The sequence below is a fragment of the Paenarthrobacter nitroguajacolicus genome, from assembly GCF_029952445.1.
GTDB lineage: Bacteria > Actinomycetota > Actinomycetes > Actinomycetales > Micrococcaceae > Arthrobacter > Arthrobacter nitroguajacolicus_B.
This window is the reverse complement of record NZ_JAQPPK010000005.1, coordinates 115,344-173,014: the sequence shown is the minus strand read 5'-3', so window position 1 is coordinate 173,014 and position 57,671 is coordinate 115,344. Positions and strand designations below refer to the sequence as shown.

General features: G+C 62.8%; 51 protein-coding genes and 1 tRNA gene (2 of these 52 cut by a window edge). 12 read left to right on the top strand and 40 right to left on the bottom strand.

What is annotated here, in order from left to right; genetic code table 11:
- Positions 1-751: the 3' portion of an SPFH domain-containing protein gene (locus PJL15_RS05300; RefSeq protein ID WP_281450160.1), read on the top strand. 224 nt of this gene lie to the left of the window's left edge; only the last 751 of its 975 coding nucleotides appear in the window; its start codon lies beyond the left edge, outside the window; it ends in the stop codon at positions 749-751.
- A gap of 275 nt (positions 752-1,026) precedes the next feature.
- Positions 1,027-1,374, top strand: a complete 348-nt coding sequence (locus tag PJL15_RS05295; protein WP_011774875.1) for an RNA polymerase-binding protein RbpA — start codon at positions 1,027-1,029, stop codon at positions 1,372-1,374.
- Between the two features lie 70 nt (positions 1,375-1,444).
- Here PJL15_RS05295 and PJL15_RS05290 read toward each other — a convergent pair whose 3' ends face one another.
- The 18 genes from PJL15_RS05290 to PJL15_RS05205 all read right to left on the bottom strand — a co-directional run bounded on the left by PJL15_RS05290 (position 1,445) and on the right by PJL15_RS05205 (position 22,242).
- Positions 1,445-2,188, bottom strand: a complete 744-nt coding sequence (locus PJL15_RS05290; protein WP_281450159.1) for a polyprenol monophosphomannose synthase — start codon at positions 2,186-2,188, stop codon at positions 1,445-1,447.
- A gap of 128 nt (positions 2,189-2,316) precedes the next feature.
- Positions 2,317-3,975, bottom strand: a complete 1,659-nt coding sequence (locus tag PJL15_RS05285) for an amidohydrolase (protein WP_281450158.1) — start codon at positions 3,973-3,975, stop codon at positions 2,317-2,319.
- A gap of 50 nt (positions 3,976-4,025) precedes the next feature.
- Positions 4,026-6,995, bottom strand: coding sequence for a DEAD/DEAH box helicase (locus PJL15_RS05280; protein WP_281450157.1), 2,970 nt, complete (start codon positions 6,993-6,995; stop codon positions 4,026-4,028).
- Between the two features lie 24 nt (positions 6,996-7,019).
- A complete protein-coding gene (gene tatC, locus PJL15_RS05275; RefSeq protein ID WP_281450156.1) occupies positions 7,020-7,856 on the bottom strand; it encodes a twin-arginine translocase subunit TatC in 837 nt (278 codons plus the stop codon).
- A 6-nt stretch (positions 7,857-7,862) separates the two neighbouring features.
- Positions 7,863-8,147, bottom strand: coding sequence for a Sec-independent protein translocase subunit TatA (gene tatA / locus PJL15_RS05270; RefSeq protein WP_281450155.1), 285 nt, complete (start codon positions 8,145-8,147; stop codon positions 7,863-7,865).
- A gap of 36 nt (positions 8,148-8,183) precedes the next feature.
- Entirely contained in the window at positions 8,184-8,534 is a 351-nt protein-coding gene (locus tag PJL15_RS05265) for a hypothetical protein (protein WP_281450154.1), read from the bottom strand.
- Between the two features lie 9 nt (positions 8,535-8,543).
- A complete protein-coding gene (locus PJL15_RS05260; protein WP_281450153.1) occupies positions 8,544-10,592 on the bottom strand; it encodes a helix-turn-helix transcriptional regulator in 2,049 nt (682 codons plus the stop codon).
- A 96-nt stretch (positions 10,593-10,688) separates the two neighbouring features.
- Positions 10,689-11,084, bottom strand: a complete 396-nt coding sequence (locus PJL15_RS05255; protein ID WP_281450152.1) for an FKBP-type peptidyl-prolyl cis-trans isomerase — start codon at positions 11,082-11,084, stop codon at positions 10,689-10,691.
- Positions 11,085-11,155: 71 nt separating this feature from the next.
- Entirely contained in the window at positions 11,156-12,097 is a 942-nt protein-coding gene (locus tag PJL15_RS05250; RefSeq protein WP_281450151.1) for an FKBP-type peptidyl-prolyl cis-trans isomerase, read from the bottom strand.
- A gap of 129 nt (positions 12,098-12,226) precedes the next feature.
- Complete coding sequence (pafA, locus tag PJL15_RS05245; protein WP_281450150.1) at positions 12,227-13,591, bottom strand: Pup--protein ligase; 1,365 nt, start codon at positions 13,589-13,591, stop codon at positions 12,227-12,229.
- 1 nt (position 13,592) lies between these two features.
- Entirely contained in the window at positions 13,593-14,300 is a 708-nt protein-coding gene (prcA, locus tag PJL15_RS05240; protein ID WP_281450149.1) for a proteasome subunit alpha, read from the bottom strand.
- A gap of 1 nt (position 14,301) precedes the next feature.
- The gene (gene prcB, locus PJL15_RS05235) at positions 14,302-15,111 is read right to left on the bottom strand and encodes a proteasome subunit beta (protein WP_281450148.1); all 810 of its coding nucleotides are present in this window, start codon (positions 15,109-15,111) and stop codon (positions 14,302-14,304) included.
- Positions 15,112-15,190: 79 nt separating this feature from the next.
- The gene (locus PJL15_RS05230) at positions 15,191-15,394 is read right to left on the bottom strand and encodes a ubiquitin-like protein Pup (protein ID WP_281450147.1); all 204 of its coding nucleotides are present in this window, start codon (positions 15,392-15,394) and stop codon (positions 15,191-15,193) included.
- Positions 15,395-15,514: 120 nt separating this feature from the next.
- On the bottom strand, positions 15,515-17,188 hold the full coding sequence (dop, locus tag PJL15_RS05225) for a depupylase/deamidase Dop (RefSeq protein ID WP_281450146.1): 1,674 nt from the start codon (positions 17,186-17,188) through the stop codon (positions 15,515-15,517).
- Entirely contained in the window at positions 17,185-18,993 is a 1,809-nt protein-coding gene (gene arc / locus PJL15_RS05220; protein ID WP_281450145.1) for a proteasome ATPase, read from the bottom strand. Before arc ends, dop begins: the two co-directional genes overlap by 4 nt.
- Before the next feature lie 96 nt (positions 18,994-19,089).
- A complete protein-coding gene (locus tag PJL15_RS05215) occupies positions 19,090-20,154 on the bottom strand; it encodes a tRNA (adenine-N1)-methyltransferase (RefSeq protein WP_281450176.1) in 1,065 nt (354 codons plus the stop codon).
- 111 nt (positions 20,155-20,265) lie between these two features.
- The gene (locus PJL15_RS05210; RefSeq protein ID WP_281450144.1) at positions 20,266-21,429 is read right to left on the bottom strand and encodes a site-2 protease family protein; all 1,164 of its coding nucleotides are present in this window, start codon (positions 21,427-21,429) and stop codon (positions 20,266-20,268) included.
- Positions 21,430-22,242 carry an HAD family hydrolase gene (locus PJL15_RS05205; protein ID WP_281450143.1) on the bottom strand — a complete coding sequence of 271 codons (813 nt, stop codon included), beginning with the start codon at positions 22,240-22,242 and terminating at the stop codon, positions 21,430-21,432. It abuts the gene before it with no gap.
- 30 nt (positions 22,243-22,272) lie between these two features.
- On the opposite strand from PJL15_RS05205, the gene PJL15_RS05200 reads away from it, so the two are divergent.
- Positions 22,273-23,178: a PAC2 family protein gene (locus PJL15_RS05200; RefSeq protein WP_281450142.1), complete on the top strand. Its 906-nt coding sequence runs from the start codon at positions 22,273-22,275 to the stop codon at positions 23,176-23,178.
- A 72-nt stretch (positions 23,179-23,250) separates the two neighbouring features.
- On the opposite strand, the gene mshC is transcribed toward PJL15_RS05200, so the two are convergent.
- Together mshC and PJL15_RS05190 are read right to left on the bottom strand one after the other, a co-directional pair.
- Positions 23,251-24,528 carry a cysteine--1-D-myo-inosityl 2-amino-2-deoxy-alpha-D-glucopyranoside ligase gene (gene mshC / locus PJL15_RS05195; RefSeq protein WP_281450141.1) on the bottom strand — a complete coding sequence of 426 codons (1,278 nt, stop codon included), beginning with the start codon at positions 24,526-24,528 and terminating at the stop codon, positions 23,251-23,253.
- Between the two features lie 15 nt (positions 24,529-24,543).
- Positions 24,544-25,377 (bottom strand): undecaprenyl-diphosphate phosphatase, encoded by an 834-nt coding sequence (locus tag PJL15_RS05190; RefSeq protein ID WP_281450140.1) that lies wholly within the window; start codon positions 25,375-25,377, stop codon positions 24,544-24,546.
- A gap of 52 nt (positions 25,378-25,429) precedes the next feature.
- On the opposite strand from PJL15_RS05190, the gene PJL15_RS05185 reads away from it, so the two are divergent.
- Positions 25,430-26,362 carry an aldo/keto reductase gene (locus PJL15_RS05185; protein WP_281450139.1) on the top strand — a complete coding sequence of 311 codons (933 nt, stop codon included), beginning with the start codon at positions 25,430-25,432 and terminating at the stop codon, positions 26,360-26,362.
- A gap of 38 nt (positions 26,363-26,400) precedes the next feature.
- Here PJL15_RS05185 and rfbA read toward each other — a convergent pair whose 3' ends face one another.
- Positions 26,401-27,267, bottom strand: a complete 867-nt coding sequence (gene rfbA, locus PJL15_RS05180) for a glucose-1-phosphate thymidylyltransferase RfbA (protein WP_281450138.1) — start codon at positions 27,265-27,267, stop codon at positions 26,401-26,403.
- 53 nt (positions 27,268-27,320) lie between these two features.
- Between rfbA and rfbB the strand changes: the two genes are divergently transcribed.
- From rfbB to PJL15_RS05160, 4 genes are all read left to right on the top strand, one after another.
- A complete protein-coding gene (gene rfbB, locus PJL15_RS05175; RefSeq protein WP_281450137.1) occupies positions 27,321-28,319 on the top strand; it encodes a dTDP-glucose 4,6-dehydratase in 999 nt (332 codons plus the stop codon).
- A gap of 3 nt (positions 28,320-28,322) precedes the next feature.
- Positions 28,323-29,720, top strand: a complete 1,398-nt coding sequence (locus PJL15_RS05170) for a bifunctional dTDP-4-dehydrorhamnose 3,5-epimerase family protein/NAD(P)-dependent oxidoreductase (protein WP_281450136.1) — start codon at positions 28,323-28,325, stop codon at positions 29,718-29,720.
- A 185-nt stretch (positions 29,721-29,905) separates the two neighbouring features.
- Positions 29,906-31,828 carry a WecB/TagA/CpsF family glycosyltransferase gene (locus tag PJL15_RS05165; RefSeq protein WP_281450135.1) on the top strand — a complete coding sequence of 641 codons (1,923 nt, stop codon included), beginning with the start codon at positions 29,906-29,908 and terminating at the stop codon, positions 31,826-31,828.
- A complete protein-coding gene (locus PJL15_RS05160; protein ID WP_281450134.1) occupies positions 31,825-32,661 on the top strand; it encodes a glycosyltransferase in 837 nt (278 codons plus the stop codon). Before PJL15_RS05165 ends, PJL15_RS05160 begins: the two co-directional genes overlap by 4 nt.
- Here PJL15_RS05160 and PJL15_RS05155 read toward each other — a convergent pair whose 3' ends face one another.
- The 13 genes from PJL15_RS05155 to PJL15_RS05095 form a co-directional block, all read right to left on the bottom strand.
- Positions 32,662-33,996, bottom strand: coding sequence for a hypothetical protein (locus tag PJL15_RS05155; RefSeq protein ID WP_281450133.1), 1,335 nt, complete (start codon positions 33,994-33,996; stop codon positions 32,662-32,664). It lies immediately after the preceding gene.
- 25 nt (positions 33,997-34,021) lie between these two features.
- A complete protein-coding gene (locus PJL15_RS05150; RefSeq protein WP_281450132.1) occupies positions 34,022-35,362 on the bottom strand; it encodes an O-antigen ligase family protein in 1,341 nt (446 codons plus the stop codon).
- Positions 35,346-36,035, bottom strand: a complete 690-nt coding sequence (locus tag PJL15_RS05145; protein ID WP_281450131.1) for a hypothetical protein — start codon at positions 36,033-36,035, stop codon at positions 35,346-35,348. The genes PJL15_RS05150 and PJL15_RS05145 overlap by 17 nt, the downstream gene beginning before the upstream one ends.
- Positions 36,036-36,037: 2 nt before the next feature.
- Positions 36,038-36,766, bottom strand: coding sequence for a hypothetical protein (locus PJL15_RS05140; RefSeq protein ID WP_281450130.1), 729 nt, complete (start codon positions 36,764-36,766; stop codon positions 36,038-36,040).
- The gene (locus PJL15_RS05135) at positions 36,763-37,932 is read right to left on the bottom strand and encodes a glycosyltransferase (RefSeq protein ID WP_281450129.1); all 1,170 of its coding nucleotides are present in this window, start codon (positions 37,930-37,932) and stop codon (positions 36,763-36,765) included. The genes PJL15_RS05140 and PJL15_RS05135 overlap by 4 nt, the downstream gene beginning before the upstream one ends.
- The gene (locus PJL15_RS05130) at positions 37,929-39,197 is read right to left on the bottom strand and encodes a glycosyltransferase (RefSeq protein ID WP_281450128.1); all 1,269 of its coding nucleotides are present in this window, start codon (positions 39,195-39,197) and stop codon (positions 37,929-37,931) included. Before PJL15_RS05130 ends, PJL15_RS05135 begins: the two co-directional genes overlap by 4 nt.
- On the bottom strand, positions 39,194-40,660 hold the full coding sequence (locus tag PJL15_RS05125; protein WP_281450127.1) for an oligosaccharide flippase family protein: 1,467 nt from the start codon (positions 40,658-40,660) through the stop codon (positions 39,194-39,196). The genes PJL15_RS05130 and PJL15_RS05125 overlap by 4 nt, the downstream gene beginning before the upstream one ends.
- Positions 40,657-41,319, bottom strand: coding sequence for an acetyltransferase (locus tag PJL15_RS05120; RefSeq protein ID WP_281450126.1), 663 nt, complete (start codon positions 41,317-41,319; stop codon positions 40,657-40,659). Before PJL15_RS05120 ends, PJL15_RS05125 begins: the two co-directional genes overlap by 4 nt.
- Complete coding sequence (locus PJL15_RS05115; protein ID WP_281450125.1) at positions 41,316-42,482, bottom strand: DegT/DnrJ/EryC1/StrS family aminotransferase; 1,167 nt, start codon at positions 42,480-42,482, stop codon at positions 41,316-41,318. The genes PJL15_RS05120 and PJL15_RS05115 overlap by 4 nt, the downstream gene beginning before the upstream one ends.
- Positions 42,479-43,498 carry an NAD-dependent epimerase/dehydratase family protein gene (locus PJL15_RS05110; protein WP_281450124.1) on the bottom strand — a complete coding sequence of 340 codons (1,020 nt, stop codon included), beginning with the start codon at positions 43,496-43,498 and terminating at the stop codon, positions 42,479-42,481. The genes PJL15_RS05115 and PJL15_RS05110 overlap by 4 nt, the downstream gene beginning before the upstream one ends.
- Positions 43,495-44,604, bottom strand: a complete 1,110-nt coding sequence (locus tag PJL15_RS05105; RefSeq protein WP_281450123.1) for a Gfo/Idh/MocA family protein — start codon at positions 44,602-44,604, stop codon at positions 43,495-43,497. Before PJL15_RS05105 ends, PJL15_RS05110 begins: the two co-directional genes overlap by 4 nt.
- A 61-nt stretch (positions 44,605-44,665) precedes the next feature.
- Positions 44,666-46,342: a sugar transferase gene (locus PJL15_RS05100; RefSeq protein ID WP_281450122.1), complete on the bottom strand. Its 1,677-nt coding sequence runs from the start codon at positions 46,340-46,342 to the stop codon at positions 44,666-44,668.
- 304 nt (positions 46,343-46,646) lie between these two features.
- The gene (locus PJL15_RS05095) at positions 46,647-46,901 is read right to left on the bottom strand and encodes a hypothetical protein (protein ID WP_281450121.1); all 255 of its coding nucleotides are present in this window, start codon (positions 46,899-46,901) and stop codon (positions 46,647-46,649) included.
- A 39-nt stretch (positions 46,902-46,940) separates the two neighbouring features.
- On the opposite strand from PJL15_RS05095, the gene PJL15_RS05090 reads away from it, so the two are divergent.
- Positions 46,941-47,174 (top strand): DUF5703 family protein, encoded by a 234-nt coding sequence (locus PJL15_RS05090; protein ID WP_011774832.1) that lies wholly within the window; start codon positions 46,941-46,943, stop codon positions 47,172-47,174.
- Between the two features lie 27 nt (positions 47,175-47,201).
- Here PJL15_RS05090 and PJL15_RS05085 read toward each other — a convergent pair whose 3' ends face one another.
- Both PJL15_RS05085 and PJL15_RS05080 read right to left on the bottom strand, forming a co-directional pair.
- Positions 47,202-48,362 (bottom strand): acyl-CoA dehydrogenase family protein, encoded by a 1,161-nt coding sequence (locus PJL15_RS05085; RefSeq protein WP_281450120.1) that lies wholly within the window; start codon positions 48,360-48,362, stop codon positions 47,202-47,204.
- Positions 48,363-48,389: 27 nt separating this feature from the next.
- The gene (locus tag PJL15_RS05080) at positions 48,390-49,694 is read right to left on the bottom strand and encodes a M20/M25/M40 family metallo-hydrolase (RefSeq protein ID WP_281450119.1); all 1,305 of its coding nucleotides are present in this window, start codon (positions 49,692-49,694) and stop codon (positions 48,390-48,392) included.
- A 264-nt stretch (positions 49,695-49,958) separates the two neighbouring features.
- Here PJL15_RS05080 and PJL15_RS05075 point away from each other — a divergent pair.
- Positions 49,959-50,041, top strand: a tRNA-Leu gene (locus PJL15_RS05075).
- A 175-nt stretch (positions 50,042-50,216) separates the two neighbouring features.
- Here PJL15_RS05075 and PJL15_RS05070 read toward each other — a convergent pair.
- The 3 genes from PJL15_RS05070 to PJL15_RS05060 are packed head-to-tail and all read right to left on the bottom strand — an operon-like array spanning position 50,217 to position 53,842.
- Positions 50,217-51,143: a MaoC/PaaZ C-terminal domain-containing protein gene (locus tag PJL15_RS05070; protein ID WP_281450118.1), complete on the bottom strand. Its 927-nt coding sequence runs from the start codon at positions 51,141-51,143 to the stop codon at positions 50,217-50,219.
- The gene (locus PJL15_RS05065; protein ID WP_281450117.1) at positions 51,140-52,480 is read right to left on the bottom strand and encodes a 3-oxoacyl-ACP reductase; all 1,341 of its coding nucleotides are present in this window, start codon (positions 52,478-52,480) and stop codon (positions 51,140-51,142) included. The genes PJL15_RS05070 and PJL15_RS05065 overlap by 4 nt, the downstream gene beginning before the upstream one ends.
- Positions 52,481-52,489: 9 nt before the next feature.
- The gene (locus PJL15_RS05060) at positions 52,490-53,842 is read right to left on the bottom strand and encodes an acetyl-CoA C-acetyltransferase (protein WP_281450116.1); all 1,353 of its coding nucleotides are present in this window, start codon (positions 53,840-53,842) and stop codon (positions 52,490-52,492) included.
- Between PJL15_RS05060 and PJL15_RS05055 the strand changes: the two genes are divergently transcribed.
- Positions 53,841-54,620 (top strand): TetR/AcrR family transcriptional regulator, encoded by a 780-nt coding sequence (locus PJL15_RS05055; RefSeq protein ID WP_281450115.1) that lies wholly within the window; start codon positions 53,841-53,843, stop codon positions 54,618-54,620. The genes PJL15_RS05060 and PJL15_RS05055 overlap by 2 nt on opposite strands.
- A 47-nt stretch (positions 54,621-54,667) precedes the next feature.
- The gene (locus tag PJL15_RS05050) at positions 54,668-56,767 is read left to right on the top strand and encodes an acyl-CoA dehydrogenase (RefSeq protein WP_281450114.1); all 2,100 of its coding nucleotides are present in this window, start codon (positions 54,668-54,670) and stop codon (positions 56,765-56,767) included.
- A gap of 125 nt (positions 56,768-56,892) precedes the next feature.
- Here the strand turns inward: PJL15_RS05050 and glgA are convergent, their stop codons facing one another.
- Positions 56,893-57,671, bottom strand: the 3' portion of a protein-coding gene (gene glgA / locus PJL15_RS05045; protein WP_281450113.1) for a glycogen synthase. The gene runs 418 nt beyond the window's last position; only the last 779 of its 1,197 coding nucleotides appear in the window; the start codon falls outside the window, past its right edge; its stop codon occupies positions 56,893-56,895.

Below are 57,671 nucleotides of genomic sequence, written 5' to 3'. Positions count from 1 at the left end.
CTTCCCTCCACAGCCGGTCATTACTGAAGACAACCTCGTGGTCTCGATCGACACCGTGGTCTACTTCCAGGTCACTGATCCCAGGGCGGCGACGTACGAGATCGCCAACTACATCCAGGCCGTGGAACAGCTGACCACCACCACGCTTCGTAACGTTGTGGGCGGGCTGAACCTGGAAGAAGCACTCACGTCCCGCGACCAGATCAACGGTCAACTGCGTGGGGTTCTGGACGAGGCCACGGGACGCTGGGGAATCCGGGTCTCCCGCGTGGAACTGAAGGCGATCGACCCGCCCCACTCCATCCAGGACTCGATGGAAAAGCAGATGCGTGCAGAGCGTGACCGCCGCGCTGCCATCCTGACTGCAGAAGGCACCAAGCAATCACAGATCCTGACTGCTGAGGGACAGCGCCAGGCTGCCATTCTCGCGGCCGAAGGTGACGCGAAGGCCGCCATCCTCCGTGCAGACGGTGAAGCCCAGGCCATCCAGAAGGTCTTCGATGCCATCCACAAGGGCAACCCGGACCAGAAGCTGCTTGCCTACCAGTACTTGCAGACGCTGCCCAAGATCGCAGAGGGCAGCTCGAACAAGCTCTGGATCATTCCCAGCGAAGTAGGCGAGGCCCTGAAGGGCATTGGCGGCGCACTCGGAGGCAACAACCCGGACTCCCCCGTGGCAGGTCTCTTCGACGGCAGCTCCAAGGCCCCGGAACCGGTCGCGACAGTGGAACCTTCACGCCCGGCCGAGTAGTCCCCGCGCCCTGGGAAAAGGGCGATCAGTAACAACGCGAGCGGTCAGCCAGTCCGGCTGGCCGTTCGCTGCGTCCGCAAGGTTTTGAGTAGTCAGCAAAGATCAGCGTATAATAGGATATTTGTCCGGCTGGTTCAGCGTGGACGGAACATTAAAGCTTGGCCAGGCGTTGCAATTAGTGATGCAAGGTGTGCAGAAGTAGTCCGCAGGGATCGTGAAGACGGCTTGCGGCTAGCGCGGAGTTCCTGCTCCGCGAACAGACAGAGGGAGTAATCATGAGCGATCGCAGCCTGCGGGGTATGCGTCTTGGCGCCCAGAGCATGGAAACTGAATCCGGCGTTGAACCGGCACCGCGCCAGCGGGTCGAGTACCGTTGCGAGGATGGCGAGCAGGTCTTCGTAACCTTTTCCTCCGAAGCAGAGATCCCTCCCGTTTGGGTTTCCAAAACGGGAAAGGAAGCGCTCCTGGTTGACGGCGAGCGTCCCGTGGACGCCAACGAGAAAGCCGTCCGCACGCACTGGGACATGCTGCTCGAACGCCGCAGCCTTCCTGAATTGGAGCAGATCCTGGAGGATCGCCTGAACATCCTGCGTGAGCGCCGCGGGGAACGCCGTTCGGCATAGTTTCCACAAACACGCAAAAAGGCCGGGTCCGGTTCCCTTGGGAACCAGACCCGGCCTTTTGCTGTGAGAACTACTTTGCGGCCTGGGGTGACTTCCGGGTGAGTTTGGCCCAACGCGCTGCCAGGCCCCATTTGGTGACGTTGATCATGGCTTCCACGACAATGTTGCCGCTCATTTTCGATGCCCCGAGTTCGCGCTCCACGAAGGTGATGGGGCGCTCCTCGATGCGAAGGCCAAGCTTGGCCACGCGCCAGGCAAGGTCCACCTGGAAGCCGTAGCCGACCGAGTCCACTTCGTCCAGCTTCAATGCCTCGAGCGTACTGCGGCGGAAGGCGCGGTATCCGCCAGTGACGTCCTTGATCTTTAAGCCGAGCATGAGGCGGGCGTACGTGCTGCCAATGCGGGAGATGGCCTGTCGGTAGAGGGGCCAGTTGACGACGCTGCCGCCGGGAACCCAGCGGGAGCCCATCGCGAGATCCGCGCCATCTTTAACGGCATCGAGGAGGAGCGGCAGTTGTTCGGGCTTGTGTGAACCGTCCGCGTCCATTTCGACGAGGACGTCGTAGCCCGCCGCCAGGCCCCACTTGAAGCCGGCGATGTAGGCCGCCCCCAGGCCTTCCTTGCCCTTGCGGTGCAGGACGTGAACCTGGCTGTCCTCAGCGGCGAAGTCGTCGGCAAGCTTTCCCGTGCCGTCAGGGCTGTTGTCGTCGACCACCAGGACGTCCGAGTCGGGTACTGCTTTGCGCAGCCGTCCCAGCGTCACGGGGAGCGATTCCAGCTCGTTGTAGGTGGGAATGATCGTCAGGACACGCAAGAAGAGGCCTTTCCTTGATGGAGCGGTCAGTGTGCCGGACCAGCCTGGCAGCTGGCGTTCTGGCGCAACTCTCCATTATAGGACGACGGCGGCCATGACTTTTGCGCTTGTGGCGCCGGCCACAGTGGCTAGACCCGAAGCGATTCGTGGGCGAACAGTTCGCGGCCCTCCCGGACAGTCTGCAGGCAGCGGGGATCGTTGCCGGTGTCGAGGGCAGGCAATAGCGGTGTGCGGGCCCGGGGGTCCGTGCTCCAGGACTGTACTCGGCTGTCAGCTACCTGGACCATCAGTTCTTCCACTTCCCACACGGCGAAACTGGCCGGCGCTCCAGGTACCAGCTGTCCCATCAGGGGGTTTCTGTGCTTGGCGGCCCGCCAGCCGGCGCGGGTGTGGCCCAAGAACGCCGCACGGGCCGAGATGCGCTGGTCCGGGTTGCTGTGTTCGAGGCAGGCACGGACGCTGGACCAAGGCCGGAGCGGAGTGACAGGGCTGTCACTTCCAAAGGCAATCGGCACGCCACTGGAGTAGAACGAGGCAAACGGATTCATGGTCCGGCTGCGGGTGCCGAGGCGTTGTTCGTACAACTCCCCTGGCGCACCCCACGCGGCGTCAAAACCAGGCTGGACGCTGACGGTCACTGAGTACTTGGCCAGCCTGTCGATGGCCGACTGATCCGCCATCTCCACGTGTTCCAGGCGGTGGCCCGCTGCACGGATGCGCTGCTCCCCCACTTCGGCTGCTGCGGCATCCAGGGCGTCCAGCACGGCGGCAAGGCCGGCATCGCCTATGACGTGGAATCCTGCTTGTACGCCCAGCGCCGAAGTGGCGGCAAGATGTTTGCTGGCTTCGTCCACTGACAGGTAGAGACTGCCCCGGTGCCCCGGTGCATCGGAGTAATCCGCCACGAGGGCCGCCGTCCTTGAACCAATTGAGCCGTCCATGTTGAGGTCGCCGGCGAGGCCCAGGACCGCAGTGCCCAAGCCATCCAGAATGGCCTTGGCGTGCTCTTCCGAAGAAGCCAGCTCACCCCAGTACGGGAGCACCTCCGGGTTGTCCCCGGGCTCGTTCCAGGACACAGCCATCCTGAGGTCCTCTGGTCCGCAAATGTGCGGTGCGGACATCTCCGCCAGCGCTACGTAGCCATGGGCAGCAGCTTCCTGCAGGGCCCGTTCCTGGTATCCGCGCCTTTCGTGGTCGGGAAACTTCCGTGCGGTGAGGCGGGCTGCTGTGTGTGCTTCCCGCACCACGCGTGCGCTGCCGGTAAAACCGTCCAGGCCTTGCAGTCCGGCTGCCGAGGCCAGGGAGTCCGAAACGAGCGCAGAGTGGACGTCGACGCGGGACAGGTAGACGTGGCGACCGCCGGCGGCCCGGGCGATCTGTTCAAGGGTGGGCAGCGTGGGATCATTCCACGTGGTTTCATCCCAACCATGGCCCAGAATGGTGCCCGAACCGCCAGCGGCGGCAACAGCGTCGAGCAGTTCTTTTGCCGAACGAACGACGCTGAGCTGGAGGCCTGCCAGGGCCACGCCGGTCTCCGTCAAATGGGCGTGCGAGTCCACGAACCCGGGGGCCAGGAGTGCGCCGTGCAGATCGATGATCTCCATGGACGAATCAGCAATTGAGGTGGCCGCTTGTTCAGACCCGACCCAGGCCACGGTGTCGCCGTCGACAACCATGGCCGTCGCAAAGGGATCAGCCGCAGTGTAGATCGAACCGTTACGGTACATGGTGACCTTGCGGCCGGATCCGTTGGGCTGCTGGCCGACAGGCGCGTCGGGCTGGTTCATGCGTTGGGCTCCTTGAGCATCGACAACAAATCAAACATGGGAGGGGCTGGTCAGGCCACGGTGGAGTAGGCCACGACGCCCCTCCGGACCAAATCAATCGCCTCGCGGCAAATTCGGGCCAACCGTGGATCCAGCTGGGGGATTTTGGCCAGCTGGTCCAAGAGGTCCACCACCTGCTTGGCCCACCTGACGAAGTCACCGGCAGCGAGATCAGTGCCACTGAGCACCTCCTGCAGGTGGCGGCCCTTGGCCCACTTGTACATGGGCCACATCAGGCCCAACTCGGGTTCACCGGTCAGGGGAAGCCGGTGTTGCTCCTCGGTATCCTCCAAATGGGACCACTCACGAACCACGATGTCCACTGCCGATTCGAGGGCGACGGAGGGCATCTTGGGGCGCAGGCCCCGGTCCTCACGCTTGGCTTGGTAAACCAGGGTGCTCGCAAAGGAAGCAAGCTCCGCGGCATCGAGATCGTTGATGGCACCCTTGCGGATGGACTGCGAAATGAGCAGGTCCTTCTCGCCGTAAATCCTGCGGAGGCGTTGTCCGTCGGCACTGATGGTGACCGCTCCGGCGTCGTTCGTTTCAAGGTAGCCGTAAACAGAGAGGACCTCGCACACCCGGTCGAACGTCTTCGCGATGGTATTGGTGCGGCCCTGGATCTGGCGAACCAGGCCGTCTGTCTCCTTGCGAAGCTTCCACCAGCGCTCGGACCACCGTGCATGATCCTCCCGCTCGCTGCAGCCATGGCAGGGATGCGCCCGCAGCGCGCGGCGGAGGTCCGCGATCTTCTTCTCCTGGTCCGGCAGCCGTGCGCCCAGGCCAAAGTCCTCATGCCGGCTGTTCCGGTGCCGTTGGGGCGCGTCCTCGCTGATGGCGTGCCGCATGGACGACGCGAGATCGCGGCGGGACTTGGGAACCTTGGCATTGAACGATTTAGGTATCCGGATCCGGGTCACCGGGGACACCGGCCCGTCGAGGTCGTGGACACCGATCCGGCGGAGTTGGTTGTCCTGCGTCAGCACCGAGGGCCGTGGCTCACGGGCGTTGGGGTCCACGTCAAGAACCACTGCGTGCCCTGCGAGGCGGCCACTGTAGATGCTGATGACATCGCCGGGGATCAGTCGTGCCAGGGAGTCAGAAACACGGGACTTGCGGGCACGTTGGTGGTCGCGGGCCGCAAAGTTCTCCGCATCGCTGAGTTCGCGCCGCAGCTTGGCGTACTCGGTGAAATCCCCCAGATGGCATTGCATGGACTTGGCGTACCCTGCCAGGGATTCTTCACGGCCACGGACCTGCCTGGCAAGGCCGACGACGGAGCGGTCGGCCTGGAACTGGGCAAAGGAGGATTCCAGGATTTCGCGCGCCCTTACCCGGCCGAACTGGGCAATCAGGTTGATGCTCATGTTGTAGGTGGGCCTGAAGCTGGAGTTCAAGGGGTAGGTGCGCCTCGAGGCAAGGCCGGCCACCGCCGCCGGATCCGTTCCCGGTTGCCAGAGGACCACCGCATGGCCTTCGACGTCGATACCCCGGCGGCCGGCACGCCCGGTTAGCTGCGTGTACTCCCCCGCCGTGATGTTGACATGCGCTTCACCGTTGAACTTCTCCAGCTTTTCCAGGACCACGCAGCGGGCGGGCATGTTGACGCCCAAGGCCAGCGTTTCCGTTGCGAAGACTGCTTTGACAAGTCCGTCTGCAAAGAGTTTTTCCACTACTTCCTTGAACGTAGGAAGCATCCCGGCATGGTGGGCAGCGAAGCCCCTGACCAAGCCGTCGCGCCATCCCCAGAAGCCGAGGACATCAAGATCGTCGGCAGGGATCTCATGGCTGGCTTCGTCCACCCGCTGGGCAATGATCTGTTGCTCCCGCTCCGTGGTGAGCCAAAGCCCCGAGGCGGCGCACTGGGCTACTGCGGCGTCGCAGCCGGCGCGGGAAAAGATGAAGGTGATGGCGGGAAGGAGGTCCTGCCGCCGGAGGCTCTCGATGACTTGCGGGCGGCTGGCCTTGCGGACAGGGCTGCGTTGCTCGGACTGCTGGCGATCGTCACGGTGGCGGTCCTGTCGACGGCGGCTCCGGCCACCATGGCCGAACCGTCCGCCCATGTTCATCCGGCTCTCGGAACGGGCCATGGCCAGGAGATCCGGATTCACTTCGAATTCGGGACCGGTCACTGCCTGGCGCACTTTGGTGGCGGATGCTCCCTTGGCTGAGACGCGGCTGTCCTTGGTGGGCTCGCTGGATATCTCCGCTGCCTCCGAGAGGTCAGGTGCGTCGGATTCCTGCTCGCCGGGGGCTACCGGAGCAATCTCATCGAAGGTGGTGTCGCCGGCGAAGAGGTCAACGATCTCCCTGCCCACCATGACGTGCTGCCACAGGGGCACCGGACGGTGCTCGGAGACGATCACATCAGTATCCCCGCGGACGGTGTCCAGCCAGGCACCAAACTCCTCGGCGTTGGAAACAGTCGCGCTGAGGGATGCCACCTGCACTTCGCTGGGCAGGTGGATGATGACTTCCTCCCAGACGGCGCCGCGGAAACGGTCCGCCAGGTAGTGGACTTCGTCCATCACCACGAAGCCGAGGTCGCTCAGGGTCTCTGAGTCCGCATACAACATGTTCCGCAGGACTTCAGTGGTCATCACCACTACCGGCGCTTCACCGTTGATGGTGGTGTCGCCTGTCAGCAGACCCACATTGGCCGCACCGTACTTGGCTGCCAGTTCCGAGAACTTCTGGTTGCTCAGCGCCTTGATAGGGGTGGTGTAAAAAGCTTTGAGGCCCCGCTGAAGAGCCAGGAAAATGGCGAACTCGCCAACAATTGTCTTTCCGGCGCCGGTGGGGGCTGCCACCAGCACGCCACGGCCCTCCTGCAGCGACTTGCACGCTTCGCGTTGGAAATCATCCAGCTCGAAGTCAAGCGAACCGGCGAAGGCGCCGAGGTAGGTTTTTGCCTCAGCCGCCCTCTGGGCTGCCGCCTGGTAACGCTCTGATGGAGAAGGAGACCCGGAAAACGAAGACATGCATCAAGCCTAGTGGCCCAACGTCTAGAGATTCTCCAGATCGGAGGCCGGGGTGGCGATATCCGCAGTGGCTTCGGTCTCGGCAGCACGCTTGATGGCGCGGCGTTCACGACGACGGTCGTTGAGGAGGCACACCCCGATGGCGGCGAAAAAGAGCAACAGCATGGGGGCTGCCAGGTAGAACATGCTCATGGCGTCCGCTCCGGGGGCTGCCATGGCCGCGAACAAGCAGACCAGGAAGATGGTGATGCGCCAGCTCTTGACGAGCTGCTTGCCTTTGACAATGCCGGCCAGGTTCAGGCCAACAAGCACCACCGGGACCAGGAAAGCTATGCCAAAGGCCAGCAATAGCCTTAGCACGAATGTCAGATAGACCTGAGCCGTGATGAAGTTGGAGGCGCCCACCGGGGTAAAGTCCGTCAGGACCCGGACCGCGTTGGGCAGGACGAGCCAGGCGAGGAGGACGCCACCGATGAACAAAGGCACTGCTGCGGCCACGAACGACAACGCGAGGCGGCGTTCCTTTTTGTGCAGGCCGGGCACGATGAAAGCCCAGAGCTGGTAGATCCATACCGGACAGGCAATGATCACACCCAGGAAAACCGAGACTTGGACCATGAGGTCGAACGAACTGGCCACGCCGTCAAAGTTCAGGGTGGCGGCGCGACCCTCTTTTTGATTCAGGTCCTTGATCGGCTTGATCAAGGCCTCCAGTAGCGGTTGATAGACAATGAAGCCCACCACTGTCCCGACAATGACGCCGATTGCAGCCTTGAAGAGCCGGTTCTTCAGTTCCTTGAGGTGGTCAAGGAGCGCCATCCGGGCTTCGGGGTTGGCCTTGCGCCCCTTCGTCTCTACCACTTCTCTTTAGACGCGGTTGGAGGGCGGAACGTCGGTCTCGCCGGTGTTCTGGGCCTTCATGTTCTGCGTCTTAGCATCCGGGTGGCCTACAACCTTGCCTTCAACGGCGTCGGAAGCGTCCTGGGAGTCCTTCGTTTCCGAAGAACCGTCCTTCTTCATTTCCCGGACCTCAGACTTGAAAATACGCATCGACTGCCCAATGCTGCGCGCCATGGACGGCAGCTTCGGCGCTGCAAAAAGCACCAGAGCCAGAACGATGATGATGATGAGATGCCAGCCTTCGAGCCTCATGTGGGGAGGTCCTTTCCTTTTGGATACATCCTACGTCTATCTGAATTCAATGTCGTGCAGGGATTGCGGCTGACCCCGCTCCGCTTTGCGCTGGACGCGCTTTTGGCGGCGAACTTCCTGCCGGAAGGCTTTGGCCGTCAGGTAATCATGACGCATCTGATCCGGGGAGGCAAAAATGGCGGATCCCGGCGTCGGGCGTTCTTCGGCCTCCTCTACGTCGGAGGTTTCGGAAGCAGGAGAAAGGTTGCTGAAACGTTTCCCGGCGTCCCCCAGTTCATGAACAGTTGCCATGAATTTCCTGAACAAGCGATAGCCCAACGTCAGGTGCAGGAGCAGTGCAAGAGCTACGAGTGCGATCCACAACAGGATCCAGAACCACCAAGGCATCTGAGTAGTCTAGCCAGCCTCGACGCCGGAAGCAGAGTCGTACTGCGCCAGTGCCGCGTTCAGCCACGCGAGGACCTCGTCCCGCAAGGACGTTGGTTGCAGGATCCGGACCGTTCCCCCGTGCTGTGAGACGAACATGGGCAGCCACCCTGCGTTGCCGAACCGCACTTCGGCGAGCAGGCCGCCGTCGGGAAGCTGGGCGGTGCGTTCGGCGTAGTAATCATCTGCCAGCCCGGCGCCCTGGCGGGTCAGCTGCAACAGCACCAGGATGTCGTCGTCGCTGGGAGTGAACAACCGCGCCGGGAAGTCCTGGCCCGTCGGCGCCGGTCCTGCCACGGGACGTCCGTTCTGCTCCAATGCCTCCACCCTGTCAAGCCTGAAGTTCCTGATCCCTGCCTTGCTGTGGCAGTACGCCTCGAAATACCACGTGCTGTCCATGGAGTAGAGCCTCAGGGGGTCGACATCCCGTTGAGTCACTTCGTCGCGTTGCAGCGACAGATACCGAAGCCTCAACTGCCGTCCGTCCCGGATTGCCTGGGTAATGGTGGCAAAGGCCTCCGACTGCTCCGGCGCCACAGACTGGCCAGCCACTGAACCGGCCAAGCGACCAGCCTGCCCCGCAGCGCCGGTCAGCTTGATGGTGACAGATTCCAGGGCACTGCCAGACTCGTCGTCGGCCATTCCCGCCAAGGCAGGCAAATCACCCAGCATTGCCAGGCCTGTCAGCAGCGCGGCGGCCTCGTCCTCGCTGAAACGCACGGGACGGTTCAGGTCCAGGTGCTCCGAGATGTACACGTGGTCGTTTTCCCACTGGATGTCAAGGAGATCATCCGGATAGCCCTCGGGCAGCCCCGAGCAGATGAGGATTTTCAGGTCGTCGATCAGTTCCTTGCGGGAGATTCCAAAACGGTCCGCTACCTCCTGGATATGCAGGCCCTGGTGGTGGACCAGGAATGGCACCAACTGCAGCATCCTGGCCAGTTGGTCTTCTGAAGTCCGCTTCCGGGAACGCGGTGCGCGGGAGGCTTCAGGGAACTCCACCTTCACGGCCGGTGTGGCATCGAAATCTGCCGCGCCTTTGAGGCGGCGTACGACGGCGGCACGCAGCTCAGCTGGTTCGGTCACCACCACGTGCGGACCGTAGGACGCCAGTTCCTCGGCCAGTTGTTCAGGATCCCGGAAGTCAAGGAGGATCCGGTCGCGGTCTCCGTTGCTCCCGGATTGTTCTGTGACGACCGGTTCTGTGACGACTGGTTCTGTGACGACGGCCCTTTTGCGAAGCGCCAGCAAACGGTCCTTGTCCACTTCCAGGACTGCCCTTTGCAGGGGCAGTTCGTTGAGCGAATCGAGTTCTGCCCGGGCGTTGAAGCCCGCCGGCGGCTCAAAGCTGCTGCCCGCCACCACGGTCAACGCGGTGGTCATCCGTGAGAGCCGGAAGATTCTCTTGGCGCCCCTCCCCTTGTCAAAGCCCACCAGGTACCACTGGCCAAAGCGGCTGCCGAGGCCCCAGGGCTCGACCTCGCGTGTCTCCTCGCGTCCGGTGCTGACGGCGAGGTAGCCGAAGCGGACGGGCTGCCTGCCGTGCATGGCGGCAACGACGTCGTCGAAAGCCTGGCCTGGCGGCTTGATGCGCGGCTGAACACCGGAAGGAAGTTCGACGTCGGTGAATCCACCGGCGGCCTGCAGCTTGCGGACGGCACTGGCGGCTGCATTTCCGAGCGCGGCGCGCTCCCACAGCTGGGCTGCCAGCAAGAGGACCGTGCCCTCTGCCGGCGTCAGCTTTACCTCCGGAAGCCTGTTGGAGTCCTTGCCGATCCGGTAGCGGGCTGAAGCGGGGTCGTCTGCGCCGAAATTGCTGGGGTCCATCAGGGTTTCCACCTCAAAGCCGAACTGCTTGAGATCGGCCTTGTCGCGTTCGAACATGCGACCAAAAGCGACATCGTTTCCAGCGGTATCGTGGTAGACCTTTTCGCGCAGGACAGAGCGCGAAAGCCCCACCCTGGTGTTGAGCAAAGCAAGGAGCAGGTTCAGGAGTCGTTCAGTGCGGGATGCGGACACGGTTGCTACGTTACTAAAGTCCAGCGGGAAAACAGCAAGGCGCGTCACCTGCCGGGTGAACCGGAGGGTGACGCGCCTTGCAGGACAGTTGGTTCCTTAGCGGACAGCCACGAGGTCAACTACGAAGATCAGTGCTTCGTTCGGCTTGATGGCGCCGCTGGCGCCGCGCGAACCGTAGGCCAGCTCCGAGGGGATTTCCAGGCGGCGGCGACCGCCAACCTTCATGCCCAGAAGGCCCTGGTCCCAGCCCTGGATGACCTGGCCGACGCCTACGCGGAAGTCCAAAGGTGCTCCACGGCCCCAGGAGGCGTCGAACTCTTCGCCGGTGGACCAGGCCACGCCAACGTAGTGTGTGGAGACGGTGTCGCCTGCCTGGGCTTCGCGGCCGGTGCCCTCGATGAGGTCGGTGATGACGAGGTCCGTGGGGACGTCGCCTTCGGGGAAGTCGATCTCAGGCTTGGTGCGGTCGAATTCACGCTGTCCAAATGACATGGGTTCTCCTTGGTGTGAGGGATGAATGGTGTCAGGAACCAGCTTAAGCCAGCGCCTGCAATTCCAATGGGTTACTTGACGCCCAGGATGTCCACGACGAAGACGAGGTCGCCCTTGGCGTCGCCCTGGCCGGCTGCGCCGTAGGCGAGATCCTGGGGAATCACCAGCAGGACACGCGAGCCAACGGTCTTACCCTCAAGGCCCTGCGTCCAACCCTTGATGACACCCGTCAGCGGGAAGCTGGCGGGCTTGCCACGGTCGTAGCTGGAATCAAACTTGGTACCGCCCACGAGGTTGACACCTACGTAGTTCACCGTCAGCGTGTCGGTGGTCTTGACGGCTGCGCCCTTGCCCTTGATGAGGTCCTGGGCAACGAGTTCCTTGGGAGCTGCTACCCCGTCAACGGAGATCTGCGGGATGCCCTTGTCATCTTCCTTCACCGTGGGAAGGCCGGCAGGAGGAGTCACGGTGTCGCCTTCGGGCTTCTCCAGTACCGGAGCCGGGTCCTTGGCCGAAAGCAGCTTGAAGACAACCAGTTGGGTGGACGGCGCGGCCGAAGCCGAGGCGTTTCCTTGGGCCGAGGGATTCCCCGGAACTGCGAAGGCAATCTGCGAACCGATCTTGGCGCCAACGATTGCGTTGTAGATCTCTGCGTTGCCGGTCTTCAATTCATCGGTCAACTCGATCGGCTGGGGGCCATTGGCATAGGTGTCTTCCACCGTCTTGCCGTCGGTGCCGTCCACGGACAGGTATACGAGTTCGGCGGTCTGGCCGGCCTTGACACGATCGCCGTCTCCGTCAACAACTACCTTGACGGTGGGTTCGGTCACGCTGAGCGGCTTGGAGAACTCAACGCCGGGCGCTTTGTCGTTACCGTTGTCCGTCACTTTGACGGAGTCGAGCTTGGAAGTGTCGCCGGCGGTCTGGCTGGTGGGCTCGGGGGCCGGGTTGCTTCCGCCGCACGCGGTCATGAGCAGCAGGGCAGGAAGGAGAATTGCTAGGAGTCGGCGCACAAAAAAGACACTTTCGTCGGGGCAAAGGACACTCGGAGCAGCGCATTGCGCCTCCAAGCAGGTTGTCTCTTGGAAAGAGACCACTATCCAGAATAGCCCGTGAAACTGGGAGCCAGCTTAAAGCGCCTGTCAGCCCATGGAGTCCAGCAGGGCATCGACCCTGTCGTCTTCGCTGCGGAAAGGATCCTTGCAGAGGATGGTCTGGTGCGCACGGTCGTTCAGTTTCAAGTGAACCCAGTCGACCGTGTAGTCCCGGCCTAGTTCCTGCGCCCGGCGAACAAAATCGCCACGCAACTTGGCGCGGGTAGTCTGCGGCGGCGCATCGACGGCGTCCTTGACGTCAGTCTCAGTGACAAGCCGGCGTGCAGCTCCCCTGGCCTGGAGCAGGAAGAACAGTCCCCGCTGCCTCGAGATGTCATGGTACGTGAGGTCCAGCTGGGCGATCCGCGGGGAATCCAGGCTGAGCCCATGACGCCGCATGTACCCATCCATCAGCTTCTTCTTGATGGCCCAGTCGACCTCGGTGTCAATAGTGCTTGTGTCGCCGCTCTCGATGGCGTCCAGCGTGCGCTTCCACAAGTCCAGAATCAGTGGAACGTGGGCGTTGTGGGCCCCGTTGGTCGCCACGAACTCAGTAACTTTGCTGAGGTATTCGCGCTGGATATCCAGCGCCGTCAGCTGCCTGCCGTTGGCCAGGCGAACCAAGGCGCGGCCTGTGAGGTCGTGCGAGATCTCGCGGATGCTCCGAATGGGGTTCTCCATTCGCATGTCGCGCATGATGACGCCCGATTCGATCATGCGGAGAATCAGGTCCACGGTGCCGACCTTGAGCAGGGCCGACGTCTCGGACATGTTGGAGTCCCCCACAATCACGTGGAGGCGGCGGTAGAACTCGGCATCGGCATGCGGCTCGTCGCGTGTGTTGATGATCGGGCGTGAACGTGTGGTTGCCGACGACACGCCCTCCCAGATGTGGTCGGCGCGCTGGGAGAAAGCAAACGTGGCACCGTGCGGGGTCTTCAACACCTTGCCTGCTCCTGCTATCAGCTGCCGGGTGACCAGGAACGGAATCAGGATTTCGGCCAAACGGGAGAATTCGCCGCGGCGCGGGATCAGATAGTTCTCGTGGCTTCCGTAGGAGTTGCCTGCGGAATCGGTGTTGTTCTTGAAAAGGTAGACGGTTCCGTTGAAGCCCTCTGCGGCAAGCCTGTTTTGGGCCTCGTCCACGAGGTCGTCAAGGATGAGCTCCCCCGCCCTGTCGTGGGCAATGAGTTGGGCCAGGTCATCGCACTCGGCCGTGGCATATTCCGGGTGGGAGCCCACATCGAGGTAAAGCCGCGAGCCGTTGGTGAGGAAGACATTCGATGACCTCCCCCAACTGACCACTTTCCTGAAGAGGTAGCGGGCCACTTCCTCAGGTGCCAGTGGTCGCGAGTCCGGGCTCGAGTAGGAGATCCCAAATTCCGTTTCGATGCCGAATATACGTTTGTCCATCTCAGGCCTCCTCTGTGAGCAACCGGGTCATGTCCTCGGGCAACAGCCGCCTGAACGCCCTGCGCGATCCACGGTGGCTCTCCGACGCACGGTAGAGGACCGCGGCTTCGACGGCGGTAGCCGGCAGCGCTTCCAGTTCCTTGTCGGCGGCCAGGGCGCGCAACGCCAAACGCATGGCGCCGGCCAAAGTGAGTTCGGCCTCCCAAGCCCCGCTGACGACGTCGGAAATCTGCTCCGCCAGGCCGCCCATGACAACAAAGCCGTTCTCGTCCGCGATCGAACCATCGAAGGTCAGGCGGTAGAGGTGGTCCTGCTCTTGCGTGGCGCCGACCTCGGCAACTGCCAATTCCACTTCGAATGGTTTCTGTTCAGCCGTGAACACGGCGCCGAGGCTTTGCGCGTAAACGCTGGCCAGCCCGCGGGCCGTGACGTCTTCGCGGTCATAGGAGTATCCGCGGACGTCGGCGTAGCGGACGCCCGCTTGTCGCAGGCTCTCGAATTCGTTGTACTTGCCTACTGCCGCGAAGGCGATTTTGTCGTAGATTTCCCCGATCTTGTGCAGGGATGGTGAGGGGTTCTCCGCGATCAGGGCGATTCCGTCGGCGCAGCTGATGACCACCACGGACCGGCCGCGGGCTATGCCCTTGCGGGCGAAGTCCGCCCGGTCCTTCATCAGTTGTTCAGGAGAAACGTAGAACTGCTGTGTCATCTCAGGCCTCCCGTCCGGCGATGGCCCGCGATTCGACGATCGCTCCGGCGATTGCGGCCAGATCGCGTTCGGGCACCCTGCGGTTTCCGGCGCGGTTCACGGTGTAGACCACTGGCCAAAGCTGGCGTACGGGGTCCGGGCCTCCGGTGGCGGAATCGTCGTCGGCAGCGTCGTATAGTGCCTCGACGGCGACAGCTACGGCGGCTTCCTCGGAAAGATTCGGCTTCCACAGCTTTTTCAGCGCGCCCCTGGCAAAGACCGAACCCGAACCTACCGAGTGGTGTTCCTGCTCTTCGTAGCGACCACCGGTGACGTCGTAGGAGAACAGGCGGCCTACCCCGCTGACGTGGTCGAACCCGGCAAACAGTGGGATAACGGCCATTCCCTGCATCGCCATGGGAAGATTCCCCCGGATCATGGCGCCCAGGCGGTTGGCCTTGCCCACCAGGCTCAGGAGCGTTCCCTCGATCTTTTCGTAGTGCTCCAGCTCAACCTGGAACAGACGGGTGATGTCGATGGCAAGACCCGCCGTCCCGGCAATACCCAGCACCGAATATTCATCGGCCGGAAACACCTTTTCGATGTGCCGGCTGGCGATGACGTTGCCCATGGTGGCGCGGCGATCCCCCGCCATCAGCACGCCGCCGGCATACGTCAGTGCCACGATCGTGGTGGCGTGCGGCGATGGCGGTACGCTGCCGGCGGGCAGCGCCTGATTGAACGGAAGGAGTTCAGGACGCGAGCGTTGGAGATGTTCCGTAAATGAAGACGTTGCCTGGGTGGCCAGGGGGCCGTTTGATGGGTCCTGCATTGCTGCACTCCTTCGACTCTGCGTTCCTTTGCCCGGCGGCCTCACGCCGTCCGGGTTGTACATCCGAGTGTGGGGCCGGTTACTGGCCGCCCTTTTGGACGAACGCCCTGACGAACTCTTCGGCGTTCGATTCCAGCACGCCGTCGATTTCATCGAGGAGATCATCCACGCCCTGTGTGGCCTCGGAAGCCTGGGCTTCGGGCGCTGCTGGCGGAGCCTCCGGGACGTCCACTTCAGCTTCGGTTTCCCGTGACTGCGGTTGTTGCTGCTCCTGACCTGCCATTTTCTTTCTCCCTACTGTCAGTCCCCTGTTATTGGAGACTTCCTACTGCCATATTGCCACGCTGCGGGCTGCTGCGTACGGCTTTGGAGTGGTACGAATGTTCCTGTGGCGGACACTGTCTCAGGCCTTTGCCGGAGGCGGATTCTGGCCCAGCAATTCGGCAAGGAACGGCCCGGCTTCCTGGTGCCGGTCAAAGAGTGCCCCGGTCAGCGCACGCGTGCCCCGCAAGGGCTCCCGGGTGGGTACGCGCTGCAGTTTCCCCAGCCCCGGAACATCGAAGATCACCGAGTCCCAGCTCGCGCCCACGACATCCCTGCCGAACCTTGAAACGCACCTGCCGCGGAAGTACGCGCGGGTATCCGACGGCGGTTCTGTCACCGCCCGGGTGATGTCGGCGTCGTCCACCACACGCAGCATGCGGTTGTTGGTCAAAAGCCTGTAGTAGAGGCCTTTTTCGGGGCGGATGTCCGACCACTGCAGGTCAACCAAACCGAGCCGGGCATCGTCCCAGTCCAGTCCATCCCTGTTGCGGTACCCTTCCAGGATCGACTTCTTGGCAACCCACTCCACGGAGGACGCCGCTGCGCCCACATCGGATCCCAACGTGGTCAAGGTCGATTCCCACCGTGACAGGACGTCATGGGTATGACCGTCGCCTGACACGGAATCAGCCACGCCGGTTTCCTGGGCAAGTTTTGCCGCTGCCTCGTAATACATCCACTGGAGATCCAGGGCCGTCACCCTCCGACCGTCGAGCAGACGGACCGTCGCGGTAAGCGTGGTGTCGTGGCTGACGGTTTGCAGCGCCTGGACCGGCTCGTGGACCTCGATTTTGGGGGCCTGGCCGGCCTCGATGAGGCTCAGGACCATGGCCGTGGTCCCGAACTTGAGGTAGTTGGAGGACTGGCTGAGGTTCGCATCCCCAATGATGACGTGCAGGCGGCGGTACTTGTCCGCAGTAGCGTGGGGCTCATCCCGGGTGTTGATGATGGGACGCCGGATGGTTGTCTCGAGCCCCACTTCCGCTTCGAAGAAATCGGCACGCTGGCTGATCTGGTAGCCAGGGGTGGAACTGTCCTGGCCAATCCCCACACGACCAGCACCACAAATGACCTGCCGGGACACGAAGAACGGGGTCAGGCCACGAATGATGTCGCCAAAGGGCACCGAACGCGGCATGAGGTAGTTCTCGTGGGAACCGTAGGAAACGGACTTGTTGTCGGTGTTGTTCTTGTAGAGGTTGATGGCAGGCAGGCTGGTGTCGGCGGCAACCTTCCGGACCGTGGCAAGGGCCACTACGTCCCCGGCGGCATCCCAGGCAACGGCATCCCTGGGGTTGGTGACTTCCGGGCTGGAATACTCCGGATGCGCGTGGTCCACGTAGAGCCGTGCGCCGTTTCCGAGCACCATGTTCATCAGCAGGGAACCGGATTCATCCGCGCCATCGAGTTCAAGTTCCTGGCGGCCATACGCCAAGGCGACGGCTTCGGCGTCGAGCACTGGCGGCTGGTCCGTGAGCTGGCTCGGATCAGCCGCCGCCCTGTCCACTGTCCAGCCGCGGGCGTCGTGCAGAGGTTCCTCGTCGGTGTAATCCCAGCGGGTCTCGGCTCCGCCGGCCGCGCGCTGCCGCGTGACCGTGGCGTACGCCTGGATGATCCTTGCGGACATCATGGTGGCATTGGCGCCGGGAGCCGAAGGTGCATGGATGCCGTATTCAGTTTCCGAGCCCATGACTCGCATCGCTCCGCCAACGGGCAGATTCCCTGCAGGTGAACCTTCGGGTCTTGCTGTCATAGGTACTGGCCCGTATTGGCGGTGGTTTCGATGGACTTGCCCGGTTCCTGCCCGGCCTTGCCCTGGACGATAGTGCGGATGTAAGTGATCCGTTCACCCTTCTTGCCCGAAATCCGCGCCCAGTCGTCTGGGTTGGTGGTGTTCGGCATGTCCTCGTGCTCACGGAACTCATCCACCACCGCGCGCAGCAGGTGCTCGATGCGAAGTCCCTTCTGATTGTTGGTCAGGAGGTCCTTGATGGCGTACTTCTTGGCCCTGTCCACCACGTTCTGCACCACGGCGCCGGAATTGAAGTCCTTGAAGTACAGCATCTCCGTGTCACCGTTGGCGTATGTGACCTCGAGGTATTCATTGGACTTCTCGGTGGAATACATGGCCTCAACAGTGCGCTGGACCATGGCGTCCACGGTGGCCTGGACATCTCCCCCGTACTCAGCCAAATCCTGGGCGTGGAAAGGCAGGTCCGTAGTGATGTACTTTCCGAAGATATCCGCTGCAGCCTCGGCGTCCGGCCGCTGGATCTTGACTTTCACGTCCAGGCGTCCCGGCCGGAGAATGGCGGGGTCGATCATGTCTTCACGGTTGGAAGCGCCGATGACGATCACGTTGTCCAGGCGCTCCACACCGTCAATTTCGCTGAGCAGCTGGGGCACGATGGTGGTTTCGACGTCGGATGACACCCCGGTGCCGCGGGTGCGGAAGAGCGAGTCCATCTCATCGAAGAAGACAACCACGGGGCTGCCGTCCGAGGCCTTTTCACGGGCGCGGGCGAAGATCAGCCGGATGTGGCGTTCGGTCTCGCCAACGTACTTGTCCAGGAGCTCAGGGCCCTTGATGTTCAGGAAGTAGCTCTTCAGGTCCGTATTGCCGGCGCGCTCCGCTGCCCTGGCGGCAAGGGAGTTCGCCACCGCTTTGGCGATGAGCGTTTTGCCGCAACCCGGAGGACCGTAGAGCAGGATGCCCTTGGGGGCTTTCAACCCGTGTTCACGGTAGAGGTCCGGATGGAGGAACGGCAGTTCCACGGCGTCGCGGATCTGCTCGATCTGGGGACCGAGGCCGCCGATGTCCTGGTACGTGATGTCTGGAACTTCCTCGAGGACGAGGTTTTCCACTTCGGCGCGCGGGACCTTCTCGAGGACGTAGCCCGTCCGCGAATCCAAGGACAAGGCGTCGCCGACCTTCAAGTGAAGTTCCTGGAGGGAGCCGGAGAGCCGGACCACCCGTTCTTCGTCGGCGCGGCCGACCACCAGGGCGCGGTCCTTGCCCAGCATTTCCTTCAAGGTAACCAGCTCGCCGGCGCGCTCGTAGCCAAGTCCGGCAACGATCAGGAGTGCCTCATTAAGGAGCACTTCCTGTCCCACTGCGAGCTGGTTGAGGTTGACCAGCGGGCTGACACCCACACGCATTTTGCGGCCGGCGTTGAAGATGTCCACCGACTCCTCGGTGGCCGCCTGTCCGGAACTGCCGGGCGCCGGCTGCTTGCGGGGGTTGATCTGGAGCACGGTGCCGAAGCTGTAGGGTGGCTGCCCCTCCTGCTCCAAGGCCCCCTTGAGGCGAAGTATCTCGGCCTTGGCGGTTTCCAGCATGCTCACAAGCTTGCCGTTGTTCTGGGTGGCGGCAGCAAGCTGCCGGTCGATGTGGCGGAGCTTGTCCCGAAGGATGTTGATCTGCCGTTCGGCAACAGTCAGGTCAGTCGAAGGTTCCGGTGGTTGAACTGGGGCGGGACCCCGGCCCGCCCTTTCCTCTGCCGCTGTGTTTGCATCTTCCGGCGTCGGCCGTCCAAGGTCGTTGTTTGGCGTATCCACGATTCATCAGCCCCTTCCTGCGCTTAAGAAGACCTTAGTCCCGAAAAGCCCAGGGTGCCCGGTGACATCCGGAATGCGGACCCTATTGTGACCTTTTCAGTTTGTGACCGAGGGGTCGTCCTGGACGTTGGTGCCGGCGATGGCGTCGCGGGCAGCACGGCGGAGCTTTTTATCCGATACGGAGCGCTCCCCTACCGCGCCGGGCGTCCAGGCGTTGAGGTCTTCTTCACTGAATTCGGTCTTGGAAGGACGACGCTTCACCGAAATTCCGGTGACGCCTTCGGCCAGGCGCCGGGTCACCAGCAGGAAGCCTGTGTGGGCTACCATGCGGTGGTCGGGCCGGACTGCCAGGCCTTCGAGGTGCCAGCCGCGCACCATCGATTCCCAGGCGTCAGGCTCGGTAAAGCGCCCGTCGGCGCGGATGGCTTCGGCAGTGCGGGACAACTGCGTAACCGTGGCTACGTAGTTGATCCAGACTCCGCCGGGAGCAAGGACGGTAGCGACCGCATCCAGGCACTCCCACGGGGCGAGCATATCCAGGACCACCCGGTCCACGGAGCCAGGGGCTTCGGCCTTGACGACTTCCTCCTGGAAGTCACCGAGGGAGATCTGCCAGGCGGGGTGCGGACCACCAAAAATGGTTTCGACATTGCCCCGGGCTATGTCGGCGAATTCTTCGCGGCGTTCGAACGAGTGCAGGTAGCCGCCGTCGCCCACTGCACGAAGCAGGGAGATGGACAGGGCACCGGAACCGACTCCAGCTTCGACGACCCGCGCGCCTGGGAAGATGTCTGCCATGGTGACAATCTGGCCGGCGTCCTTGGGGTAGACCACTGCAGCGCCGCGGGGCATGGACAACACGAAATCAGACAACAGCGGGCGCAGCGTCTGATACTGCTGCCCGACGTTATTGGTGACCACCGAGCCGTCCATTTTGCCGATGATTTCATCATGGTTCAGGAAACCGCGGTGGGTGTGGAACGCTCCGCCGACCTCCAGCATGATGGTGTTCATCCGGCCGCGTTCGTCCGTGAGCTGGACCCGCTCGCCCACACGGAAGGGCCCGCGACGCCGGGCAGCGCCAGTGGGCTGCACGGCAGAGTCGGTAGCTGCCTCGTCAGGGCCTGCGCTGGCCTCGGGGGCGGCGGTTTCGCGGTTCATGTGGTGTTCCTCGCTCTTGTACGGCTGGGCCGCGACGTGTTGCTGGCTGGTGACGCCAAGGTCAAAGTGTTTTGCTAAGGCGGCCGGCATGTAACTCTACCGGCAGGGTGGTCAGGGGCGACCGCTCCTGCGGGCTTCCTTACCTGTTATGGCCGTCACTACGGCTTCCTGGCGGAGGAGGCCGGTGACGATTCCGTTGTGGTCCACCACAGCGTATTCGCCGCCTTCCAGCCGCGCCAAGTACTGGATCAGTTCCTGCCCTTTGGACCATTCCGGGACGTAAGCGCCTGCTGCCAGGGCGTGGGCAACCGCGGTGACGGGCGTCGTCGTCGTGGCCTCTGGCGGAACGCTGGCTGCCGCGCCGCTGTCCACAACCCCTTGGGGCTTGCCGTCAGGTCCGCAGATGACGACGGCGGGACTCCCGGCGGGTGCGACGGCCAGGACATCGGCCACGGTGGCCGTGTTGGGCACGCCGACCGCGCGCTCCGCCAGTCCGGCGGCGCTTACCAGGTAGAGGCGGCTGCGCAGCTTCGCGTGGTGGATGGAGCTGGAGGCACTCATCCACAGGAAGCCGCAGACCAGGATGGTGACAGAGGTGTACATAAGGTTCGGTAGCTCGCCCTTGAGGAACGGAACAACAATGAACCAGATGAGCAGGGCTACTACGATGATCCGCCCGGACCAGCCCGCTGCAATGGTTCCCTTGTCCTGGCTGCCGGTGGCTTTCCATACAGCGGATTCCACCAGCCGGCCGCCGTCCAGCGGCATGCCGGGGAGGACATTGAAGATTCCGATCACCAGGTTTGCCAACATGAGGATGTCCGCAAGCATGCGCGGTACGCCGCTCAGCATCCCCGTTGACGTAACAGCCCACATGACCCCGGCGATGACGAAGTTTGACGCCGGGCCAGCCAGGGCAACGATGACCGAACGGCCCGGGGACGATGTGAAGTTCTCAAATTGTGTATGGCCGCCCCACAGGTTCAACACGATCTTCTCGGTGGGCCATCCAAACGCCCTGGCGCTCAGGGCGTGGGCCAATTCGTGCACGAGTACTGAGATGGCGAGCAACAAGGCGATCGCCAGCCCTACAAGGTATCCCCAGTTGCCAATGCCGGGGAAAACGTCAATGACAACCGGGCCGTAGAAGACCACAGTGATGGCGGCAATAACGAACCACGAGTAAGCCAGATAGACCGGAACGCCGGCGATTTTCCCGAGGGGAATGCCTTCCCTTTTAGTGGCGACGTGATGGGGTGTGGAAGAACCGCTCACCTAGTTCGCCCCTTCAAGCAGGTTGGCCGCCGTGAAGCGGGCATCGACAAGCCGGCCGACATCCGCCGCAGTCCGGCCGACCAGTGTGTCCCAGGTGGTCATTCGTGGGTCCTCGGGCAGCGGAACCTGGTGCGGAATTCCCACCGTCACCACTCCGGACGCTATGGCCGCGGTGGCACCGGGCACAGAATCCTCCAGTGCCACACAGTGATGGATGGTTAGGGCGGGGTCGTCCAGGCGGAGCCGCTCCACTGCCGTGAGGTAGGCCTCCGGGTGCGGTTTTCCGTTGGACACGGTGTCACCGGTGACCATGAATTCGAAGTAGGGCTTGGGGAGGCTTTCGACTACCACACTGGCCAACGGGTGTTCAGACATGGTTACCAGGGCGCAGCGGATACCGGCCTGGTGCAAGTCGTCCAGCAATTCCCGCGCACCGGGACGCCAAGGGACTTCATTCCGCACTTGCTCCATGACCTGTGCGCTCAAGGTGTTCACAATTTCGCGGGCTTCCAGGCGGACTCCGGCATCCTGCAGGACAGCAGCCCCATGAAGCAATGCCTGGCCCACCAACTGCATGGCCTGTTCGTGGGTCCATGTGCCTCCATGGGCCTCCACCAGGGCGCGCTCGGCAGCGATCCAATAGGGTTCGGTGTCCACAAGGGTGCCATCCATATCCCAGAGCACGGCTTTGAGGAGGGGCTGGCTGGGTGTTGAATGCATGGTTTCCAGTCTACGTGGAACCTGGTGGCCGACGGTGCTGGCATTGTGCTGTGGGCGAATACGGGACACGCGTTGACACGAAATGCCATGCATCCATCAGGGTCTTGGACGTAGGGTGAGTGGATGAACAGTGTGGACGGGACCCCCGAAGGACAGGACATCACCGCGGAGCCCGAGCGTTTCCTTAAGGAACCCGCGGAAGGCCAGCGCGTCACCGTAATGATCGCCGCCTTTGAGGGCTGGAACGACGCCGGTGAAGCCGCCAGCGATGCGCTGCACTACTTGAACAAGCTATGGGACGGCAAGAAGGTTGCCGCCGTGGACGCCGAGGAATACTACGACTTCCAGTTCACCAGGCCCACCGTGCGGCGCACCTCCTCCGGTGCGCGCAAAGTTAAATGGCCATCAACGCGGATCTACAAGGCCGCAGTTCCCGACAGCAACGTGGATGTGGTTTTTGTTCTCGGAACGGAACCTTCCTATCGGTGGCGTGCTTACACCACCGAACTCCTGGTTCATGCCGAGGCCCTCAAAGTGGACTCCGTCATTTTGGTCGGCGCCCTGCTGGCGGACGTTCCGCACAGCCGGCCTATCCCGGTCAGCACCACCACCGAGGACAACTCTTTGCGTGAACGCCTCAACCTGGAAGCCTCGCAGTACGAGGGGCCAGTGGGAATCGTAGGTGTCCTTGCCGAATTCGCCCTGCTGGCGGGCCTGCCAACGGTCTCTCTCTGGGCAGCCGTTCCCCACTATGTAGCGCAGCCGCCCTCCCCCAAAGCCCAGCTCGCCATCCTGCACCGGATTGAGGATTTGCTCCAGGTTCCCCTGGACAGCCACGCGCTTGCCGAAGAGTCGGAGGCCTGGGAACGCGGGGTGGATGAACTCGCCACGGAAGACCCGGAGATTGCCGCCTACGTGCGCCAGTTGGAGGAGGCGAAGGACACGGCGGATCTCCCAGAGGCCTCCGGTGAATCCATTGCGCGCGAATTCGAGCGCTACTTGAAGCGTCGCGGCAAGGATCGTCCGTAGCAAACTTGCCCGGAAAACACCGATGGCCCCGACATTAGTCGGGGCCATCAGTGTTTCTGAACGGACGCGGGCTTAAAGCACGACCCCCAGCAAAGCGTCGACGGCGTCGGAAACCAGTGCCGCGTCCTGGGCGGACTTCTCCGCGTTGTTGTTCACCGCGGCCCGGGCCCAATCGTCGACGGCGGCAATCGCGCCTGGCGCGTTGAGGTCGTTGGCCAGCTCCTTCCGCATGGCCGAGACGAGTCCGGCGGCCGAGCCGGCGGGCGCCTGTTCCAGGGCTTCCCGCCACAACGCGAGCCTGTCCTTCGCCGCTGCGAACGCTTCCCCGGTCCATGACCAGTCGGAACGGTAGTGGTTGGCAAGGATCGCCAGGCGGATGGCCGCCGGTTCCTCACCGGCCGCACGAAGTTTGGAGACAAGAACCAGGTTTCCCTTGGACTTGCTCATTTTTTCTCCGTCGAGGCCCACCATGCCCGCGTGGGCGTAATGCTTTGCCAGCGGTACGCCGGACAAGGAGTACGCGTGACCCGCTCCCATTTCGTGGTGCGGGAAGATCAAGTCCGAGCCGCCACCTTGGACAGTGAACGGCGCCGGAAGGTACTTCTGCGCGATCACGGTACATTCGATGTGCCAGCCGGGCCGGCCGGCTCCGAGGCTTGCACCGGGCCAATTGGGCTCACCGTCACGGGCGACCCGCCACAGCAAAGGGTCCAGTGCGTTCCGCTTGCCTGGCCGTGCAGGGTCTCCGCCGCGCTCGGCGAAGAGGGCCAGCATCTCCGTCTCACCGAGGCCGGAAACGTCACCCAGTTTCCAGGCGTCCGTCGCGTCCGAGCGCTTGCCGGCGGCTTCGACGTCGTAGTAGACATCGCCGTCGGGTTCTCCGTCCACGCCTTGAACACGATAGGCGACCCCGTCAGCGATAAGTTCTTCGATGGCGGGCACGATGTCCGGGATGGCCTCGACAGCACCGATGTAATGGTTCGGCGCCAGAACGTTCAGGGCGTCCATGTCGGAGTGGAAAAGGTCGATCTGGCTCTGGGCAAGCTCCCGCCAGTCCACGCCGGTTGCGGTGGCGCGTTCCAACAGGGGGTCGTCAACGTCCGTAACGTTCTGGACATAGGCGACCCGCACGCCACCATCACGCCACGCCCGGTTCAACAGGTCGAATGCCACGTAGCTGGCCGCGTGCCCCATGTGCGTCGCATCGTAGGGGGTGATGCCGCAGACGTACATCGATTGTTCCGCCTGCCGTTCCACCTCCACGACACGGCCCAAGGCAGTGTCGAACAGCCGTACGGGCGGCATGCTGCCGGGCAGCTCAGGGACAGGGCGGGAGATCCACGATTTCACGACTCAACCTTAGTGCTAGGCACTGATCACATTGAAACCGAGCAGGACATACAGGGCCAATCCCAGGAAGATCCGGTACCAAACGAAGAGCCGGTAGCTCCGCGTGGAGACAAACTTCAGGAACCAGCCAATGATGACGTAACCCACAACGAAGGCAATGACTGTGGCCAGTGCTGTTTCGGGCAGGCCGTAAGGTCCGGCAAGGCCTTCATTCGAGACTGTCTTGTAGAGCTGGTACAGCCCACTGCCGAACACTGCCGGGATGGCAAGCAGGAAGGAATAGCGTGCTGCTGCTTCACGGGTGTAACCCATAAGTAGTCCGGCAGTGATGGTGCCGCCGGAGCGCGAAACGCCGGGGATCAAGGCCATTGCCTGGGCAAAGCCGTACAGGATGCCGTGCTTGTACGTCAGTCGCGTCAGGTCACGCTCTTGACGTCCGATGGCGTCGGCGACTGCCAGAATCATGCCGAACACGATCAGCATGGTGGCCACGATCCACATGCTGCGAAGCACCGATTCGATCTGGTCCTGGAACAACAGTCCGAGAACGATGATGGGCAGGCTGCCCAGGATGACCAGCCAGCCCATGCGGGCATCGGGGTCGTTGCGTTCCACCTTGCCGGTCAAGGAGCCGAACCACGCCCGCACAATGCGGACGATGTCACGCCAAAAGTAGACGATGACGGCGGTCTCGGTTCCCAACTGCGTGATCGCAGTGAAGGCCGCGCCGGGATCGGCTGCATCCGGAAGGAATGAGCCAACGATCCGCAGATGCGCGCTCGAGGAAATCGGGAGGAATTCGGTGAGGCCCTGCACGAGGCCCAGCAAGGCTGCTTCTATCCAGTTCACGTGAATAGACCCTACGTCATGAAGACTGGTAACTGCCCGTAAGCTAGCAGCTATGCAGCAGCGTTATGTCGGGAACAGTGGGTTCCGCGTGTCCTCCTTGTCCCTCGGAACCATGTCCTGGGCCCAGGAAACCGATGAGCAGGATGCTGCAGAATTACTCCACGAATTCGTTGCGGCCGGCGGGACCGTGGTGGACACGGCCGCCTCTTACGCCCAGGGCCGGGCCGAAGCGATGCTGGGTTCCATGCTGGGCGACGTCGTCGCCCGGTCCGAAGTCGTGATTTCCACGAAAGCCGGGGTGTCGTCGTCGGAGACACGACGCAGCGTCAACGCCTCCCGCGGCTCATTGCTGTCGGCGCTTGATGCGAGCCTGGCCAGATTGGGAACTGACTACATCGACATTTGGTTCGCCCAGGAATGGGACCCGAACGTGCCGTTGGACGAAACACTCTCGGCTTTGGAATTGGCCCAGCGCACCGGTCGGGCGCGGTACGTAGGCATTTCGAACTACAACGGCTGGCAGACGGCCAAGGCAGCGGCTGTGGCCGGATTCACGCTGGTGGCAAACCAGTCGGAGTATTCCCTGGTGCAGCGCAAGCCCGAAGAGGAACTTATTCCGGCCGTCGAGGATGCCGGCCTTGGCTTGATGGCCTGGGCGCCGCTGGGACGGGGGGTGCTCAGCGGAAAATACCGTGGACAGATTCCCTCGGATTCACGCGCAGCCCAAGGCAGGCTCGCTGGCTACGTGGAGCCATATCTGGAGCCCCGCGCGTCGCGGGTGGTGGAAGCGGTCGCCATGGCTGCGCGAGGACTGGGCCGGTCGCCACTGGACGTCTCGTTGAGCTGGCTGCTGTCCAGGCCGGGGGTTTCCACCGCGGTTGTGGGGCCCAGGAACGCCGTCCAGCTCAAGGAACTGCTGGACGCACAGTTGTCGGTGCTGCCGGCGGAGATTGCCCGGGCACTTGAGGATGTCTCGGCAGCCTAGCCGGTCAGTAGCCTGGCTCTGTCACCCTCTGGCTCCAGTCAGCGCCTGTCCAGGATGTCCAACAAGTAGCTGCCGTAGCCGCTCTTGGCCAACTTGGCCGCTTGCTGACGTAGTTCGTCGTCGCTCAGGTACCCCATCCGCCATGCCACCTCTTCCGGAGCGCCAATCTTCAGGCCTTGCCTGTTTTCGGTGGTACGGACGTAATTTGAAGCATCGTTGAGGTCGCTGAACGTTCCGGTATCCAACCACGCGGTCCCCCGCGGGAACTTCTGCACATGCAAGCGACCAAGCTCCATGTACGAACGGTTGATGTCGGTAATTTCAAGCTCCCCGCGCGGGGAAGGCTTAAGGTCTTTGGCCATGGCAACTACATTGTTGTCATAAAAATAGAGTCCGGGTACCGCGTAATTGCTTTTGGGTATTGCCGGTTTCTCCTCGATGGAAATGGCCAGACCGTCGTCGTCGAATTCCACCACGCCGTAAGCGGTTGGATCCTTGACCCAATAGCCGAAGATGGCGCCGCCGTCGACGTCGGCATAATGCCGGAGTTGGTTGCCCATGCCGGGACCATTGAAGATGTTGTCGCCCAGGATGAGCGCCACCTTGCCGCTTCCGATGTGTTCTTCTCCCAGAATGAAAGCCTGGGCGAGTCCATCGGGCGTGTGTTGACGGGCATAGCTAAGGTTCACTCCGAATTGGGATCCATCCCCCAGCAGGTTCTCGAATTGATGGGCGTCCGCCGGCGTGGTGATGATGAGAATATCGCGAATCCCGGCCAGCATCAGCGTGCATAGCGGATAGTAGATCATTGGTTTATCGAAGACTGGAACCAATTGTTTACTGATTGCGAGCGTAATCGGATGGAGCCTGGATCCAGTGCCACCGGCCAGGATAATTCCGCGCATCTAACTGTCCTCTCCCGCTGCGCATCACCGTCCCGGACGGTTACGCTATGGCCATGCAGAGAATCCTTGTCACCGGCGGGGCCGGATTCATCGGATGCAATTTTGTTCACTTCATCATGGAGCACACCAGCCTCCATGTCACGGTCCTGGACAAACTGACCTACGCCGGCAGCATGGAATCACTGTCAGGATTGCCGTCAAGCCGTTTTGATTTCCATAAAGGGGATATTTGCGATGCCGGCCTCGTGGACACGCTGACGTCCTCTGTTGATGCCGTCATCCACTTCGCCGCAGAGTCGCACAACGACAACTCGCTGGAGGATCCCCGGCCGTTCCTGGACACCAACCTGATGGGCACGTTCACCCTCATCGAAGCCGCCCGCAAGCACGGAACCCGCTTCCATCACATCTCCACGGATGAGGTGTATGGCGACCTCGCCCTGGATGAACCCCGTAAATTCACGGAAGACTCGGTATACCGCCCCACCAGCCCCTACTCGGCCACAAAAGCGGGCTCCGACATGCTGGTGCGTGCATGGGTGCGTTCGTTCGGCCTCAAGGCGACCATCAGTAATTGCTCCAACAACTACGGCCCGTTCCAGCATGTTGAAAAGTTCATCCCGCGCCAAATCACCAACATCCTGGACGGGGTCCGGCCACGGTTGTACGGCCAGGGATTGAACGTTCGGGACTGGATCCATGTGGAAGACCATTCGTCCGCAGTCCTGACCATCCTGGAACGTGGGCGGGTGGGTGAAACCTACTTGATCGGGGCAGACGGCGAGCGATCGAACCGCGAAGTGGTGGAGAAGCTCCTTTCCCTCAATGGTCAACGACCTGACGCCTACGACCTGGTAAATGACCGGCCCGGACACGATCTTCGCTATGCGATCGACTCCAGCAAGCTCCGCAGTGAACTTGGGTGGACGCCGCGGTTCTCCGACTTCGACTCCGGCTTGGCAGAGACCGTGAAGTGGTACAAGGCCAACGAAGACTGGTGGCGCCCGCAAAAAGCGGTCACGGAGTCGAAGTATGCGGGGCAGGGGCACTAAACGGTGGGCGCGCTGGAACTGGCCTCCACACCTACCACGATTCCGGGCTTGATGCTTTTCGAACTCCCGGTTCATGCCGACAGCCGCGGCTGGTTCAAGGAAAACTGGCACCGCAGGAAAATGGTGGATGCCGGACTGCCTGATTTTGGGCCCGTCCAGAACAACATTTCGTTCAACGCTGTACGTGGCACCACCCGGGGCATCCATGCCGAACCATGGGACAAATTCATCTCGTTGGCTACCGGACGTATCTTCGGAGCCTGGGTGGACCTCAGGGACGGTCCAACCTTCGGCGTGCTGTTCACGGCAGAGCTGACCCCGGGAAAAGCTGTGTTCGTGCCCCGCGGCGTGGGCAACGCCTTCCAAACACTGGAAGCCGACACCGCCTACACCTATCTGGTCAACGATCATTGGAGCCCGGAAGCCCAGAAGACTTACACCTTCCTGAATCTTGCGGACGAGGACGTTGCCGTCCCGTGGCCGATCCCCCTGGCCCGCGCTATTGTCTCGGAGCAGGACAGGAACCATCCGCGCCTGGCAGGCGTTTCGCCAATGCAGAAACGCCGGACGTTGGTCCTGGGCGCCGATGGCCAGTTGGGAACTGCGCTCCGGCAGGCCTACGACGGCGATACCGCAGTGGACTTCGCCGGTCGCCGGGACTTTGACATCACCAGCGAGGATTCCTACCGGTCACTGGATTGGCGCGACTACTCCACGATCGTCAACGCTGCCGCGTTCACCGCCGTGGATGCCGCCGAAACCCCCGAAGGCCGCGCGGCTGCCTGGTCCATCAACGCAGCTGCCGTATCCCGCTTGACAAGCACCGCCGTCGAGCATTCACTGACCCTGGTCCATACATCAAGCGACTACGTTTTTGACGGGACCAAGGAAAGCCATGCCGAAGGCGAGGCTTTCACTCCCCTTGGCGTGTACGGGCAGAGCAAGGCCGCCGCAGACATTGCTGTGGCAACCGTGCCGAGGCATTACATCGTCAGGACGAGCTGGGTGGTGGGCGACGGCAGGAACTTTGTTCGAACCATGGCCGGTCTCGCTGCCAAAGGCGCGTCACCGGGCGTAGTGGATGACCAGTTCGGCCGGTTGAGCTTTGCGGTGGACCTCGCTGCGGGCATCAGGCACCTGATCGAGTCCCAAGCGCCATACGGCACCTACAACATCAGCAACAGTGGCCCGCAGCAGAGCTGGGCGGATGTTGCCAGGGAGGTTTACCGGCTGTGCGGGGTGGATCCCGGTCTGGTGCATCCGGTCAGCACGGCGGACTACGACAAACCAGGCATGGCTCCGCGGCCCACTCACAGCGTCCTGGAGCTCGCGAAAATAACGGCCGCGGGGTTCGCTCCCCCGGACGCCTCACAGCGCCTGGCTGAATATCTCAATAGTTAGGAACTCCCTCTGGTGGAGTTTTCGGAAACGGCCTAAAGTAGCGCTACGGCAGCCTTTTACGGAGGCCGGGAGACAACTCAAGTAAACATGTTGATTTGGCGGCACAGGTCCGCCACCGACGATCCAGGCAGTGCAGCGGCCTTGGATCGTCGGCTACGTGGTTATGCCTTGAGTTGGAGCCGAGAATGCTGCTACCGAAAGTCACGCCCACCGGAGACCTGCTCCGCCGGGTAGTCCCCCAGGTTTTCCCGCGCGGCGGTGTGGCCGCTGGTGGTCTCCATCTCCAGCCGCCGCCTCGAAGCGCTGGCGATCAAGGGGCGGCCCGGTCCGCCACGCCATGGGTGAGTCTGGGTGGGGTCCCGGTAAAGCTTATGGAAGCCGAGGGCGCGCTCAGGGAGATCCTGGATCGAGCAAGCTCGCCCGATGCGCCACCCCTCGGTGTCTGCTCCGCCAATTTGGACCACGTGCGGCATTTTGGCGTTGGAAGCCGCTGGATAGGCACGTTGGATCCGCCCGGGCCGGTTGAATGGCTGACTTTGATCGACGGTGCACCCCTGGCTACGGAAGCCCGCCGCCTTACTTCGGAAAAATGGCCCAGGCTCGCCGGTAGCGACCTCATCAACCCCATCCTGGAAGGGGCCGCGCGTCAGGGATTACGCGTCGGATTCCTCGGAGGTTCAGAAAAAGCCCAGGAACTGATCGCGGGAAAACTCGCAGCAGAACGGCCTGAGCTTGGAGTGGCGGGATGGTGGGCTCCTGCCAGGGCGACTTTGGGTGACGCAGCTGCTTCCCGCGAACTCGCCGGAAAGATAAGGGAAGCAGCCCCGGACATCCTTGTGGTTGGTTTGGGAAAACCCCGCCAGGAACTGTGGATCGCCGAGTACGGTCACCTGACGGGCGCCAAGGTCCTCCTGGCATTCGGTGCCGTGGTGGATTTCCTGGCCGGAAATATCCGGCGCGCACCCGTGTGGGCCAGTTCGCATGGCCTCGAATGGGCTTGGCGCCTCATGCTCGAGCCTCGCAGGTTGGCACGCCGCTACCTTGTGGAGGGGCCTGAAGCGTATATGAAATTGCGGATGGCGAGCAGCCGGGACGCGGCCTTCGGCATTGTCCCGGAACGCCCGTTACCCATCAGCACGCAGTCCGTCCCGAAGCCCGTGCCCAGCCGGGCTCCGGGATCATTCCTGCCTACGACCGACAAGGCAGACGTCGCCGTCGTCGTTGTTACCTACAACAACGCTGACGACGTCGGGCCCCTGATCGCCGGCCTGAGGGAAGAAGCTGCAACCCTTTCGATCAAAGTGGTAGTGGCTGACAACTCGCCCGACGAAAGGACGTTCATTGAGCTCCTGGGCCACCCCGACGTCACGGCGCTGCGAACCGGGGGCAACCTCGGCTATGCAGGTGGCATCAACGCCGCAGTCTCGGTCGCCGGGGAGGCGGCAAGCTACCTTGTCCTGAACCCGGACCTGCGCGTGGAACGTGGTGCAGTTGCCGCCATGATCAAACGCATGAGGGAGAGCGGCTCCGGCATGGTGGTACCGGTGTTGTTGGACGATGAAGGGGGCGTCTACCCGTCGCTGCGCCGCGAGCCGGGCGTGCTGCGAGCGCTGGGTGACGCGGCGTTGGGCAGTTACGTGAAGGCGCGGCCGGCATGGTTGTCTGAGATGGACTTTGACCCGGAGAGCTACCTGCACGGGCATCGGGTTGATTGGGCGACTGGTGCGGCGTTGCTGATCAGCTCGGAGGCGGCGAGGGCGGTGGGTGCCTGGGACGAACAGTTCTTTCTGTATTCCGAAGAAACGGACTATTGCCACCGTGTCAGGGAGGCCGGTTTCTCCGTCTGGTTTGAGCCGGCCGCCCGGATGTGGCATGAAGGCGGTGGCTCCGGGACTTCACCCCAGTTGGCCGCTTTGATGTCGGTCAACCGGGTCCGCTATGCAGCCAAGTATTTTCGGCCGGGCCGTGCCTTGGCTTTCCGGAGCGCCGTCCTGGCCGCGGAGGTTGCCCGACTCAACAAACCCGGGCACCGGGACGCGGCGTTGGCAGTGCTCAACCAACGCCGTTGGGAGGCACTTCCCCATGCCACGCGGACCACGACGCCATGACCGCGTTGCACCCCTCCGGTGCCGTCATTATTCCGGCTCATAATGAGGCCGGTGTTATTAGCCGGACGTTGGAGGCGCTGCGGGAGGTCATCGAGTGGGGCACTGTTGACGTTGTTGTGGCCTGCAACGGGTGTGTTGACGGTACGGTTGCCATTGCGTCCCGGTGCAAAGGCGTCCACGTCGTTGAAGTGGTCGAGGCGTCCAAGACGGCGGCTTTGAACGCTGCAGACCAGGCCACCCAGCGGTGGCCGCGCCTTTATCTTGACGCCGACATTGAGGTTACTGCCCCTGCATTGCGTGCGGTCTTTGAGGCGCTGGAAGGCAATAGGTTGTTGGCTGCCCGTCCCGCATTCAGGTATGACACCGAGGGTGCTTCCGCTCTGGTCAGGGCCTACTACCGGGCACGTTCGCGCATACCAGGCAATGCCCTGGGGCTTTGGGGCGCGGGAGCGTATGCCTTGAGCTATTCGGGTCATGAGCGGCTTGGGACGTTTCCTGCCCTTACCGGCGATGACTACTACGTGGACCGGCTCTTTTCTCCCCGGGAGAAGGCGGTGCTGGCTACTGAGCCTGTGGTTGTCCGGACCCCCCGGACGTGCGCGGCGTTGCTGTCTGTTCTGAGGCGCACGTATCGGGGCAATGCCCAGCAGGATGGCGTGTCAGGGGGCGGTTCCACTGCGCGGACCGTGCGTGAGTTGTTTGCCTCCGTCCGGGGTCCGTTAAGCCTGTTCGATGCAGCCGTCTACGTCGCATTCGCGGGTGCGGGCCGCCGTCGTCCTTTGTCCTCGCGCGGGATGGTGACCGTTTGGGAGCGGGACGACAGTAGCCGTTAGTCAGTATCCGCAGCTTCCACCACCTTCGATGCTGTACAGGTGGACCGCATTCCCGTCGGCGAAGCTGTCCGTGAAAGTTCCGTCCACTATGGGAATGGTCCGGTTTTCATCGATGACGACGGCGGTGCTGCCGCCGCATTTGAGGGTGAAGGTTGCCGTTCCGCCGGTGCTCTTGTTTGCTCCAGCGAAGACGTAGACCCCGCTGTCGTAGAGCTTGGTGGCGTGGTCAACGGGTCCAGAGGCTGTCGTGGCGCCGTCGAGGAAGGGTGCGTTGAGGACAGGGGCCAGGCTTGTGATTTGTTGGTTGACGGCGGTCACTGCGGGGCGTACTTCGCCGGGACAATCACGCAGCACATGCTGGGTCACACAATCTCCGCCGAAACTATGGTTGAAGTAGATGATCCCGCGTGCTCCGTGAATGAGGCTGCTCCAGACTGCTGCGCGTATTTCCGGTGCGCTGATGGTGGTGGCCTGCGGCCCGTCGGCAAATGGGTGTCCGACCTCCACGAAGGCCCAGACGGGAGCTTTGCCATCCGTGAGTTTCCGGATGCGCTCAACAGTCCATCCGTAGTTGGCTGCCAACCTGCATTGGTCTTCGGTAAGGTCGTTGGCACCCCCGACAAGTGCTCCGCCTTCTGTTTGGGTGCAGATGTTGGGGTCCGTGAACCAATAGTTGTCTGCGGAGACCACATCTTGTTTTTCGGTGACGAAAGTCCGCGACTGTTCGTCGGAGAGCCAGAAGGTCACCCCTTTGCCGTAGTTGGCGTAGGTCATGATTCCTGGCGGTGCCGCAGCGCGGAGTTGGTCCTGGACCGTGTAGCCGCATTTGGATTCTTCCGGACTGCAGATCGGGCCTTGCCCTGGATGATTGCCGGTCCACTGGGAGTCTCCTGCTCCACCCCACATATCTACTTCATCACCCAACGCATAGCCTGAAGCCTTGGCTGCTGCGTATGTTGGAATCGCGTACATTCCTGACGTGCGGACCAGGTCGAGGTCCGAATCCGGGGTCAAGACAACATAGGTGTTTAGTCCCGCGGCCAAGTCCTTTGCCACATAGTCCTTTTCCAAGGCGCTTTCGAACCAGACACCGATTGGGAAGAAGTGCGCTTCCGAGGGTAAGGGATTGGTGAACCGGGAGTAAAAGCCAACGCCACCATCGACGTTGCGCAATTCCATTCCTGGTGGGTGGGTCGACGTGCTGCGGGGCGTTGGGCTGCCTGGTGCCGGCCCCGCTACCGGGCCAGGAGTCTTCGTGCCACTGATGACCGCAGCGGCTGCCAGGAGGCAGAACAATGCGAGAACGCCCAACATTGCGGCGATGTTCCGCTTCATGGTTACCGCTTTCCTGGCCGGCCTTCTAGTGGTTTATTCGTTGCGCCTCGAAGGATTGGGGTTCGCGGGCCAAGCGCCACAGGGCGCCAGCGGTTCCGAGCATGAAGAAGAAGAGGCTGGCGGCCATGGGGAAAGAGAACCCGTCGAAGAATGCGAACGTCACGGCAATGGCAGCTATCGAGGCCAGGACCGCCTGACTGAGTTGCCGCATCTGGTCGTCGACCGCCCGCTTGCGTGCGCGCCAGGCACTGGCGATGCCGCAAAGAATCAACATTACGAATGCAGCCAAACCCACAAACCCGAGTTCCACGAGGATGCCCAGGAATTGGTTGTCGACGATGACGTAATCCGGAAGGAACGTCCCGAATCCACGTCCCACCACGGGGTTGTTTGCCAGCATTCCGAAAGCTGTTGCGTAGGCGCTGGTCCTGGAATTGATGCTTGGGTCTGCTGTCCCTACCGTGAATAAGCCGCGCAGGGTGCCCAGCATCCCGGGTGTCAACAGGTACATGGCGACGGCTGCCACGACGCCCAGCAGCAGCGCACCACGCCGAACTTTCCTGGGCCAGGACGGTATCAGGGCAAGGACAGCTACGCCGAAAGCCATCAAGGCCGAGCGCGACACTGACAGAACGGCCGCCGATGAAATTGCCGTCACCGGCAGCCACCGCAGCAGCCAGTTCCGGCCCCGGTCCGTGACTGCGACCGCGATGGCGATCGGCAGCGAAGCGGCGAGCACCACACCGTACTCCAAGGGGTGGCTGGCCATTCCGGCGGCCCTGACGTAGCCGGCCCTGGACTGCACTCCCGTCAGTTCCGACGCGGCGCTGAATCCCGGAAAGCTGATCCAGTCGACGAGGGATGATCCGGTGGCAAATTGCAGTAGTCCCAGGACGGCGGTCACGGTCCCAACAATGACCAGGCCCCTCAGCACTTTGATCAAGGTTTGGCGACTGGCAAGACCATCATTGATAAGCAGCAGGATGCCTGCCCAACTGGCCAATCTGATGAGCCCGCTGTCTGCAGGGCTGGCCTCCGCATCGGGCAGGCCATGAAGCATGGCCAGGGAGTAGCTGGTCAAGCCTGCCGCCAGGAAGATCACCATGCCGGTTCGCACCGGTTGGGAACCTGCGTGCGTTGGAGTGGTCCTTTGCAGTTGGTACAGCAACCACCATGCCAGGGCCATGAGTCCGCACAATGTGGTGGGTCGGCCGACGGAACCCAACGCAGTGATTGTCAGGTTCGAGGGAATCAGGCACGTTAGGAACAGGTAGACGATGACAAACCACGAGACGTCCTTGCGCTCGGACATTTCGAGTGGGCTGACGCCCCGCAGGACATTGGTCTTCTCATACCCGGGATGCATCAAGGACCCCCTCCACTGGTTCGGTCCGGCGACGCTTCCGGCGCACCATTACGCGATCAACGTAGAGAGTTGCCACGGATGTGAGGGCGAATGAAAGCCCTGCCCACACCGCTGCCCCTTTCAAGCGGGTCACCGGGGTTCCACCGCCGAAAATAACCTCTGCCTGGGATGGGGTGGTCTGGGTGGAGATACGGTCGGCCTTCACGGAGGCTTCGTTTTGCAGCTGTATTGTTGCGTCGTTTATGCGATCAAGGACGGTCGCCAGTACTTGGTTCACTCTTTCGGCGCTGGTGTCCACCACCTGTACTTTGAGCACTGGCTGGCTGAAGGTCTTATTCCATTGCCCGCCGTTGGCGGGAAGCGTCACTGAGAACCCCTGTTGGACGCCGGCGCCGTAAAGGGTTCCCCGGGTCAGGGACAAATCCACTGAAGGAGCTTCCTGATTGACGCGGCGCTTGACCATGTCGGCGAATTCAGTCAGGGTCATGGCGCTGCCACCGGAGATCCAGTAAGCCGGTTCGCGTTCGGGCGCGAGGAATGTGACGTCAGCTTCCGTCCAAAACACGGGCTCGGAGGAACGTATCGCACCAAGGGCAGCCAGCCCCAGGGCCAGCCCGAAAGCCACCACGTACCATCGGCGCAGCAGGATACCCAGAAAGGTTGACGCGGTCATGGCTAACTTGACCCGGAGGTCAGTGGAAGCACGCCATGGATTTCATCATCAGGGTGCTCTGCTGCGGGGGAAGTGTCCTTTCCGGCCGACTCGTCCGGTGGAGTGTTTCGCCTGGAGGCTTCCTTCTTGCGGGCCCTTGTGACCAGCAAGCCATCCAACAAGACGGACAGAAGAAGGGTGAGCCCTACCCCTCCGGCCCCCGCAATGAGGACCAACTGTGTGCGGGCCTTTACCTCGGGGGCGGCTTGCCGGTCCACGAGGAGGCTCATGGTGGTGATCCTGGCGGGAACTGCGACGTTGAGGGCCTCCTGCATCTCGTTGAGGGAGCGCGGAGTTTCATCCATTACGGCCTTCAGGAGCGACATTGTCTCCTCGGGGCTGTCTGCGGTGGCTGTGATGACCAGGATGGCTCCGCTGGTGCCCCGGTCGGGTTCTGCGACGTAGGTTGCGGATCCGAAATTGCCCAGCAGCCGTTCCTTCACAGGCTGCGAGGTAATTTTGCGGATCAGGATGTCCAGGGCTTCGCCCATTCCACCCAGGTACAGGTATGGGTTTCCCGCGTCGCCAATGCTCTGGGCCGAAGGCATGAGCACCAGGCTTGCCTGGGCTTTGTATTTCTCGGGCGCACTCATCTGGACGGACATGCAGAGCAGTCCGGTGATCAGAATGCCTGCAACCACCACATACCAGCGCCGCATGACGCTCGATAGAACGGTACGTAACTGCATCATGTGCTCCCAATATGACGGGGAGCGGGTTCTCTGACCGGCTCCGTGGATTGATGCCCGCCCAAGAGGGAAAGCAGCTCTACTGCCCTTGCGCCCCAGGTGTGTCCTTGTGCTGAGGCCTGAATGTCACGCCCCTGCTCACCAGTGGGAGGTGTCAGCAGGGCTGATCGCACGAGCTCCACAAAATCGTGGGATGTCGCGGCTGTCTTTATGAATTCCGAATCAATCCATCGGGTGGCTGGCAGGTCGGTGGAGACTACGGGTAATCCGGCGGCAAGATATTCGAGTGTTTTGAGGGGGAAACTCGACCGGTTGAATTCCGAACTAGTGTAGGGCGTCAGACCAACGGCAGCCATACGCAGTACCCTGGCAACCTCGGCAGGGGGCACCTCGCCGTGCCATTGGACATTGGGTTGGGACAGGAATTCGTCAAGGCTCTTGCGCGCAGAGGGCTCCCGCTCTGTCCTGGGGCCCAGGACGACGACAGGAAGACCTGTCCGACCCAGGGCCCTGAGGGCGGCAAAGTCCAAACGTTCATTAAGCTGGCCGACCAACACGGCAATGGGTTGGCGAACTGCTTGGCGATCGATGGGGACAAGGACCCTGCAACCGTTGGGAATGACTTCAACCTTCCGGCTTGAGAATTCGGATATTTTCAGGGCCAGGGTGGGCGAGACGGCAGTGATGATGTCGGCAGCGGCGATGTTGGACCTGAGGACCCGTTCCACATGTCTGCGCGATAGGCCCATGAGTTCGGCAGAGGCAAGCCAGTCATCGGTCAGATGCAGAAGCCGGGGAACTGTGAGTCCTCGTGGGAACTGAACCAAGGGGGACGAGTTGACGACAGCGACCAGCCCACGTGTGTTCTTGCCCACTGCCGACTGAATAGTCCACCGGGCGATGGCCTCAGTGGTCCGGCGGATCAGGGGACGACTGAAGCCAGGCAGTGCGGGCAGACGCACCCTGCCCACGCTGGGGGCCACCTTCTCCGCGACTCCTTGAAGACTCGGGATGGTATTGCGACGTAAGTCCGGGTCCCTGGCGATGGAAACTGGTTGATCGAACCACAGGACCTCTGCATGGGCGCTCAAAGCCTCAGCCAGTAGTCGGTCCGTGCCTGGCACCCCGTTCCAATGCCCACCGGAGATGTAGACGATGGTCCCGTTCATGACTTCACCGCCGCACGGTGGCTCGACGCTCCAGCGTCGACGGCGACGGGGCGGGCATTGAAGTCCTCTGAGGGTTCCATGCCGCGCAGCCGCAGGTAGCGTCGACGCAATACGTAGCTCGCGTACTGGGAAAGGGCGCTCGCCTCTGCCCGCAACCCGAACGGTAAACCGCTGCGTTCGGCCATAAAGCGCTGATACAACCTCTCTTGGCGGTGCGCGGCGGCAGTGAGGGAGAACCTGTCTTCCACCACCGAGCGCCCGAAGGAGCCCAGTTCGCTCCGCAGTCCGCCGTCCTCAAGGAGCTTCTTCAGAACGGGCACCAGCCCAACGGTTCCCGGGCCCGTGGAGCCAGGGCCGGATCCGTACCACCCCTGCCACAGAAACACCGGCAGGGAGTCCGGCGTGAGAAGTTCCCAGAAGCCCCTCTCACCCTGGACAACGAGCGGCTTGGCGAACGAGAGTCCCCGGAGGGCAGAGCCACCCATGCCCAGGACGACGTCGGCAGCAGCGTAGGCCGGCCTTGGGTCAGAGAGTTCCCCGGTGAGAATGACTGTGCTTTCCCCCGCTACCTCGTTGACACGTTGGGCGCGGGCTGCAACCGTGGCTTCGGCCGGGCCTGACCCGGCGATCACCAATCGCACCGGGAACTCCCCCGCGAGCCGGCCCACGGCGTCAATGGCCGACAGGATGCCCTCGAGCTTGAGTTCCTGCACCAACCGGGACACACAAACCACGGTGAAGACGTCGTCCCGAAGTCCCCAGCGCGCCCGGAAACCCGCCACGTCGGCAACCACAGTGTTCGCGGGAACGTCCACGGGGGGTTCCATCAGGTAGACGCGCGTGCGGCCGAGGGACGATTCAGCCTGCCGGATCTGCTCAGTGCCCACCATCAACGGCATCGACTTGGGAATGAAGGGAGCCACTGCCATGGACATCACCGTCGCCGCCGCGGCAGTGCCACGAACCAGCTTTGCCGCTGCCAGGCACTCCAGGGCAGGCGGCCACTCGTAGCCATGGACGATGTCAATCCGGCGCTCGCGGACCGTGCGGGCCAACGCGTTAATGACCCATGGCGAGGGACGCTTCCCCGGTAAAGGCGCAGGAATGAACTCCAACCCCAGCTCAGTTCCCCTGGCGACGAGGGGCCCCGGCTGTCCAAAGAGGACTACTTCATGGCCAAGTTCCTTTACGGCGGCGCCGAGTTCGATGGCATTGAGCTGGCTGCCACCCATGCGGAGGTCGTGGGGGTAGACGAGGATCTTCATGACGCCATCACCTCCCGTCCGCGGCCCCAGGCCCGAACGTCCCGAAGGTCCTGCCTGCGAAGAGCCATGATGGCCAACATGGCCGCAACGCCCACGCCCGTTGAGGCGAGGACGCTTCCAAGCGGGGCAGCGATGGACTGCGTCAGGCCGTAACAGGTAACTGCCGTCAGTACTGCCAGTGCGGTGGGTATGCCAAGGCGTTTTCCCAGGGCCCGAAGCGGTACGTTCGCATGCCGAAGGGCCCGAAGGTAGAGCGGGGAGGTCACCAGCAGCGCTACCAGCGCAGGAGCGGCAGCAAGGCCCGGCATCCCTGCGAGCGCGCCGCCGGCCAGCAGTGCCGGTATAAGTGCGACCAGGGCTACGATTTGCACATTCAAGATGGAGAGCGAGGAGCCAAGAACCACGAGGTAGTCATAAAGCAGCTCGTGGAGGATGCGGAACACTGTGAGGGGCGCCAACCACATGAGCGCTATGCCGGCGGGCGCCCAGGCGTCCCCATAGACAACTGTGACAAGTGGCATGGCGCATCCCACCATCACCGCAGAAACTGGCAAGACCACGGCCGAAACCGCTCCGATCATTGCCAGCAATGACGCCCGCATGTCTTCGGGCCGATCCTGGAGACGGGCGAAGGTGGCTGGCGCTACACTCCGCAGGGGTTGCGACAGCAAACTTGAGGGCCATCCGGCCATGTTGAATGCCATGACGTAGAACCCGAGCACCACGGGGCCAAACAGCCGTCCCGCGATGAGCTGGTCAACGTAACCGACGGCAAAGACCACCGCGCTGGCACCGGCCAGTGGCAGCCCGAAAACCAGGAGCTGTTTCGCCGACACTGGCGAGAACCCGAAACGGAAAGGCAGCGGCGAATAGACGAGGAACAGGATGGCCGCCACCACGCTCGCCAGGACCCTCCCCACGGCAAGGCTCATCGCCCCCATGCCCGCAATCACCAGGACCAAAGAGACACCCGCCCCCAGCCACACATTGACTTGGTCGATGATCATCCGCTGTCCCTGGCGGAAGTTCCGCTGCAGCAGGGCAGCCGGGGTGGCCACCAGGCCGTTGAGCACAATGCACAAGGCCAACGCCCTGACCACATCCGTTGCAGCTTCATTGCCCATGGCCGCCGTAAAAAGGGGCGCCAACGCATACGACAGGCCGAACAAGAGGACACTGCAGACAACGGAGATGGTGGTGACGGTAGCGGCAATCTCCTTCGGTTCCCCGGGCCAGCGGACGATGGCGAGGCTGACGCCCAATTCGTTGAAACTCAGGACAGCGACGAGCGCTATGAACGCCACCGCGTAGGTCCCGAATTCCTCAGGTCCGAGCAGGCGCGCCAAGGCGATGCCGATACCGATGGTCCCCAACTTCGTAATGAAGGCGTTGACGACGCTGATGGCGAACGCCCTGGTCGGTGTTGGCCGCCGTCGTGGGGTAACCGCGCTCCGAAGCGTCACTGGGCCCCCTCCAGTGCGGGAGTATTGCCCCGCCTGATCACGCGGGCCGGCACACCGGCCCACGTCTCGTCCTCCGGAACATCGTTCAGGACGGCCGCTCCCATGCCAATGGTCGCCTTGGCACCGATGGTCCGGCGCTCGCGGACACTGGCGTTCATCCCTATGTAGGCCGCGCGGCCTATGTGGACGTTCCCGCCCAGTGACACCCCTGATGCGAATGTTGCGTAGTCGCTGATGACGTCGTCGTGGGTGAACGTGACTCCGGGCATCGCGACGACGTGCCTGCCGATGGTTACCGACGCCGTCATGCTGACGTGGGCCAGGATGATGCTCCCCCGGCCGATCATGCAGCCTTCCGGAACGTTGACGGAAGGATCGATGGCCGTGGCGTAGCGTTCTTCGTCCAGCCCCAGGCTTCGGAGCCGCATCACTACGCCTTCGCGCCCACTGCCGCTGCCGATGCAGACCAAAAGCAACGCGTGGGGGAATTTGAGCGCGTCGCGGATAGGGCCAAGTACGTGCGCGCCGTCCACTACCCTGCCGAGCTTGTCCTCGTCGTCGTCGAGGATCCCGATGACGTCGAACGGCCCGCTGCTGCGGACCATTGCCAGGACTTCACGGGCGAGGCCGCTGGCGGCAATGAGGAGAAGTTCGCTCATTGTGGGCGCCCGGCAGCGCGTAGGACCGAATCGATGACGCGGACTTGGTCGTGGAGGGTCAGCTGGTGGTAAAGGGGAAGAATCAAGGTGTTGTCGGTCAGCCAGTTGGTGGCCTCCAGCGAGGCGTTGCCGGAGTCTTTGCCGGCGTAGGCGGGTTGACGGTGGGCTGCCATGATGCCTCGCCGCGCTGAGATGCCGTCCTGTGCGAGGTGGGCCATCAGCCCGTCCCTTCCGAGGGGGAACGCAGGACCGGTTTCGAGCCAGCAGGATTGGAAGTTTCCGGTGCCGTAAGCGGGGTCGCTGACCAGCCGGAGGCCTTCGACGCCGGCAAAGGCGCTTGCGTAGTTGGCGGCCAGTTCACGCCGACGCTGGACGGCTTCGGGCAGCCGTCCCAGCTGGACAAGGCCGACGGCGGCCTGAAGGTCGGTCATGCGGTAGTTGAACCCGACTTCGAGGTACTCTTCCGCCGGGGCAAGAATGCTGGCGTGGCGGTCCGCGGCTGAAACGCTCATTGCGTGCTCCCGGAGACGCCGTGCCCGCTCCGCGAAGTCCTGGCGTGGGGTGGAGAGCATTCCGCCTTCTCCGGTGGTGAGGATTTTGCGGGGATGGAAGGACCAGGCCGCCAGTTCCGCGCCGGCACCTACCGGGCGGCCACGGTAGCGGGAACCGATGGCACAGGCAGCGTCTTCGACCACGATGATCCCCCGCGGATCGCACAGCGCCCGGATGGGTTCAAGGTCAACCGGCACCCCGCCTTGGTCTACCGCAATGACGACCTTGGTGTTTGGGGTGAGGGCCTTTTCCACGGTGTCTGCCGTCACGCACCCGGTCTGGAGGTCGACGTCGGCGAACACCGGCCGCCCACCCATGTAGGTAGCCGCGTTCGCGGTGGCAATGAAGGAGAAGGACGGCACCACCACGTCATCACCCGGGCCGACGCCGGCAACCGCGAGAGCCAGATGCAGGGCCGAGGTACAACTGGACGTGGCGACTGCGTGAGCCACCAATTGCCCGGCTGCGAATGCTTCCTCGAACTGGCGGACCTTTGGACCCTGGGCCACCCACCCGGAGGCGATCACTTCGGCTACAGCCTGGGCTTCTTCTTCGCCCAGCCAGGGTTTCATGACGTCGATGCGCCCCAGCCGTGTCTCCGAGATGGTCATCGCGCACCTGCTGCCGGAACACCAGGCCGGGCAACCAGACGGGAGGCGGCGATTTCGGCACGGAGCGGTCGCCACCAGGAAACCAGAGTGCGCAGGCCGTCTTCGAGTCCGATGGCTGATTCGAAGCCGAGGTCTTCACGTGCTGCCGTGACGTCCGCCAGCCGCCGGGCCACGCCGTTGACAGCCCGTTCCGGGCCGTGTTCCAGGTGCAAGGACGAGTCCATTACCCCGAGCAGGGTCTGTGCCAGCGCAGCCAGGCTGGTTTCGGTACCGCTGGCTACGTTGTAGACGCCTTCACGCACCTCGCTGCCGGCCGCCAGGACGTTGGCCCTGGCAACGTCCTGGGTGTGCACGAAGTCCATGGTTTGCTGGCCGCTGCCGAAAATCATGGGCGGCAGGCCGTCGTCGATCCGTTCCATCCAGCGCACCAGCACCTCTGTGTAGAGTCCGTGAACGTCCATGCGGGGGCCGTAGACGTTGAAGTAGCGCAACAGCACGTAGTCCAGGCCGTACATGGCCCGGAAACTCCTGGCCATCCCTTCGTTGAACGATTTTGCGGCTCCGTAGAAGGTGTCGTTGTTGTGGTGATGGTGGTTTTCCCTGGTGGGAAAGTGTTCGGCCATACCGTAGACGGAGGCACTGGAGGCCGAAATAAGTTTGCCCACATTGTGCTCCACGGCGGCTTCGTAGACATTGAAGGTGCCGTCCACCAGTACTTCCAGGGCAAGTCGCGGTTCTTCCGCGCATTGGGTGATGCGGATGGCCGCCTGGTGGAACACCAGGTCCTTTCCGCGGGTGAGGTCATGGACCAGGTCCCGGTCCCGCAGGTCCCCATCGACCAACTGGACGCGTTCGCTGGCCAAGGCCTGGTCCAGGTTGGCGCGCCTGCCCCGCACGAGGTTGTCCAGGACATCCACGTGGGCCACGCCGGCGTCGAGCAGTTGGTCCACCAGGGTGGAGCCGATGGTTCCGGCGCCTCCTGTCACCAGCACATTGGCCCCCAGGAGCTTTTTCATCGTACGACCTGGAGATTTGCCTCATTGCCGGCCACGATGGTGGACCGCCCATCGGTGCCCAGGCTTTGGGTCACGGCCTCCAGTACGGACAGCACCCTCAGCCCGGACTCGCCGCTGGTGCGCGGCCTGGTGTGGTTCCGGATGGACGTTGCGAGTTCGGCCACTACTTGTCCCAGGGGTTCGCGTTCCTGGAGGGCCGGAGACCAGGTGTCACCCAGACGGTAGGAGATGGCCGAGGTCTTCTTGTCGGCGGCCGATCGTGGTTGGTGTTCCAGGCTGACCCCGCGGTCGTAGACGCTGAGGCGTTGCTGCGGATTCAGGTCGTCCCAGACGAGCGTCCGCTTCGACCCCCCAATGATCATTTGCCGGATTTTGGTGGGGCTGAGCCAGTTGACGTGGATGTGGACCATGGCGTCGTTGGGCAGGCCGAAGGTCAGGTGTCCCACGCAGTCGCGGCCCGTACCAAGGGGGTCCGCGCCATGGGCGGAAATCTCGGTGGGGTGCAAACCGCCTGGCAGGACGAAGTCGAGGATGGAGAGGTCGTGGGGAGCAAGGTCCCAGAAGACGTTGACGTCCGGTTGGACGAGACCGAGGTTGATGCGGACTGAGTCCACGTACAGGATGTCCCCGAGCGCGCCGCTGGAGACCAGTTCCTGGATCTTGAGGACCGCCGGGGTAAAGCAGTAGGTGTGGTCGGCCATGAGGACCAGTCCCCTGGCATTGGCTTCATCCACCATCTCCAATCCTTTGGCGCGGCTGTCGGCCAGCGGCTTTTCCACCAGGACGTGTTTGCCCGCGCGCAGCGCCGTCATCACTACGCCGTGATGCGTATGCGCCGGAGTCGCGACGGCGACGGCGTCCAGGTTGTAGGTATCCAGCAGTTCGTCCAAGGACTCGAGGACGGCCACCCCGCCAACGCTTTCGGCCAGTTTCATGCCGCGCTCGACATCCAGGTCGCAGATGGCCACAAGCTCCCAATCCGGGCTGGCTTTGAGGTTGCGTGCGAGGTTTGGCCCCCAATAGCCTGCGCCCACCACTGCTATGCGCAGCTTGGGCCGCATGCCGTTGCCGTTGAGGTGTCCTGATGGAACAGTTCTTATGCTCATTTCCCACTCGGATTCTGTGTTGTTGGCAAGGGTTCTAGGTGCCTGGCAGTACGTACCGTCGTCAGTAGGCTCCCGACGGCCGGATCATGGCCTTGAAGGTGCGCCACATGATGATCACGTCGCCCGCGATGGACCAGTTCTCCACGTAGTAGAGATCCAGCCGGACCGCTTCATCCCACGGAAGGTCGGAGCGTCCGTTGATCTGCCAGAGCCCGGTGATACCGGGCTTGATCAGGAGCCGGCGGTGCGTATGGCGTTCGTAGCCATTGACCTCCCGCGCCAGCGGTGGGCGTGGCCCCACCAAGCTCATGTTTCCCGTCAGGACATTCCAGAACTGCGGCAGTTCGTCCAGGGAGTACTTGCGCATCCATCGGCCGCAGTTCGTGACGCGGGGATCGCCGCGGATCTTGAAGAGGACACCGGCTCCCTCGTCCTGGTTGCCGAGTTCGCCCAGGCGGGCTTCGGCATCAACCACCATGGAACGGAATTTCAGCATCTGGAACGTGGTGCCCCGTTTGCCGATCCGTTCCTGGCGGTAGAGCACAGGCCCTGGGCTGTCTGCGCTGACGATCAGGGCCAGGATCAGCAAGATCGGCGTAAGGACAATCAACGCAAGGGAAGAAACAGCGATATCCATCAACCGCTTGAGGGTGTGCTTGCCACCTGAGTAGTGCGGGATGTCCACGTGCATCAGTGGCAGGCCCTCCACGGGGCGCCAATGAATGCGAGGGCCGGCCACGTTGGTGAGTGTGGCGGCCAGAACAAGTTCGGCGGCGTCTTCTTCCAAGCGCCACCCAAGTTCCTGGATGAACTGGTTGCCCCCGGGTACGGGTCCGGCGACGATGACTGCGTTTGCCCCGGTCTGGCGCACCGTGTGGGCTATTCCGTAGATGGACGACAGGACGGGGACGCGGACCTGGTCGACGACCAGCACCGCACCTCGCCTGGCGCCCGGGAGGCATGCGCCGAGGATGTCGTAAGGGGCACCCGATTTCCGGTTGATCTGCTTGATCACATACCGGACGTCCTGGGGTTCTCCCACCACGATGGCACGGGTCAGGCAACGCCCGCGCGACTTTTCGTGGGTCAGCCACCTGCGGAATCCCCACCGGCTTCCCGTCAGGGCCACGATGCCCAGGGGCAGGGAAAGCAGGACGTAATTGCCCATCGATTCCACCTGGAATACCACCGCGACGATCGCCAGGAACCCGAACACGCGGAAGCTGGCTGAGAGCACACGCTTGTATTCCTCCGGACCGACGCCAAGCACTTTCGGATCCCTGGTGTGGTAGACCTCCAGTGCGGCGAGCCACAGCATTCCGAGGATGACCCACAACGTCAGTTGCCGGGATGGCCCAAGGGTTCCGTCGGTGAAGGGCAGCCCTCCGGTATTGAGCGCATAGCCGGCCGAGACCGCGGCCGTAACCAGGACGGTATCGGAGACCCGCAGGCATGTGGTCAAGAAGCGTGTCCAGCCCAGCCGGTTACGGAGTGGAGGCCGGACGCGCGAGCGGCGGTGGGTGACTGGCGGCACGAGGTCCAGGGTGACATCCGGCCTGGGCGCCGCCAGTCCCGCCTTTTCTGTCCGTTGTGCAGCAACGGACTTGTCAATCCAGGGAGACACCGGCGGATTGACGTGGGCAATGAGATGGTCCGTTGGGAGGGCTGGTCCCACGACGGCATGGCCTGCACCCTTGGGTGCCGCTGCCTTGCCTGAACGCACAACTGGAACTTTCACTTTGTCAGCCTTCTTCGCAGACCTTCCATTGCCTACGTATCAGTGAAGCTTTGGCCGCAGGTGGGCGCACCAGTAGTCGGTACTCAAGTTTGCGCAGCCTTACCCATGGGTCCTACGTGCAAGTACCTAGCTGGCGATGGTGGCACTACGTGTTCGCGTGCGCCCGGTGGACAGGAAAAAGCCCGGGAAGCCGGGCCTGTACGGGAATGGACGAAGGCGAAAATGGGCACAAAAAACCGGCCGCCCTGGGGCGGCCGGTTCAAGGCTGGTTTGGTTTCAAAACAGGGTCTGTTTCAAAACCGGTTCAATCGTCCACGCTTTTGAGCGCCTCTTCGTCGTCGTCTTCCTCCTCATCCTCGTCGTCGAACACCTGGAGGGGTGTGACCTCGGAGAAGGACTCGTAGAGGGCGTCTTCGTAAACTTCGAAGGCGTCAGCGACGGCGAAGAACGCGGCTTCGACGGTAGGATCACCCTCACCGCGTCGTGCTGATGCGGCTGCCAGATGTTCTTCCAGGGCGGCGGTCAATGATTGAAGCGCGACACGCGGATCGATGCTCATGACTTCACGTTAGCCGGAAAAAGACGAAAATGGAGAGGGATGAGAGAACAATTTCCGGGCAGCTCCGTGGAGCGCCAACGAGACTATGCACGTCAGTACGAATACCTCGTACTGACGGTGGGCCCTGACGATTCGCTGCCCGACGCGCGCCGACGGCTGGCCGAACATTCGGAGTACGGCAAGTGGGAACTCGAGCGCAGCGTTCTCTACCTCGGCGGCGGACGACGTTTCTGGTTGCGTCGCAAGGTCTACTCCGTGCAACGTACCGTCTAGGCGATAAGAGGGTCGGCGGCTTCTGAGCTACCCCTCGAGTGGTCCAAGCCAGGCGCTGGCAACAGTGTTGTGCGCTGATTCGTCGTTGGACGGATGGAAAATTCCCGCCAGGACGTCCCTGTACAGGCGCTCCATCTCCGAGCCACGGAAGTAGCTGGATCCCCCGGTAACCCGGATGGCCAGATCCACCACGTGGCGGGCGTTTTCTGTGGCCCGGGACTTGATCCCCACAAGTTTGGGGAACCACTGGGCGCCGTGGTCAACCAGGGTGTCGACGTCGCGTGCCACGGACGATATTTGCGGGTAGATCCCATCCATGGCCAAAGCGGCATCGGCCACCTTCCAGCGGATATCGGGATCCTGCGAGTAGCTGCGCCCACCGTATTTTGCCGAGACGCGACGCTTCACGTTCGCCACGGCCAGGGTGAAGGCCCTCTCGGCAACACCCGTATAAACCGAGGCCAGCAACGTCTCAAAGCACGCGAAGATGGCGAAAATCAGCAGGTCCTTGTTGGGGCCTACCGGCAGCTTCCGGAAAATGCGTTCCGCCGGGATGACGGCGCCATGCAGCAAGGTGGTGTTCGAAGCGCTGGCCCGCATGCCCAGGGTGTCCCAGTCGTTCAGGGTCTCGTGCCCGGGTTCGTCACGGTGGAGGAAGCCGAAAACCAATTCGCCCTCGCCGTCCCTGGCGTCCGTATCTTTGCCGAAAGTCCCGAGCCTGGTCCACCCGCGCGAGAGGCTGGTGAAGATCTTCCGGCCCGTGAACCGGTAGCCACCATCAGGCAACGGTTCGGCCACCGTGCCCGAATCGAACAGCATGGAATCATTGCCGGCCTCGGAAATGCCGAAGGCAAAGACTTCGCCCTTCCCTGCTTCTTTCAGGACGAAGTCCAGTGAGTCGTCGCCCCTGGCTGCCAGGACACGTGCGACGCCGGTCCACACCAGGTGCATGTTCACCGCCAACGCGGTGGCCGGGGCCGCCGTGGCGAGTCGTTGCTGCAACGCAGCTACCGCTTCGAGACCGAGTCCCCATCCGCCGTCGTGCTCCGGGACGAACAGCTTCAGGTACCCGGCAGCGGCCAGCTCTTCCAGGTCCTCGTGGAAGAACTGGTTGTTCTGGTCGTAACCGGCAGCGCGGCCGCGAAGGCGTTCCAGCAGGGCGTCGGGCAGGATTTCTTCGGGACTCATGGCAGGGCCTCCTTGTGGTGGTTGCCTTTAGTAGTTGCTCAGCAGGGTGTTCAGTACGCGGGCGCCGAACTGCAGCGACTCCGCCGGCACCCGCTCATCGACACCGTGGAACATCCCGGTGAAATCGAGCTCGTCCGGCAGCATGAGCGGCGCAAAGCCGTAGCCGGTGATGCCGATCTTGCTCAGGGACTTGTTGTCGGTGCCGCCTGAGAGGGTGTAGGGAAGGACCTTGGCTCCGGGGTCCTCGGAGTGGAGGGCATCGATCATTGAGTCCACCAGGTTCCCGGCAAAGGGCACCTCCAGGGAAACGTCCTTGTTGACGTAGCTGATCTCGATGCCCTCGCCGGCAAGTTGCTTGATGGTCTCGAACACCAGCTCCTGCTGGCCCGGGAGGGTGCGGCAGTCCACGAAGGCTTCGGCGGACTCGGGGATGACGTTGTGCTTGTAGCCCGAACGAAGCAGCGTGGGGTTGGAGGTGTTCTGCAACGTTGCTCCCACAAACCTCGCCACCGTGCCCAGTTCCTTGAGGAGGATGTCGGGGTTGTCGGCATCGAACTCGACGCCGGTCAGTTCAGTGACGCCGTCGAGGAATTGCCGGGTGGTTGGTGTCAGTTCCACGGGCCACTGGTATTCACCGATCCTGGTGACGGCGCCCGCCAGCCGGGTAACGGCGTTGTCGGTGTTGATTTGGGAGCCATGGCCTGCCCGTCCGTGCGCCACCAGCCGCAGCCAGGAGAGGCCCTTTTCCGCGGTCTGGAGCAGGTAGGTCCGTTGTCCGCCGATCGTGGCGGAGAAGCCGCCGACTTCGGAGATGGCTTCAGTGGCGCCGTCGAACAACTCGCGACGATGTTCGACGGCGTACCGGGCGCCGTAGGTGCCGCCGGCTTCTTCGTCGGCAAAGAAGGCAAAAATGATGTCCCGCTTGGGTTTGCGGCCCGTCCGGGCGAAGTCGCGCATGACGGAGAGGATCATCGCGTCCATGTCCTTCATGTCCACGGCTCCCCGGCCCCACACCAGCCCGTCCTTCAACTCGCCGCTGAAAGGATCTACGCTCCACTGGTCCTTCAGCGCAGGAACGACGTCCAGGTGCCCGTGCACCACCAGTGCGTCAGCGCTGGGATCCTCCCCTGCCATGCGGGTCACGACGTTGGCCCGCCCGGGGGCTGATTCGAAGATCTCCGCTTCCAGTCCCACCTCGGTGATCAGGCCGGCTGTGTATTCGGCAGCTGCACGTTCGCCGGGGCCGGTGTCGTCACCGAAGTTTGAGGAATCGATGCGGATGAGCTCCTGGCAGATCCTGACAACTTCGTCTTCCGGGCGGATGGCAGACATGGAAACTCTCCTTGCGTAGCTGGGCTGCAGGTTCGGGCGACGCGCACTGCAACAGCTGCAGCCCGTCCCGTATACCTTCAGCCTACTCACCAGTTGCGTCCCGGGTCAGGAACCCATCAACCTGAAGCTCCCCCAGGGGTCCGTCGGTGTCTGCGGCCCCGCCCTCGATTTTTCAGGCACTTGAAACCGTGTTAGAGTTTTTCTCGCTGCTTCGGAGGAATATGAAGCGCCGCAAGGTGCTGACTGGTCCACTGAACACCACCTGCGCGGGTGGCGGAATGGCAGACGCGCTAGCTTGAGGTGCTAGTCCTCGAAAGGGGGTGGGGGTTCAAGTCCCCCTCCGCGCACAAAACCAAGGCCTGGAATCTACGGATTCCGGGCCTTGTTTGTTTCCGTCATTTGTTGTCATTCGAGGCTTCTGCGGCTTCCACATCCGCCGGTGCAAGCTTGCTCACTATTGTTTCGTTGTTTGTCGATAACATGCGGCACCCCTTCAGGTGGGCGCCGCATGTCAGCGACTCATCACGACAAAGCTGAGACAGCGCCCAGGAAATGGCGCCTGCCGCTGCGTGGATTCCAGGCCACGTACTCCGAGCGCTCCCAAGTGCCTGATTCGGACTGGACCGTGGCAATGTCCAAGGCCACGCGCGCCGGGAGGAAGACGGGCGCTTCAAAGCCCACGTCCCAGGTAAAGGCCTCCGACTTCGCAGCCCCAACGTCTGCCAGCGCCCGGGACGCGAGGTACATCCCATGGGCTATCGACCCCCGAAGCCCCAGTGCCTTTGCCGACAACACGCTCAAGTGGATCGGATTGAAGTCACCTGAGACCGTGGCATATGACCGTCCGATTTCGAGTCCCAGTTGCCACAGGGCCGTGGGATCCGGCGCGGAAAAATCCGCCGGCGCGGAAGCTCCGGATGCGCTCCCGGCTTTGTCGATGCCAGGGAGGAAGACGCCTTTGGCGAGGTACGTGGACACGCCGAGCCAAAGCAGTTCCCCGCTGGCGTTGGAACGGACTTCGGCAGTGATATCAAGCTGGGTACCTGCACGATGTCCGGTCATGTTCCCGGCCCACGACCTGATGTCCAACGCTTCACTGAAATGGATGGGCGTGCGCTGCTCCACATGGTTCCTGAGGTGGATCATGCCAAGGAGCGGCAGGGGGAAGTCGTCACGGTTCATCACGCTCATGGACACCGGAAAGGCCAGCGCATGGACGTAACCCGCAGGGAGGGTATCGCTGGCCGTCTCCCCTACCAAGTGCTGGTACGCCGTCAGGTTTTCGACGTCGGCCCTGACGTTGTGGACTTCGTGGCTGACCGCAGGCAACCTGGTTCCGCCTGGATTTGCGCCCAGGACGCGGCGACGGGCCGCGGTGGCTGCTGCGTTGACGTAGAGCCGGGACAGCGATGGCAGCTCCCCAAGAACTACCGGTTGCGGAGTGCTCATGCTCCCACCAGCTGTTGCCCGCACACCCGGAGCACTCCCCCCGAGATGCCGCCTGCAGCGTCACTGGCGAGGAACGCGATGGCTTCAGCCACATCCTGTGGCTGGCCACCCTGCTTGAGCGAATTCAGGCGCCGGGCGGCTTCGCGAATGGCGAAAGGCATCTTTGCCGTCATTTCGGTTTCAATGAAACCGGGGGCAACGGCGTTGATGGTACCCCCGTAGGGCTCGAGCAGTGCTGCTGTGGACCTGACCATTCCGATGACGCCGCCCTTGGATGCGCCGTAGTTGGTTTGGCCCCTGTTTCCGGCGATGCCGCTGGTGGAAGCCACCGACACGATGCGCGGAGAGTCCCGGAAGTGTTCCGACGCCAGGAGGGCTTCGTTGATCCTGAGTTGCGCGGCGATGTTGACCGCAATGACAGACTGCCATCTGCCCTCGTCCATGTTGGCCAGGAGCCTGTCGCGGGTGATGCCTGCGTTGTGCACCACGATGTCCAGCCGGCCATGGCGCTCCACGGCATGTTCGATGATCCGGTGCCCTGCATCGTCGCGGCTGATGTCGAGTTGAAGCGCAGTGCCCATGACTTCATTGGCGACAGCTGCGAGATGGTCACCGGCGGCTGGAATGTCCACCAGGACCACTTTTGCGCCGTCGCGGTGCAGGGTGCGCGCGATCGCCGCGCCGATCCCCCGGGCAGCACCGGTAACAACCGCCACTTTTCCGGCCAACGGCTTGTCAGAGTCCGTGGGCAGCATTCCCGACGCCGAGGTCACAGTCAGGAACTGTCCATCCACGTAGGCAGAGCGTCCCGAAAGGAAGAAGCGCAGGGCGCCCAGCGCTGACGGACTGGTTGTCGCGAGGTCGTCGTCGAGCAGTATCCCGTTGGCTGTTGCTCCGGCGCGCAGCTCCTTTGCCAACGAACGCAGGAGTCCGTCAATGCCTTGGCGGGCTGCCGCCGACGCGGGTGATTGCGCGGACTGGGGGGTCCGGGAGATGGTCACGACACGGGCGTTCGGTGCCAGGTCACGCAGGGAGGACGCTGCCGTGAGGACGGTCTTGCCCAGGTCTTCAGGGTGCTGCACGGCATCGAGCACAATGACAATGGCTCCCAGCTTTTCCTTGGGGAGCGCGTTCCGCCGAACATCAAGGCCCCAGCCAAGCAGGGTGGTGGCAATGTCATCGCTGCCCGCGCTGTCACCGCTGACCAGGACCGGGCCGGTCACCAGTGGCGCCCCTGCTTTGTAGCGGCGCAGCTCCACCGGCTGCGGCAGCCCCAGTTTCCTGGCAACGTTTTTGCCGAGGCCCTGGCCCACGATCTGTGTGTACTTGTCTGTCATTGAATTCCCCTAGGCTGCTTCCAGAATCGCGACTACACCCTGGCCGCCTGCGGCGCATACCGAGATGAGGCCTCGTGCCGGACGGCCGTCCACGGTGCCCTTCTCGTGCAGCATCTTGGCAAGGGAGGCCACTATCCGCCCGCCGGTGGCGGCAAAGGGATGTCCCGCAGCCAGCGAGGAGCCATTGACGTTGAGCTTGGCGCGGTCGACTTTGCCCAAGGCGCCGTCAAGTCCAAGGCGGTCCCGGCCGAATTCCTCGTCCTCCCAGGCGGCCAGGGTGCTCAATACGGTTCCTGCAAAGGCCTCATGGATTTCGAAGAAGTCAATGTCCTCGAACGTCAGGCCATGGCGGGCGAGCAGCCGGGGAACAGCGAACACGGGAGCCATCAGGAGTCCGTCCTTGCCGTGCACAAAATCAACGGCCGCCGCCTCGCCGTCCAGGACGGTAGCGAGCTTGGGCAGTTTGTGTTCGTCTGCCCATTCTTCTGTCGCCAGCAAGACGGTGGAAGCACCATCGGTCAGGGGCGTGGAGTTGCCCGCGGTCATCGTTGCCTCCGACCCGAGGTTCCTGCCAAACACAGGCTTGAGGGATGCAAGCTTCTCCAGGGTTGTGTCCGCGCGCAGGTTGGAGTCCCGGCTGAGCCCGCGGTACGGGGTTATCAGGTCATCGAAGAAACCCCGTTCGTAGGCGGCCGCCAGGTTGCGATGGCTGTTGAAGGCAAGCTCGTCCTGGGCGTCGCGGCTGATCTTCCACTGGGCCGTGGTGAGGGCCTGGTGTTCACCCATTGACAATCCCGTGCGGGGTTCGCCGGTATTGGGGGCATCAGGGGCCAGGTCCTTTGGGCGGATGCGGCCGATGATCTTCAACTTCTGCACCGGAGTCTTGGCGCGGTTGAGGTCCAGCAGGATTTCCCTGAGGCCCTCGCTGACGGCGATGGGCGCATCCGATGCCGAATCCACGCCGCCCGCGATGGCCGACTCGATCTGCCCCAGCTTGATCTTGTTCGACAAACCGAGCACCGTCTCCAGGCCGGTCGCGCAGGCCTGCTGGAGGTCGTAGGCGGGGGTTTCCGGTGACAATGCTGAGCCCAGCACGGCCTCGCGGGTGAGGTTGAAATCCCGCGAGTGCTTGAGGACCGCTCCAGCGGCCACCTCTCCGATTCGTTCGTCCTGCAGCCCGAACCTGGCGATCAGCCCCTCCAGCGCTGCCGTAAGCATGTCCTGGTTGGAGGACTTTACATAGGCTCCGCCGGTGCGGGCGAAGGGGATGCGGTTGCCGCCCACGATGTAGGCGCGGCGCACTGCTTCGGGTGTTGTAGCGCGATCCGGGTTCCCACCCGTTGTCACGTCTGCTGCAGCCATGCTTGTCTCCTTCGATCAATGCCAGTTACTGATACCCAGCGTACCTGATACGCTGGGTATCGTGAACAGTCGCCACCAGGAATTCCCCACTGCCGCCCAGGCTCCCCCAGGCGAGGCCGCCTCTGCCGTGGATGGCAGGGCCTCAAGATGGCAATCCCACCGTGAGGAACGGCGTCGTGAACTCATCAAGGCGGCACGCAAAGCCGTCCACAGGTTGGGAAGTGATGCCTCCATGGAGGACATCGCCGGAGCGGCCGGCACGTCCAAATCCGTGTTCTACCGCTACTTCGGTGACAAGGCCGGCCTTCAACAAGCCATGGGCGAGGTTGTACTGGGGCAAATGCAGCGCAGGATGAGGGAAGCTGCGCAACTGGCCCAGACACCGCGCGAAGGGCTGTACGCCATGGTGTCCGCATACCTGCAGATGGCCGAGTCCAGCCCCAATGTGTATGCCTTCATCACGCGGCTCACGCCCGGCGAGGCCTCAGCGCAGGACGCGATTGCGGCCTCAGGCGCCCTCGGCAACTTTTTCGAACAGATCACGGAGATGATCGCCACTCCAATGCGTGAGTACCTCGGCGTGGAGAAGGAGGGCGCGGAAAAGGAAGCGGTGATCGTGTACTGGCCAACAGCAGCCATCGGTTTGGTCAGGAATGCCGGCGAGATGTGGCTGGGAAGCCCCGCAGGTGCCGGCAAACCGGACCAGGCGGCCATGGCGGCCCAGATTACCGACTGGCTGTGCCTGGGCGTCGCCCCTGGGCTCAAGGCCACCACATGACACCAGCAAATGACTCATCAGTTGTCGGAACCAAAGAAGGAATCAACATGACTGAAGTAGTGGACAGGGCCTCATCGGCCACCAAACCGGCAGGCCGCGACGACGCCGCCACCGCCGTCCAACCCGTGGTTGACGTTGCGGCCCTGGGCGAGCAGCTCCTGGGCAAATGGGCGCACATCCGGCATCAAGCGCGTGAAGTTGCGGGCAACCCTGCCGTGCAAAAGATCGAGGGACTGCACCACACCGAGCACCGTGCCCGGGTGTTCGAGCAATTGAAGTTCCTGGTGGACAACAACGCGGTGCACCGCGCGTTCCCGAAGCGCCTGGGCGGCTCGGACGATCACGGTGGGAACATTGCCGGCTTCGAGGAACTCGTCACCGCCGATCCCTCCCTCCAGATCAAGGCCGGCGTGCAGTGGGGTCTTTTCGGCTCCGCCGTCATGCACCTGGGAACCGCTGAGCACCATGACAAATGGCTTCCCGGGATCATGAGCCTGGACATTCCGGGTTGCTTCGCCATGACGGAGACCGGGCACGGTTCCGACGTCGCCAGCATCGCCACGACTGCCACTTACGACGCCGGCAGCCAGGAGTTCGTCATCAACACCCCGTTCCGCGCGGCCTGGAAGGACTACATCGGAAACGCGGCCAACGACGGCCTGGCGGCAGTGGTGTTCGCCCAGCTCATCACACAGAACGTCAACCATGGCGTCCACGCTTTCTATGTGGAGCTCCGTGATCCCGCTACCAAGGAGTTTCTGCCGGGCATCGGCGGCGAAGACGATGGCATCAAGGGCGGATTGAACGGCATCGACAACGGTCGCCTTCACTTCACGGACGTCCGGATCCCGCGCACCAACCTTCTGAACCGCTATGGCGATGTTGCTGTGGATGGAACGTACACCTCCACCATTGCCAGCCCCGGACGCCGCTTCTTCACCATGCTGGGCACTTTGGTCCAAGGCCGCGTGTCCTTGGATGGAGCCGCCGTTGCCGCCAGCAAGGTGGCCCTCAAGACCGCCATCCAGTACGCCACTGAGCGCCGGCAGTTCAATGCCTCCTCTGCCACGGATGAAGAAGTGCTGCTGGACTACCAGCGCCACCAACGCCGGCTTTTCACGCGGCTGGCCACCACCTACGCGGCCAGTTTTGCGCACGAGGAGTTGCTGCAGAAGTTCGACGACGTTTTCTCCGGCGCGCACGACACCGACGCCGACCGCCAGGACCTGGAAACACTGGCGGCCGCCCTCAAGCCGCTCAGCACCTGGCACGCCCTGGACACCCTCCAGGAGTGCCGTGAAGCTTGTGGCGGCGCGGGCTTCCTGATTGAAAACCGCTTCGCCTCCCTCCGTGCGGACCTTGATGTCTACGTGACCTTCGAAGGCGACAATACAGTCCTGCTTCAACTGGTAGCCAAGCGGCTCCTGGCCGACTATGCCAAGGAATTCCGCAGCGCCGACTTTGGTGTGCTGGCCCGCTACGTTGTGGACCAGGCTGCCGGTGTTGCCCTGCACCGAACGGGCCTGCGCCAAGTGGCCCAGTTCGTGGCCGACAACGGCTCGGTTCAAAAGGCAGCCCTGGCCTTGCGCGACGAAGAAGGCCAGCGCACTTTGCTCGCGGACCGTGTGCAGTCCATGGTGGCCGAGGTCGGCGCGGCTTTGAAGGGCGCCAACAAACTCCCGCAACACCAGGCCGCAGCGCTCTTCAACCAGCACCAACATGAACTGATCGAAGCAGCGCAGGCGCATGCGGAGCTCCTCCAATGGGAGGCGTTCACCGAAGCCCTGGCCCAGGCCCCGGACGAAGGAACCAAGCGGGTGCTCACCTGGTTGCGTGATCTCTTCGGCCTGTCCCTGATTGAAAAGCATCTCTCCTGGTACCTCATGAACGGCCGGCTTTCCATGCAGCGCGGACGGACTGTTGGCACGTACATCAACCGCCTGCTGGTCAAGATACGCCCTCACGCTGTGGACCTCGTCGATGCCTTTGGCTACGGCCCCGAGCACCTCCGGGCCCGGATCGCTACTGGGGCAGAAGCGCAACGCCAGGACCAGGCACGCCAGTACTTCCGCGAGCAGCGCGCCAGCGGGAGCGCTCCGGCAGATGAGAAGGCGATGCTGGCACTGAAAGCGGCCAAGTCCCGCTAGCAGGGTTGCCGTACCGTTCGGTGAACAATCAAGGAACTTAAAACCACGACGGCGCCGTCCCCACCAAAGGGGGCGGCGCCGTCGAGGTTTGGCGTGCTGTTGGAAGGCACCTGCGGTGCCCAAGGTCAGCGCAGTACTGAGCGGTACACCTCAAGGGTGGTTTCGGTGATGGACTCCCACGAGAAATGCTCCTCGGCCCGGCGCCTGCCGGCAATGCCCATCTCACGTGCCCGGGCTGGATCCGTGACCACCTGGTTCAGGGCGGCAGCGAAATCACTGACGAACTTCTCCGGATCCAGCGGAGTGCCGGTGCCGTCGGTGACCTGCTCCAAGGGGACCAGCAGTCCCGTTTCGCCATGCTGGACCACTTCGGGAATACCACCGGTGGCACTGGCGACGACGGCCGCGCCGCAGGCCATCGCTTCGAGGTTGACGATGCCCAAGGGCTCGTAAATGGAAGGGCAGGCAAAAGCCGTGGCATGGCTGAGGACCTGGATGAGCTCCTTGCGTGGGAGCATCCTTTCGATGAGGATCACGCCCTCACGCTTGGTCTGCAGTTCTTGGATGAGCCGTGCTGTTTCGGCAGCGAGTTCCGGTGTGTCCGCGGCGCCAAGGCAAAGTACCAACTGGACATCGTCCGGAAGGCTCGAAGCCGCCCGCAGCAGGTACGGAACCCCCTTTTGCCGGGTGTTGCGGCCTACGAACACCACGCTGGGCTTGGCAGGATCAATGCCCAGGGCCCGGATCGCATCATCTTCCTCATCGCGCTCCCACAGGGAGACGTCAATGCCGTTGTGGACTACCTTGACCTTTTCGGGATCAACGTTGGGGTAACTCCGGAGGATGTCCTGGCGCATGCCGTCCGAAACCGCGATGATGGCGGCTGCGGCCTCATAGGCCGTTT

Coding starts and splice junctions, on each gene's coding strand:
- PJL15_RS05295 (WP_011774875.1), top strand. CDS start 1,027: ATGAGCGATCGCAGCCTGCGGGGTATGCGTCTTGGCGCCCAGAGCATG.
- PJL15_RS05285 (WP_281450158.1), bottom strand. CDS start 3,975: ATGAACCAGCCCGACGCGCCTGTCGGCCAGCAGCCCAACGGATCCGGC.
- PJL15_RS05280 (WP_281450157.1), bottom strand. CDS start 6,995: ATGTCTTCGTTTTCCGGGTCTCCTTCTCCATCAGAGCGTTACCAGGCG.
- tatA (WP_281450155.1), bottom strand. CDS start 8,147: ATGAGGCTCGAAGGCTGGCATCTCATCATCATCATCGTTCTGGCTCTG.
- PJL15_RS05265 (WP_281450154.1), bottom strand. CDS start 8,534: ATGCCTTGGTGGTTCTGGATCCTGTTGTGGATCGCACTCGTAGCTCTT.
- PJL15_RS05255 (WP_281450152.1), bottom strand. CDS start 11,084: ATGTCATTTGGACAGCGTGAATTCGACCGCACCAAGCCTGAGATCGAC.
- pafA (WP_281450150.1), bottom strand. CDS start 13,591: ATGGACAAACGTATATTCGGCATCGAAACGGAATTTGGGATCTCCTAC.
- prcA (WP_281450149.1), bottom strand. CDS start 14,300: ATGACACAGCAGTTCTACGTTTCTCCTGAACAACTGATGAAGGACCGG.
- prcB (WP_281450148.1), bottom strand. CDS start 15,111: ATGCAGGACCCATCAAACGGCCCCCTGGCCACCCAGGCAACGTCTTCA.
- PJL15_RS05230 (WP_281450147.1), bottom strand. CDS start 15,394: ATGGCAGGTCAGGAGCAGCAACAACCGCAGTCACGGGAAACCGAAGCT.
- dop (WP_281450146.1), bottom strand. CDS start 17,188: ATGACAGCAAGACCCGAAGGTTCACCTGCAGGGAATCTGCCCGTTGGC.
- PJL15_RS05215 (WP_281450176.1), bottom strand. CDS start 20,154: ATGAACCGCGAAACCGCCGCCCCCGAGGCCAGCGCAGGCCCTGACGAG.
- PJL15_RS05205 (WP_281450143.1), bottom strand. CDS start 22,242: ATGCATGGCATTTCGTGTCAACGCGTGTCCCGTATTCGCCCACAGCAC.
- PJL15_RS05200 (WP_281450142.1), top strand. CDS start 22,273: ATGAACAGTGTGGACGGGACCCCCGAAGGACAGGACATCACCGCGGAG.
- PJL15_RS05185 (WP_281450139.1), top strand. CDS start 25,430: ATGCAGCAGCGTTATGTCGGGAACAGTGGGTTCCGCGTGTCCTCCTTG.
- rfbA (WP_281450138.1), bottom strand. CDS start 27,267: ATGCGCGGAATTATCCTGGCCGGTGGCACTGGATCCAGGCTCCATCCG.
- rfbB (WP_281450137.1), top strand. CDS start 27,321: ATGCAGAGAATCCTTGTCACCGGCGGGGCCGGATTCATCGGATGCAAT.
- PJL15_RS05165 (WP_281450135.1), top strand. CDS start 29,906: ATGCTGCTACCGAAAGTCACGCCCACCGGAGACCTGCTCCGCCGGGTA.
- PJL15_RS05160 (WP_281450134.1), top strand. CDS start 31,825: ATGACCGCGTTGCACCCCTCCGGTGCCGTCATTATTCCGGCTCATAAT.
- PJL15_RS05155 (WP_281450133.1), bottom strand. CDS start 33,996: ATGAAGCGGAACATCGCCGCAATGTTGGGCGTTCTCGCATTGTTCTGC.
- PJL15_RS05150 (WP_281450132.1), bottom strand. CDS start 35,362: ATGCATCCCGGGTATGAGAAGACCAATGTCCTGCGGGGCGTCAGCCCA.
- PJL15_RS05145 (WP_281450131.1), bottom strand. CDS start 36,035: ATGACCGCGTCAACCTTTCTGGGTATCCTGCTGCGCCGATGGTACGTG.
- PJL15_RS05140 (WP_281450130.1), bottom strand. CDS start 36,766: ATGATGCAGTTACGTACCGTTCTATCGAGCGTCATGCGGCGCTGGTAT.
- PJL15_RS05135 (WP_281450129.1), bottom strand. CDS start 37,932: ATGAACGGGACCATCGTCTACATCTCCGGTGGGCATTGGAACGGGGTG.
- PJL15_RS05130 (WP_281450128.1), bottom strand. CDS start 39,197: ATGAAGATCCTCGTCTACCCCCACGACCTCCGCATGGGTGGCAGCCAG.
- PJL15_RS05120 (WP_281450126.1), bottom strand. CDS start 41,319: ATGAGCGAACTTCTCCTCATTGCCGCCAGCGGCCTCGCCCGTGAAGTC.
- PJL15_RS05115 (WP_281450125.1), bottom strand. CDS start 42,482: ATGACCATCTCGGAGACACGGCTGGGGCGCATCGACGTCATGAAACCC.
- PJL15_RS05110 (WP_281450124.1), bottom strand. CDS start 43,498: ATGAAAAAGCTCCTGGGGGCCAATGTGCTGGTGACAGGAGGCGCCGGA.
- PJL15_RS05105 (WP_281450123.1), bottom strand. CDS start 44,604: ATGAGCATAAGAACTGTTCCATCAGGACACCTCAACGGCAACGGCATG.
- PJL15_RS05095 (WP_281450121.1), bottom strand. CDS start 46,901: ATGAGCATCGATCCGCGTGTCGCGCTTCAATCATTGACCGCCGCCCTG.
- PJL15_RS05090 (WP_011774832.1), top strand. CDS start 46,941: ATGAGAGAACAATTTCCGGGCAGCTCCGTGGAGCGCCAACGAGACTAT.
- PJL15_RS05085 (WP_281450120.1), bottom strand. CDS start 48,362: ATGAGTCCCGAAGAAATCCTGCCCGACGCCCTGCTGGAACGCCTTCGC.
- PJL15_RS05080 (WP_281450119.1), bottom strand. CDS start 49,694: ATGTCTGCCATCCGCCCGGAAGACGAAGTTGTCAGGATCTGCCAGGAG.
- PJL15_RS05070 (WP_281450118.1), bottom strand. CDS start 51,143: ATGAGCACTCCGCAACCGGTAGTTCTTGGGGAGCTGCCATCGCTGTCC.
- PJL15_RS05065 (WP_281450117.1), bottom strand. CDS start 52,480: ATGACAGACAAGTACACACAGATCGTGGGCCAGGGCCTCGGCAAAAAC.
- PJL15_RS05055 (WP_281450115.1), top strand. CDS start 53,841: ATGCTTGTCTCCTTCGATCAATGCCAGTTACTGATACCCAGCGTACCT.
- PJL15_RS05060 (WP_281450116.1), bottom strand. CDS start 53,842: ATGGCTGCAGCAGACGTGACAACGGGTGGGAACCCGGATCGCGCTACA.
- PJL15_RS05050 (WP_281450114.1), top strand. CDS start 54,668: ATGACTGAAGTAGTGGACAGGGCCTCATCGGCCACCAAACCGGCAGGC.